This window comes from Halorubrum orientale (assembly GCF_059623105.1).
The window spans coordinates 56,427-112,741 of sequence record NZ_JBSPSR010000008.1; the positions used below are offsets into that span (position 1 = coordinate 56,427).

A 56,315-nucleotide genomic window follows, 5' to 3' on the forward strand; every position below is an offset into this window, starting at 1 on the left:
CCCACGAACCGTCTCGCGTCCGTTCGTCGTCGGTGGCCACCGGCTGACGACCGACGCCGGTGACTCGGCAGTTCGGTGTGTCGATTGCGGCTGCCGATTCCACTCGAAGCAGGCGATCACGACGCGGGGCTGTCACGGCGCCCCCCGGGGACACTGAGTCGCGACACGATCGCGACGGACGGACGGACGGACGCCCTTTCATTTCGGACGCTACCCATATTGCTCTCGCGATCGAAACGCTGCCATGACCGACGACAGCGCTGCCGGCCGCGACGACGGCTCTGGCTCCGACGGCGACGGAGCTGTCGACATCGACCGCTTTCACGAGGCGCTCGAAGCCGAGGAGCGTCCCGTGGTGACCGCGAGTCAAGTCGCCAGGCGCATCGGGACCACGCAGGCCGCTGCCCGCGATGCACTCGATGGGCTCGCCGAGCGCGACGATGCACAACGGCTCGACGTCGAGGCCGACCCGGTCGTGTACTATCCGACCGAGTGGGGCCGACTGGCGAGCCGAGAGCGCGTCGTCGTGTTTCCGAGTCGGCGGGAGATCGTCGTCGACCACCCGACGCAGTTCACCCGCGCACAGCTCTCACAGGTCGCCCGGCTCGTCGATACCACCGGTACCGAACCGGGCACGCGCGGGTACTTGTATCGGATTCGCCAGGAGGACGTGTGGGCGGCGCCGTTCACAGACGTCGACGCGCTCATCGGGCGGCTGCGGTCGGTGCTACCGAGACGGTTCGAGCATCTTGAGTCGTGGATACGCGACCAATGGGGCCGCGCTCACCAGTTTCGGCTGTACACCCACGAAGACGACTACGTCGTGCTTGAGGCGGCCACGGCATCGTTGTTGAGCAACGTCGCCGAGAGCCACCTCGAAGACGGCGAGCTCCGCGCGCCGATCTCGGACGCCGAGGCATGGGTCGACGCAGACGCGGTCGCGAGCGTCAAACGGACCCTGTACGACGCCGGCTATCCCGTCGAGGACGACCGGGATCTCGAGACCGGCGATCCCGTCGAGATTGCGTGTTCAACTGACCTGCGACCCTACCAGGAGACGTGGGTCGAGCGGTTCCTTGAGGCACGCGCCGGCGTGTACGTCGGTCCGCCCGGGTCGGGCAAGACCGTCGCCGCGATCGAGACGATCGCGGCTGTTGGCGGTGAGACGCTGATTCTCGTCCCCTCGCGCGAGCTCGCCGGCCAGTGGCGAGCGGCGCTGCAGACACACTCGACGGTCGACCCAGACGACGTGGGTGAGTATCACGGCGGCGAGAAAATGATCCGACCGATCACGATCGCGACCTATCAGACGGCGGGGATGGACCGACACCGGCAGTTGTTCGACTCACGCCGGTGGGGACTGATCTGTTTCGACGAGTGTCACCACATCACCGCGCCCGTGTTCAAGCGGTCGGCCGAACTGCAGGCGAAACACCGCCTCGGGCTCTCGGCGACGCCGGTCCGGGAGACAGGCAGCGAAGAAGAAATATACACCTTGATCGGCCCACCGATCGGTGCCGACTGGGACGCGCTGTTCGAGGCGGGATTCGTACAGGAGCCGGAAGTCGAGATCCGGTACGTTCCGTGGCGTGACGAACTCGCGCGCAACGAGTACACGAGCGCCGACGGGCGCGAGCGCCGTCGGCTCGCCGCAGAGAACCCCGCGAAGGTCGTGGAGATCCGTGATCTGCTGGCCCAGCACCCGAACAAACGGTCACTCGTCTTCGTCGAGTACCTCGATCACGGCGCGGCGATAGCCGACGCGATCGACGCGCCGTTCGTCAGTGGTGAGATGCCCCACGCCGAGCGATCGGCGTTGTTTCGTCGGTTCCGAGACGAAGACGACGAACTCGCCGTCCTCGTCGTGTCCCGTGTCGGCGACGAGGGAATCGACCTTCCGAACGCCGAGTTGGCGATCGTCGCCTCGGGGCTCGGCGGCTCCAGACGGCAGGGGACCCAGCGGGTGGGCCGCACGATGCGTCCAGCCGGTTCTGCGCTCGTCTACGTACTCGCGACGCGCGGCAGCACCGAAGAGGCGTTCGCCCGTCGTCAGATGCAACATCTCTCACGAAAGGGGGTCCGCGTTCGCGAAACGACACTTGCGGAGTGATCACTCACACATCGTCCTCTCCACCGGTTGCGCCCGGAACGAAGGATTGAACATCGGGTCCGTCGACGTCGGAGTATGTCCACCGGTACCACGCATCCAACCGTCGGCGAGGCAGTCGTTGACTGTCTGCTCGAACACGGTATCGACACCGCGTTCGGGATTCCCGGCAAGCAGACGCTCCCACTGAACCGGGCGTTTGCCGACCGAGACGCACGGTTCGTCGTCGCTCGCCACGAGACCGCGGTCACGCATCAGGCGTGGGGGTACGCCGAAACTGGCGGTCCGGGAGCGATGGCCGCAACCGTCGTCGTCCCTGGCCCCGGCGACATGAACGCGGCCAACGGGCTGAAAAACGCCACGAACGACTGTGCTCCACTGATTCACCTTGCAGTCGAGACCGAAGCCGACGTCCGTGGCGGAGACGGTATCCACGAGACCCCGCCGGAGACGTACGACATGGTCGTGAAGGCCAACGTCCTTGTCGAGTCGCCCGCGGGTGCCGTCTCGGCGGTCACCGAGGCGATCCGCACCGCTCGTGAACATCCGCAGGGACCGGTTCGCGTCGGGATCCCGAAAGACGTGCTCGCGAGTCGAACGCCGCAAACGACGCCGTCGATCCGCGAGCCGGCTGCGCCGCCCGAACCCGACCCGCAGGCAGTCGACACAGCCGGTACCGTGTTGCGTAAGTCGACGGCCCCAGTCGTCATCGCTGGGGGCGGTGTCAGGCGGTCCGGTGCCACGGCCCAGCTTCGAGCTATCGCCGAGCGTCTCGACGCGCCAGTGGTGACCACGTACAAGGGGAAAGGTGTCCTCCCCGAGACGCACCCGCTCTCGGCGGGCGTCCTCTGTGGTGGCGCGAGCACGGAACTCCGCACCCTTCTCGCCGAGGCAGACGTCGGACTCGTCGTCGGCTCAGACCTCGACGCGGTCGCGACTGCGAAGTGGTCGGTGTCGATGCCAGAGACGCTCGTCCACGTAACGCTCGACGGTGACGACGTCGGCTTCGGCTACGAGACCGACCTCGGGGTCGTCGCCGACGCGGGTCGATTCCTCACGGCGCTCGACGAGCGCCTCGCCGGCGACGACACAACAGGGGAAGAGCCAAGATCACCCGGTGAGACCCGTGCCGCGGCGGTCCGAGAAGCTGACCGAGGCCGGTTCTCGGCGATCGCCGCCGACCGGGACGAGGGCGCGCCGCTCCGATCGGTTGAGGTCCTCGAGACCGTTCGAGAGGTTCTTCCATCGGAGGCCGTCGTGACCGCCGACGCCGGAGGCTTCCGGCTGTGGACACTGGTCTCGTTTCCGGCAGCCGGGCCGACCGCGTACGTCAACCCCGGGTCGTGGGCGACGATGGGAACCGGTCTTCCCGCTGCCATCGGTGCGAAGCTCGCGACCCCCGACCGAGAGGTAGTCGCGCTGACCGGTGACGGCGGGCTCATGATGTGTATCCACGAACTCCATACCCTCGCCGCGGAGGCGATCGACGTCACGGTGGTCGCGTTGAACAACGACGACTACGCGATCATCAGCGAGGAGGCAGCGCGCTCGTACGACTTCCCGGACCAGGCGTACGGCTGGGGCGAGACGGCCCTCGATCTCGCGTCCATCGCTGAGGCAATGGGGGTACACGCCGAGCGAGTGACCACCCAAGCGTCTCTCGCCGAGGCGATAGCGTCGGCACGAGGCCACAACGGACCGTCGCTCGTCGAGGTGCGGACCGACCCTGGTGAACCACAGGCGAGTGAGTGGATGACCCGCGACCGTTGAGAACCGGCGGAGTATTCCTCGACGAAATCACGAACCTATTCGGTTCTGGGGTCCCTAAGAGCACTTGTGAGCGACGCCGACGCCCCCGCGCCGACCCCGCCGGCGGACCGAATCACCAGTCTCGACGCGCTCCGGGGCGTGGCCGTGCTCGGGATCCTCATCATCAACGTTCGAGTGTTCTCGATGCCCGAGACGACGCTGCTCAATCCGACCGTTTACGGCGACTTCTCTGGAATAAACTATGCGGTCTGGCTCCTCGGACACGTCTTCGCCGAGCTGAAGTTTATCACCCTATTCTCTGCGCTCTTCGGGGCCGGGATACTGCTGTTTATCGACCACAAACGTCGCAAGGGACAGCCAGCACTGCGGCTCCACTACCGACGGACTATCTGGCTCATTCTCATCGGCCTCGGTCACGCCTATCTGCTCTGGTACGGCGACGTACTTGTCGCGTACGGCCTGTGTGGACTCGCGTTGATCACCGTACGCGACTGGGAGCCGCGGGCGCTGGCCGGGCTCGCGACGGTCTTACTGCTCGTGGTTCCACTACTTGAGGTGTTCGCCGGTCTCACCATCGGCGGTCAGGCGATCGCCGCCCAGTGGGCGCCGTCTGAGGCGGCACTTCGCGCCGAAGTCGCCACCTACCGAAGTGGCTGGATCGAACAGCTCGACCACCGCGTGCCGACAGCATTTTCCAGACAGACGACCGGATTCCTCGGGAGCACGTTCTGGCGGGTCGGCGGTACTATTCTCCTTGGAATGGCACTGTATAAGTGGGGTGTGCTGACCAACGAGCGGAGCAGGCGGCTGTACCGGGTGCTTGTAGCCGGTGGGGGCGTCGGCGTCGTGCTTGTGGCCGCCGGGGTATGGTACATCGAGGTAAACGCGTGGAGTGCCGACGCAGCGCTGTTTTGGCGACAGTTCAATTACGTCGGAAGTCTCCTCGTCGCGGGCGGGTACGTCGGCGCGGTCACCCTCTACGTGCGAGCCCGACCAGACGGCCGGGTCACGCGGGCGTTTGCGGCCGTCGGTCGAACGGCGTTCAGTAACTACCTTCTCCAAAGTCTCGTGGCGACGACGATATTCTACGGCCACGGACTCGGGCTGTTCGGATCGGTGAGCCGGTCTGTGGCGTTCGGGCTCGTGGTTGCGTTCTGGGTCGTCGAGGTCGCCCTCTCGGTGCTGTGGCTTCGTCGGTTCCGATTCGGCCCGGTCGAATGGGTATGGCGAACACTCACGTATGGTCGCCAGCAGCCGATATAAGACGCGAGGCGATGGCTGCCGGGTGACGCCGTGGCGTCAGTCGGCGGTAGCGGGTTCGGGAACGACCTGCTGGATCACCTCACAGATGATGTCCATCCCTACCTCGGCTTGGCGCTGGGTGAGCACGAGCGGTGGCAGGAGCCGAAGCACGCTCTTTTCACGGCCAGCGTACCACACCATCACGCCTTCGTGATAACAGCCGCGCTGAATCTCTTCGACGAGGGACTTCGAGGGGTTTCCGTCGACACGGAACTCAACGCCGGTGAACTGCCCCTTTCCGCGGACGTCGAGGATCTGTGGCACTGCCTCGGCAAGTTCGCGGAACCGCGAGCGAATGTAGTCGCCGACGGCGGTCGCGTGCGCGAGGAGGTCGTGGTCTTCGACGTACTCGATGGCGCGAATGCCGCCGACGAACGCGGGGACGTTGCCGCGGAACGTGCCCACGTGCCCGCCTGGGCCCCACGTGTCGTACTTCTCGTGGTAGAGCATCGCTCCGATCGGAAGCCCAGAGCCGCCGATTCCCTTCGCCATCGTCATCGCGTCTGGCGTCACCCCCCAGTGGTCCGCAGCGAACCACTCGCCGGTCCGACCGAATCCGGTCTGTATCTCGTCGAAGATCAACATCGCGTCGTTGTCGTCGGCGATGTCACGGAGCCCCCGAAGGAAACCCTCCGGCGGAACCACGACGCCGCCTTCGCCCTGGATCGGCTCGACCCAGATCGCGGCCGGGTCTTCGTGACCCCCGTATGCACCCTCAAACTTTCGCTGGACCGCATCGAGTGATCGTGCACAAACACCGGTCTGACAGCAGTTTTCTGCCGGACAGAGAGCAGCGACGTCGCCACCGGGGCCCGTCTCCGTCGGATCCGGGTACGGTACGTGGACAGCATCAGCGAGGTGTGGTCCGTACCCTTCTTTATACGACTTGCCAGCGGTCAAACTGAGCGCGCCGGCGGTAGTGCCGTGGTAGGCCCCTTCGAACGCGAGGAGCCCGTGGCGGCCGGTGTTGTGTTTTGCGAGTTTGATCGACCCCTCGATTGCGTCACTCCCGCTCGGACCACCGAAGATGACCTTGCTGTTTCCGCTGAGACCGTCGGGAGCGATGTCATTCAACCGCTCGATGAACTCAATGCGTGCCTCGGTCGGGAAATCGACCGTGTGCGCGATATCGTCGAGCTGTTCGTGGACACCCTCGAGGACGTACGGATTCGAATGCCCGACGTTCAGGACGCCGATACCGGCGAAAAAGTCCAAAAAGACGTTGCCGTCGACGTCGCGGATCGTCGCCCCCTTTGCGGCGTCGAGTGCGACCGGAACGCGTCGCGGATATGCGACCGCATTCGTATCGACCGCCCGTTGTTTCTCGAGTAAGGACTTCGAGTTCGGACCGGGCACGTCGCCGACGTCTGGTTCCTGTGAAAAGTGTAACTCCTCGATAGGTGGTCCACGGGACATACCCTCACGAGGGAAGGGCCGTATAAATGTGTTATCGAACCGCACACTCGTGCCGGATCCCGATCGTGACGTGTCGAACCCGCGGATACGAGCCGTCTCCCGTCAGCCCATCGTCGTGCGCGTAAGCTCAAGCCGGTTCGTGACGGTTTCACCGAACAGTTCCTCGAAGAGCTTCTGTTCTGCTGCTCGCAGGTGTTGGGTGAACGTCGCCTGAGAGATGTCCATCATCTCGGCGACCTCACTGCCGCTGTGCGTTCGTGGCCACTCGAAGAATCCGGCAAAGTAGGCTGTCTGTGCTGCTTCCCGCTGGCGGTCGGTCAGCACAGACTCGAGCGTCGCCCGGAACGCGGCCTCGGTCTGAACGTCTCGTTCGGTCTCCCGCTGGGCGACGAGACTCAGATCATCGTACTTCGCAGTGAACGCATCGACGACGGTCCGGATGTCGTTCGAGCTGGCGACCTGCGCGCGGAGACGGCCGCGGTCCCCGGTAAGCGTTAACGACTCGATACTCGCGCCGTACTGCGCCAGCGTCGAGACGAGCGAGGTGTCATCGACGGCGAGTCGAAAGACGGCACACTCGTCGTACGTACATACGTGCTGAACGGCGGTAATGTGTGTGGCTACTGTGGCGTGATCCGCGATAGCCTCCGGTGATGCACCCTCGATGGCCACGTACTGTGCGTGTTCTTCGCCGCTGTCCGCGGCAACGTGCTCGAGTTCGACGTGACAGTCGAGCGTCGCAGCGAGGGTCGCAAGTGGCTCTGAGATCGCAGCCAACTCGAACTCAAGTTCGGTGACGCGGTCGGACGCGAGCGTCTGTTCGCTCTCTACACTATTTATTGCGTCGGCGACCGTCTCGCCGAGTTCGGCGAACACTGCCCGTCCAATCTGAGAGAACGCATCTGAGTCGGTGGCGACAAGGACGATCACACCGTACTCGGCTCCGCGATATGCGAGCGGGATGACGACCGCACTCGAAGCGTCAGTCTCTCCCAGTGTGGACGATTCGACGCGCGTGATCACCGGCGTCCCCTCGTCGATAGCGACCTTGACTGGCGTTGGTGTGGCGGTACAGAGGGACTCAACGTGGGCCTCCAGTGTCTCGGCGTCGGTTCCCGCCCACGAGCGTGGCGTAACGGTGTCGGCGACGAGTCCACGACCACCGATCCAGGCGACGTCGAAGGGGTCTGCAGCAGTAAACTGTTCACATACGGCTTGTTCGAGGTCGTCTCGCGTCGATGCGGCGACAAGTTCACGATTGACGTCTCGGAGCACCTCGTTGGTGGCGTTGAGCGACGCGAGTCGTTCGTTTTGTGCTTCGATCTGTTGTTCGCGGTTGCGCCGTTCGGTCACGTCGTGCTCGACGGCGACGTAGCGCTCGACAGTACCATCCTCGTTCGTGATGGGAGCAATAGTCGTGTCGACCCAGCAGCGCTCGCCTGACTTTCGCTGGTTGACCATCTCGCCGTCCCAGACCGTACCCTCGCCGATTTGCTCCCAGAGTTCGGCGTAGAACTCGTCATCGTGCTCGCCCGACTGCCACAGCTTCGGATTCTCACCAACGACTGCCGACCGGTCGTAGCCGGTGACCGACTCAACCGCCGGGTTCGCGTACTCGATCGTCCCCTCCGTGTCGGTGAGGAAGATGGCGTGGCCAGCGTGTTCTATCGCCTTCCGGAAGCCGCGGAGCCGCTCGTTCGCCTCCTGTAGCTGCGCTTTGATCGTTGCTTCCTCGTCGACGTACGTCGAGAGGTAGTAGACCGTGAGAATAGTGAGGACGCTCACCACGAGCCCCGGCAGCTCTTCGAGACCGGCACTGGTCGTCTGCATGGTTAACGCCTGCCTAAGCGTCATGAACGAGAGCAGAAGCGTGAGGAATCCGAACCGACGATCATGGGTCCGCGAGAGCAGTGTGAGCGAGTAGCCTACACCGATCAGTCGGAGACCGACGGAGAGAACGATGATCCAGTTCATGACGGTACATCGTGGTGACTCGCTTCGGTATCCCCGGGAAGGCCATGTATCGTCCACTGGAGGGGTCGACGCGACTGTCGCATGGATCCGGCTTATGCGTCACCCTATATAAGCTGTCCTGCTGGCCGCTGGCCGCCGATCGAACTGCGGCCATCAGCTTGTCCCAAACAGTATTGGTAGCCGAATAGTAGGGTATCTCGGCATCTCAAGCTGGTACAAACAGTTTAGGTAGCACGCTTTGGGGAGGACAGTCCGTACGATTCTGTGTATGAACGACGAACTCGTCCGGTCGGCACCCGCCGACGGACACTGGGGTGATGGCGATGAGTAGTGCAGACCGCTCGGAGCCGCTGCCGGGCGTCCCGAACGTGAATCGCGCCGACCTCGACGAGATGGTCGAGAACGAGCGGGTCGACCCGCGTGAAGAGCTTGCGGACGTCGACGCCGACACCGACCTCGGGATCGAGATGGCCGAGGACGCACAGCGCGTCGCACGCGGTGAACTAACGGGTGACGACTTCTGGAACAAACACGACGCGGCCGCAGAGTCCGAGTTCGGCGAGGAGTATCGGGCAACGCCGAATCCGGCCGTCGACTCGGGCGACCAGACGATCTCGACGCCAACCGCGGAGTCGCTGAGCTGCTCGGTTGGGTCGATGGACTCGGTCGCATCGGAGTCGGCGTTACAACGAGACGAGTCCGAAATCGGTGTCGGTGACGAGAAGTGGGGGATGGTCATCGACTTACAGAAGTGTGTCGGCTGTGACTCCTGTACGGTCGCGTGTAAGGCCGAGAACCGCACGCCGCCGGGCGTCTCGTACAACGTCGTCATGGAAGAAGAACACGGCGAGTTCCCCAACGTCACACGGACGAACGTTCCCCGCCCCTGCATGCAGTGTGAGAATCCGCCGTGCGTACAGGTCTGTCCGGTCTCGGCGACGTACTCGATGGACGACGGCGTGGTAAACATCGACTACGACCGGTGTATCGGCTGTCGGTACTGTATCATTGCGTGCCCGTACGGGGCCCGGTACTTTGATTTCGGTGACAACTACGACGACGAAGTCGACGAGGCCGGGGAGGTCACGAGTCCGGAGTACGGCGTCGACCGGGGCAAGCGGACCGAGGGTGACTCACCGATCGGGAACGTTCGAAAGTGCAGCTTCTGTACCCACCGCCTCGAGCGTGGTGAGGAGCCCGCCTGTGTCGAGACGTGTATCGGCGATGCACGGAACATGGGCGACCTCAACGACCCCGAGAGTGACGTGTCACAGATGGCCGAATCGACCAGAGCGATGCAGCTGAAAGAGGCGGAAGGGACCGACCCCAACGTCTACTACCTCAAGTGAACCCATGGCAACAAAACACACTGCGTTCGAATTCTCGCCTGGATTCGAAGACGGGCGGCTTCGCGTCGCGTGGTACGCCTTTGTTGGCCTGCTCGTGGCTGGCGGTGCCTACGCCGCTTACCTGCGGCTGACACAGGGAATGGCAAGCACCAACCTCACGAGCATCGTCCCGTGGGGAGCGTGGGTCGCCTTCTACATTTACTTCGTCGGCCTCTCTGCGGGGGCCTTCCTCGTGAGCACGCTGGCGAACGTCTTCGACGTGGGCAAGATGCACCGGATCGATCGCGATGCCCTCTTCGCCGCGATAATCAGTATGGCCGTCGCCCTGCTGTTCGTCTGGATCGACCTCGGCCGGATGGACCGGATGTACTACCCGTTCATCTGGCGACAATTCACCTCGGCGCTCTCGTGGGAGGTACACGCGTACGTGGCGTACATCGGCATCCTCGTCACGGAGCTGTACTTCTCGATGCGGATCGACCTCGCACAGCTCGCAACCGAGCTTGAGGGGCCTCGTGCGAAGCTCTATGAACTACTCACGCTCGGCCGGACCGACACGAGTGACGCCTCGCGAGCGTTCGACACTCGCTGGCTTAAACGGGCCGGCATGGTCGGCATTCCACTGGCAATCTTCACTGTCCACGGCGGTACAGGCGTGCTGTTTGCGGTATCGAAGGCGCGGCCGTATTGGAACAGCGGACTGTTCCCAGTGATATTCATCATCTCGGCACTGTTGAGCGGAACCGCACTGGTGATGATGCTGTACGTGCTTCGAACGCGCCTATTCGACGGTGAGCGAGTGGACGCCGACCTGCTCGAGCAGCTCGCCCAGCTGCTCATCGCGTTCATCGTCATCGACGTCGCGCTCACTGCAGTCGAAGGGCTCATCGCGTTCAGCAGCCTCCATCCGCACGAGGTCGAGACGTGGCTCATCGTGCTGTTCGGTGAGATGTCGTGGTCGTTCTGGTGGTTCATGGTTGGGTGCAGTTGGGTGTTCCCGATGGTGTTGTTGAGCAAGCGGTCGTGGCGCCGGAGCCCACCGATCATGACGTTCGCCGGCTTGCTCGTCGTAATCGGCGTCGTCGCCGTCAGATTCAACATTGTGATTCCAGCACAGATTCTCCCCGTGATGGAGGGACTCCCACACGGGTCGTACTTCCCGACGCTTGTCGAGTGGGCGACGAGCTTCGGTATCATCGGCGTCGGCCTGCTGCTTTTCACCATCGGTGCAGAGCTGCTTCCGCTGACGCCACTCACAGGAGGTGACCACGAATGAGCACTGACGACGGAAACGACGGAACGGGTGTATCGCGACGTGACTTCTTCAAGGCCGCGGGGAGCATCGGGGTCGTCGCGGCCGCCAGCGGGGCGGCCGTCGACGCCGACATCAGCGACCTGTGGACAGACGACACGAACCACTACGTGGGCGACGACTACGGCGAGTATGGCGCCGAAGACGTCATCCACACTACATGCGGACAGTGTAACACGTTCTGTCCGATCAAGGTGCGACTCGACGAGGGCAGCGGTACCGGCGAGTACAGTTCGCTCGTGCGGAAGCTCGCCGGAAACCCGTATTCGTTCTTGACCACCCAGCCGTTCGCACAGGTGCCATACGAGAGCGACCCCGAGGCGGTCGCGACCGGCGACCTCGAGGGAACCGGTGACGTCGCCGACGACCGCTGGTCGCTCTCTGGGGGCCGGATCTGTCTGAAAGGGCAGGCCGGCATCCAGACCGCCTTCGACAGCTACCGGGTCCGCAAGCCGATGAAACGCGTCGGGCCGCGCGGCTCTGGCGAGTGGAAGACGATCTCGTGGGAGGAAGCGATTGCGGCTATCGTCGGCGGAGACGACGAGCTCGGTCACGACGGACTCGAGTCGATGTGGGGGTACGCGCCCGAAGATGCCGTCATGAGCGACTGGGAGGCCGTCCAAGACGGCAAGATGACGCAGTCCGCGTTCGACGAGAAGTGGGGCGACGACCTCATCGACACCGACCACCCCGACCTCGGCCCGAAGGCCAATCAGATCGTCGACGTGGGCGGCTTCCGCCGGAACTTCATCCGGAGTCGGCTCTGGCATCAGGGGCTCGGCTCGGTGAACAGTATCCACCACGCCGGCGTCTGCGGCGTCTCGAGCGTCATGGGAAACGTCCGCTCACACGACGCGAAAAAGAAGCGGCAGTACCCGGACGTCGAGAACTGTGAGTACCTCCTCGTGTGGGGGACCAACCCGATGGTTGCCAACAAGGGACCGACGTGGCTTGCACCGAAGCTGACGAACGCCATCCAGGACGGGATGCGAATGGACGTTGTCGACCCACGCCTGTCGAAGACCGCCGAGAAGGCCGACACGTGGGTGCCCGTCGAACCCGGCGCGGACGGAGCGCTCGCGCTCGGGATGGCACGGTGGATCCTTGAGCACAACCGACACGACGTCGGGTACCTCCAGAACCCCGTCGAGTCGGCCGCGGCGGACGACGACGAGCCGACGTGGAGCGACGCGACACACCTCGTGCTCGTCGACGAGGAGGCGAGACCGAAGGCGCGAGCCGCAGACCTCGGGCTAGTCGCTGTCGACGCAGAGACTGCCGACGACTACGTTGTCGTCGACGCCGATTCGGGTGACCCTCGTCCGGCCAGCGAGGTCGACACGGCGGTGCTCGATGTCGACGTGCGCGTCAGCGGCACCCCCGTCCGCAGCGCCTGGAGCCTCTACCGTGAGCGCGTCTACGAACACACCGTCGAGGAGTACGCGGAGATGGCCGGGGTGCCGGCCGAACAGGTCGCCGAGCTCGCCGACGAGTTCACGAGCCACGGCAAGCGCGCCGCGATCATGCAGTACCGCGGGCCGGCCAAACACGGCAACGGGTTCTACAGCACGCGGGCGATCGCCACGCTCCAACACCTCATCGGCAACTACGACTGGAAGGGCGGACAGATCACGCCATACGCGGGCTTCGCCACCACGAGCGGCCGCTATAACCTCGCAACTGTCCCCGACGCCAACCAGTCGTGGGGGATCCCGATCCTCCGCGGCGGGGTGAACTACGAGGAGACAACGTTGTTCGAGCGCGACGACGGCTACCCGGCGAAGCGGCCGTGGTTCCCCGTCGCCCCGCCACAGGCGACACAGGAGCTCTACGGCAGCGCCAAGGACGCGTACCCGTACGGCGTCGAGGCGCTGTTCATCCGGCCGTACTCGAACAACCACGTGATGGCGGCTGCCGGCGGCGACAAGATACCGCCGATCCTCAACGACACCGACGCCATCCCGCTCATCGTCGCCTCGGACACGGTCATCGGCGAGACAAGTCAGTACGCCGACTACATCCTGCCGGAGCCGACGTATCTCGAGCGGTGGGAGAACTTCGGGACGTACCCGAACAAGCGGCTGGCAGACGAGAAGATCAGCCAGCCGGCAATCTCGGTCGTGCCGGACGCCCGGCCGTTCGAAGACGTGTTGATCGACCTGTGGAAGGAACTAGATCTCCCGGGTGTCGGCGAAGACGCGATCGTCGATGCGGAGGGGACTGCGTGGCCACTCGATCAGGCCGAAGACTTCTACGTGAAGCTGGCGGCGAACGTCGCGTACGACCGCGACCCGGTGCCCGACGCGAGCGCCGAGGAAAGACGGATCTTCCGCGAGAGCCACAAACGGGGGCTCGGTGACGAGTTCGACCTAGAGCGGTGGCAGGCGGCGGTCACAGACGAAGAATGGGCGAAAGTGGTCACCGTGTTGAACCGCGGCGGACGCTTCGAGGAGCCCGCAGACGACTACGAACGCGAGTTCGCACGGAACGGGCACGACTACGACTACGCCGAGCGCGCGGACGGCTCGAACGCCTACGAGGGCGAGCACATGCGCTACAAACTCGAGTCGCGTGTCGACTTCTACAGCGAGGCCGTCCCGACGGGCAAACACTCGTACACGGGCGAGCGATTCGACCCGCTTCCGCGTGTCGACGACGTCGAGCACTACGACGGGACGGTCCAGGCACCGGTCGGCGAAACGCCGGACGACGGACTGCCGCTCCGGCTGATCAACTGGAAGCCGCGCAACCAGGGGATGCACCGTACCCAAAACAGCCCGTGGCTCCGCGAGACGCGCCCGGAAAATCCGGTGTGGATTAATCCCCAGGACGCCGAGACGCGCGGCATCGAGAACGGCGACGACATCGCTATCGACGCCGGGCGGCGGACCGTCGAGGGCGTCGCGATGGTCACCGGCGGCATCCGCCCCGGGGTCGTCGGCGCGATGTGGGGCTGGGGACGGACCGCAAACGGTGCGACCGCGGAGACGATCGACGGTGAGACGCGTGGGCCCACCGAGGTCGACGGCCACAGCCAGTACCGGTTCGATGTGCCAATGCACGAGGAGGCCGGATACGCCAAAGGTCGTGACGCTGGCTTCGCGATCAACCACATTCAACCGCTCGACAACGCGCTCGGCGACACGGGTCTCTCGGACCTCGTCGGGGGGAGCAACGCCCAGTACGACGCCTTCGTCGAGGTGGAGCGGCTGTGAGCCGGTCCTCAGACGGCGAGGAACGGCCGATCGGCGGCGACGTGCCGCCGGACGACCGCTCGATGGCGGACGCACGGGCCCGTGTCTACGGCCTGCTCGCAGCCACCTTCAACGGAGAGGCGACGACCGTCGCCCGCGCACTCGAAGCCGGAACGTACGTCACGCTCGCGGACGCGTTTCCAGTCTCCGTCGACATCGACGCGCTCTGCGGGTTCGGCGCGGGCGATGCGGTCGACGCCGACGCGTTGGCGATCGGCTATGATAATCTCTTTGTCGTCCCCGGCGACCACTACGTACCGCCGTTTGCCTCGGCACACGCCGTCGACCCGAGCGAGACGTTCGAGTCGGACTCGCGACACCACACCGCCGGCGAGGCGGGCGAGCTGCTCGGTGACCCGGCCGCCGAGATGGCACGGCTGTACGCTGCGGCGGGCTTCGAGCCCGAACGCGGAGACGGCATCCCGGACCATCTCGCCGCGCAGTTCGAGTTCATGCGCGCGCTCTGTGAACGCGAGGCGACGATGCTTGACGACGAGCCCGACGACGCTGCCGAGACAGGGGGTCTCGACCGCGTTCGGGAGCTCCAGGCGCACACGCTCGCACAGCTCGGCTGGCTCGACCAGTTCGAACCAACCGTCTCCACGCGCGACACCGTCGAGGGCGTTTTCGCGGGACTCGCTCGACTCGCGCGCACGTTCGCCGCGTGGGACGCCCGTGACGGCGTTCACGCCGACCCGCCGACGGCAGACGACGTTACCACCGACTAACCACATGTCTCCACACGACTCACCCACAGCCGAACTTCGCGATCGACTCAGCGCCGTCGAGGACCCGGCGCTCGGTACCGACATCGTCACCGCCGGACTCGTCACCGACCTCTCGGTCGAGGGTGACACAGCCGCAGTCGAGCTTGCACTCGGTGCGCCGTATGCGCCGGATGAGCGGGCGATCGCCGATCAGGTTCGATCAGCCATCGACGCGCTCGGTCTCGAGCCAGAGCTTTCGGCGAGCGTCCCGCGGTTCGACGAGGCCGAGGCGTCCGTCCTCCCCGGCGTCAGGAACGTCATCGCGGTCGCGTCCGGCAAAGGTGGGGTTGGCAAGAGTACCGTCGCGGTCAACCTCGCTGCCGGACTACAAGCGCGTGGCGCCTCGGTCGGCCTCTTCGACGCCGACGTGTACGGGCCGAACGTCCCGCGGATGCTCGGCACCGACGACGACACCGAAGTCACGACCGTCGACGACGACGACAAGATCGTCCCGCCGACCGCCCACGGGCTCGAGCTGATGAGCGTCGGACTGCTCATCGACGACGACGACCCGGTCGTCTGGCGCGGTCCGGTGGCGCAGAACACACTCACCGAGCTGTTCACCGACGTCTCGTGGGGCGTACTCGATTACCTCGTCATCGACCTCCCGCCGGGAACCGGCGACGTCCCGCTGACCGTCCTCCAGCATCTTCCCGTGACGGGAACCGTCATCGTCACGACGCCGCAGTCGGTCGCGGTCGACGACGCCCGTCGTGGGGTCCAGCTGTTCGCCGAGTACGACGCGAACGTCTTGGGGGTCGTCGAGAACATGAGCGCGTTCGTCTGTCCCGACTGCGGGAACAACCACGACATCTTCGGTGAGGACGGTGGGAGTGGCCTCGCAGACGCCGTCGACGTCCCGTTCCTCGGCACACTGCCGCTCGACCCGGCGGTCAGAGCCGGGGGCGATGACGGCGAACCGATCGTCAAGCGAGCCGGTAGTAGTGAGGCCGGCGATGCCTTCGAGACGCTCGCGGGGGCGGTCGCGAACAAGGTCGGCGTGCTCCGTCGACACCACCAGCAGAGGGCGACGGGTCAGAGCGACTGATCGTTCGATGACCGCGCCAGGGGCCGGGTCGACGGGCGACGACCTTCGTGGTGTCGTGCTCGCCGGAGGTCGAAGCCGACGGTTCGGCGATCGGGACAAGGCGCTCGCCCGATTCGACGGGCGCACCCTGGTGAGCCGAGCGGTTGACGCCGTCGCGCCGCTCAACGTTGACCCGCCGTTCGTCGCCGTTGGCACCGCCTCACGCCGAGCACTCCTTGGGTCGGGAATCGACCAACCGGTGGAGTACGTGTTCGACCCGCCGGGAACCGGTGGACCCGTCGGCGGCATCCTCGCTGCAGCACGCGCTACTGAGACGGATCGACTCGCCGTCGTCGGCTGTGACATGCCGCTTGCCACGACCGAGGCGATCCGGTGGCTCGCCGGGGAATCGACCGACTCCGACGCGGTCGTGCCGGTCGACGAGGGGGGACAGCTCCAGCCGGTGTTCGCCGTCTACCGCACCGCAGCAGTCACCGCAGCCGAGAACCGGCTGACGAATGCGGCGCTTTTCAGCCTCCTCGACGAGCTCGACGTACACCGTGTCCCAATCGAGTCTGCGCCCGCCGAACGCAGCGTCGACCAGGCGCTCACGAACGTGAACACCCCCGCAGATCTTGAGCGACTCCGCGAGCGAAGAGATTCAAATGGGTAACACCGATGCGGGCGTCGAAACGAGCGACGGCGATTCACCGGCGGGTGGCACCACCGCGTGTGTACCACGGCTGCACACACGACGATGTAGTATATTGAATCACGCACTGAACCGATCATGAACGAGTCCGTGTCGTGTCCGGACTGTGGTGTCGAGACAGACGCTGGTGAACTACCCTGACCGCCTATAGTCAGCTAACGACCTCGAATCTGGACCGACCGTGCCGGCGGTCGAGACGGACGACGACGGAACGATCTCGCTGGTCGCGACCGCCGGGGCACAAACGGTTTACTCCGGCGGGTGAGAGTGTCGTGTATGTCCCGAACCGGAGCGGCGTACCTGGTCGAAGCGCTCGCGGAGTACGGGGTGACTCGTGTCTTCGGAAATCCGGGGACCACGGAGCTACCGACCGTCCAGGCGGTCGCAGAGAGCCCACTTGAGTACGTCCTCGCCCTCCACGAGGACGTCGCCGTGGGGATGGCGGCCGGCTACGCCACGACCCGGCGGTACCACGCCCACCACGACGAGCGCGTGTCCCCGCTCGCGGTCACGAACCTCCACGTCGCCCCCGGCCTCGCCCACGGGTTGAGTAACGTCATCGGTGCCGCCTTCACCGGGGCCCCGGTGCTCGTCACAGCCGGAAACTACCAGACCGATTTCCAACACGAAGAGCCGATCCTCCACGGCGATCTTGAGGCGATCGTCGACCAGTACACGAAGTGGAGCGCGTCGATTCCGTCCGTAGACGCGCTACCGGCAATGCTGCGACGGGCAGCGAGACAGGCGCTCACACCGCCGACCGGACCGGTGTTCTTGGAGCTTCCAGTAGACGTCATGACCGCGACGACGGACGCACCTGTCGAGCGACTGGGACCGATTCCGGACGCAGGTCGTGGCGACCCCGAGGCGGTGGCGGCCGCAGCCTCACTCCTCGTCGACGCCGACGAGCCCGTGATGGTGATCGGTGATGACGTCGCTCGGTCGGGTCCCGACGCCATCCAGGCGGCCGTCGACCTCGCCGAGACGGCGGGCATACGCGTCCACGGCGAGTACATCACCGCCGAGTCGAACTTTCCGACCGACCACGCGCTCTGGGGCGGGACCGTACCAGGTGCGGAGTCTGGGTTCCGCGAGACAGTCGACGGCGAGACGGTCTGTTTCGTCGGCTGTGGGTCGGCGACGACGTCGCTCGCACACGAGACCGATCTCCTCGCCGACGCGACGATCGTACAGATCGGCCCGAACGGCTGGGAACTAGGCAAGAACTGGCCCGCAGACGCCTCGGTGCTTGGTGACCCCAGACACGTGCTTACAGAACTTGTCGAACTCGTCGACGAGTCGCTCCCGGTAGCCGCACAAGAACGTCGACAGGAGCGTGCCCGCGAGGCGGCCGCCGCCCAGTGGGGGTCGCGCCGACCGGCCGACCCGGACCCATCCGACCCGCGTGCCTCGAAGGGAGAGCTGGGTGCCGCAATGGGCGAGGCGGCCGCGGACGCACTTGTGGTCAGCGAAGGCGTCACCTCCGGGGCGGCCGTGCGGTGGCACCTGCCGTTGGGGCCCGAACAATGGATCTCGACGAAGAGCGGTGGATTGGGGTACGGCCTCCCGGCGGCGATTGGGGCCGCGATGGCGGAGGCCGAGCGGCCAGACCCGCGCGACGTAGTCAGCTTCATCGGCGACGGGTCGTACCTGTACTATCCGCAGGCGATTTACTCGGCGGTGCGTCACGACGTGGACCTGACGGTAGTCGTCGCCGACAATCAGAACTACCGCATCCTGAAGGACAACACGCTCCGTGTGCTCGGCGGCGAGGAGCCAGACCACGACTTCGAGGCGATGGAGTTCGACCCGCCCGCGGCGATCGCCGACGGTGCCGAGAGCTACGGGGCGACAGCCCACCTCGTCGACTCGCCGGACGAGATCGCAGACGCGATAGCTGCTGGGCGCGACCAAGACGGTCCGACCGTCCTCGACGTACTGATCCACGACTGAGCGACCGCGAGACGCGATACGAGCGCGAACATTCGTGTGTCTCGTCGCTAGTTTTAGATGGGCGGTTACTGCACTGTGGGTATGGTATCTATCGACTCCGACCGGCTCGAGTCCGCGTTCGAGGCGTACTCGGCGATCGGGCGCACGGAGAACGACGGCCTCCACCGACTGGCGCTGTCGGAGGCCGACGCCCGAATCAGAGACCGGTTCGTCGCGGACCTCGAAGCGCTCGACCTCGCGGTGCGCGTCGACGAGGTTGGAAACGTATTCGGCCGACGCGAGGGGACCGACCCCGACACAGCACCCGTGCTGATCGGCTCTCATCTCGACTCACAGCCCTACGGCGGCCGGTTCGACGGCCAGCTCGGGGTCCTCTCGGCACTCGAGACGCTTCGGGCGTTCGACGACGACGGCGTCGACCACGAGCGGCCGATCGAGATCGTGAACTGGACCAACGAGGAGGGATCGCGGTTCAAACCGGCGCTCATGGGAAGCGGGGCATTCACCGGCCAGCTCGACACAGCTGAGGTGCTCGAGACGACAGACGCGGATGGCGTGTCGGTCGCCGAGGCGCTCGCCGAAATCGGCTACGACGGCGACGAGCCCGTGGAGCCGCAGGAGCCGTACCACGCGGCGCTGGAGCTCCACGTCGAACAAGGGCCGAAACTCGAGGAGGCCGGCCGCTCTGTCGGCATCGTCGAGGGGGTCCTCGGGATGGCGTGGCTCGAGGTCACTGTTCACGGCGATGCCGACCACGCCGGCCCGTCGCCAACGCACGCGCGTCGCGACGCGCTCGTCGCTGCCGCCGACGTCGTGAGCGCGGTCAGACGGCTCTCGAACCGGGCCGCAGCTGACGTCGTCACCACGGTCGGCGAGTTCGATGTGTCGCCAGGGTCGATAAACGTCATCCCCGATACGGTCCGGTTCACCGTCGACGTCCGGAGTTACGACGACGCGGTCGTCGACGAGCTCGTCGACCACGTCGAACGCGAGGTACAAAACGCCTGTGCGCGAGAGGGTGTAGCGTACGACCTCGAAGAGATCTGGCGCATTCCACACACCGAGTTCTCCTCGAGCGTCGCCGACACCGCGCTCGATGCGGCCGCGACCGTCGGGGCGTCCCACCAGCCGATGGTGAGCGGTGCAGGCCACGACGCAACCTACCTCAACGAGCTGACCAAGACGGCGATGCTTTTCGTCCCCAGCGTCGACGGCAAGACGCACAACGAAGCCGAGTACACGGCGTGGCCAGACGTTGTCGAGGGTGCCCGTGTGTTCGCTGAGACCGTCTCGCGGCTGGCGGACGCCGGCGACTGAGCGCCGGTAGGTGCCCCGTTACGAGCAGGCGCCACGTCGCCAACAGACACCCGGTTGCTGACGATCACCGCCGGCGCGGGGAGCACGGCAACATCACCGCCGTGATCGCGAACCCGAGACCGGGTCCATCGAGACGGATGCCACAACTCCCGAAACCGCCGTTCGATCGGGCGCGCGGTCATCACGGTTTTGCCGGGGTAGGCCGTACAAAGAGGTATGCCTCGAACTGCGGTCATCGCTGGCGTCGGTCCGGGACTGGGAGAATCGCTCGCGCGACGACTGGCTGCTGAGGGGTGCCGTGTCGCACTGTTCGCCCGCTCCGAGACGTACCTCGAGGAGCTTGCGGCTGACCTACCGGAGCCCGGCGAGGGGCTCGCCGTGCCAACCGACCTTACCGACGTCGACGCGGTGCGGTCGTCCGTCGAGACGGTTCGAGAGGAATTTGGCCCCGTCGACGTGTTGATCAACCACGCTAGCAGCGCCGCGTGGAAGGGGATCGCGGACGCGAGCGTCGCGGAGTTCGAGCGGTCGTGGGCTGTCGGAGTTCGCGGGCCGTTCGTCTGCACGCAGGAGGCAGTCGAGGACATGCTCGAGACGGGCGGCGGCACGGTGATCTTCACTGGGGCGACCTCGGCGGTGCGGAGTCTCGGCGGTGCCGTCGGGTTCACCGCCGCGAAGTTCGCCGCGCGAGGGATGGCGATGGACGTCGCCCAGGAGTTCGGTGGCGACGGAGTCCACGTCGCACACGTCGTCCTTGACGGCCAGATCGACACGCCTGGGACGCGCGACCGCTACCCGGACCGCGACCAGACGACGTTTCTCGACCCCGACGAGATCGCCGAGACGTACTGGCACCTGATCGAACAGGACGCCGTCGGGACACAGCCGTTCGAGGTTCATCTCACCAACGGGCCGCAGAGCACTGAGTTCCTGTAGTCGTTCCTACAAACACCTGTTCTCGCGAGCCAACCACGTTCCGTCCCGCAGCAGGCGATCCAACCCGAACCCTCAGGTACTCGCGCCGAGACTGGACGCCTAATGGAGCTCCGGGAAGACGAGTTGCGGGCGCTAGCGTCGAATCTGGTGTCGTTCGAGAGCTACCCGGGCGAGGAGGCGGCCGTTCAGGCGTGGCTGTGGGAGCGTTTGGGTGCACTCGGCTTCGATCGATACCGATGGGAGCCGGACCCTGCAGTGCTGACAGCCCATCCCTCGTTTCCGCCCATTGAGACGCTCGACCTCGCGGACCGGCCGAGCATCGCCGGCGTCCTCGAGTTCGGTGACCCGGACGCCGGTCCGACGATCGTGCTCAACGGCCATGCCGACGTTGTTCCAGTTGAGGCGTCTGCGTGGAGTGAGGAACCGTTCGACCCGGCGTGGCGCGACGGGCAACTCTACGGCCGCGGCTCGGCCGATATGAAATGTGGGCTCGCGGCGTGCGTGATCGCGGCGCTGGCTGTCGAGGCGGTCGCCGATGGCCGCGGGCTGAACGGGCGGGTGGTTGTCGAGAGCGTCGTCGGTGAGGAAGCGGGTGGTATCGGTGCGGCCACCGCGGCCGCGGTGAATCCGTACCCGTTCGAGCGAGACGCCGCGATCATCGCTGAACCCACCGATTTCGCGCTCGTCGTCGCCGCCGGGGGAAGCCTCATGACACGGCTTGAGGTGACCGGGAAGTCGGCACACGCCGCCAGGGCCTGGGAGGGTGAGTCCGTGCTACCGCACTTCGAGCAGATCCGGCGGGCGTTCAAATCACTCGAGCGCGAGCGCGCCGAGCAGGTGACGCATCCGCGATTCACCGCGTACGACGCTCCGTGGCCGGTGACGTTCGGGCGGGTCGAAGCCGGTGAGTGGGCGTCGTCGGTTCCCGCCTCGCTCACCGCCGAGATCCGCATCGGCGTTGCCCCCCACGAGACGGTCGCCGAGGTCGAAGCCACCTATCGACACCGGCTCGAGGATGTGTGTACAGAGCACCTGTGGCTCACAGACCACCCACCGACTCTCGACCGATTCTCCGTGCAGTTCGAGGGCTCAGAGGTCGACCCCGACGAGCCGATCGTTTCGTGTGTCGAGACCGCCGCGGTTGCACACGGCATCACGGACCCGAGCTACGAGGGGTTCACCGCAGGGACAGACGCCAGACACTACCTAGGTGCGGGGATTCCGACGGTCGTGTTCGGGCCGGGTTCGGTCGACCTCGCACACGCGCCCGACGAGCATCTCGAGTGGGACGCGCTCCGACGCGGCTGTCAGATGCTCGCGACCGCAACGACGACCGCACTCGAGGCGTACTGAACAATTAAGCGGTCCGTCTGCTAACGAGTCGACGTGCGCGTACAACCCCAGTCTCGGCTGATCGAACTGCGTCGCGACCTCCACCGGCGTCCGGAGCTCGGCTGGTGTGAATTCTACACGACCGGCCGTATCGTCGACGCGCTACACGAGATCGACCTCGACGAGCTGTACGTCGGCAGCGACGTCCACAGTGAAGACCAAGTCCGCCCGCCGAGTGCGGCAGCACTTGACCGCGCGGCCGAGCGAGCACGCGACCTCGATGTCGACGAGGCGGTCCTGACGAAGCTCAAGGACGGGTACACCGGTGCGCTCGCGGTGCTGGAACGCGGTCCGGGACCCACCGTGCTCGTCCGGGTCGACATCGATGGACTCCCACAACAGGAGTCCAGCGACGACGACCACGACCCAGCCGCAAACGGGTTCGCCTCGGTGTACGACGAACGGATGCACGCCTGCGGACACGACGCCCACGCGGCGATCGGTGTGGGTGTCGCCGAGGCGGTCGCAGCGAGCGAGTTTACTGGCACGCTGAAGGTGCTCTTCCAGCCCGCCGAGGAACTCGGCGCTGGGGCCGCCTCGGTCGTCGAGAGCGGACACCTCGACGACGTCGACGCGCTCGTCGCGATCCACGTCGGCCTCGATGCAGAGACGGGAACGGTGATCCCAGACGTCGACTCGTTCCTCGCGATACGGGGGTTCGAGGCGACGTTCGAGGGCGCGCCCGCACACGCCGGGATTGCACCACAGGAGGGATCAAATGCGATCCAAGCGCTCTCGACGGCCGTCTCCAACCTGTATGCGATTCCTCGACACGCGGACGGAAAGACACGGATCAATGTCGGTGAGATAGCCGGCGGGACTGCCTCGAACATCGTCGCCGAGTCGGCGACACTCCGCGGCGAGGTGCGTGGGTCGACGACCGCCCTTCGCGAGTCGCTCGAGGACCGCGCTACGGGCGTCATTGAGAGCGCTGCCCGCCTTCACGACTGTGCTGTCGATGTATCCTCTCTCACCGGTGCGCCGAGTGCAACCTGTGATGAGCGGCTTATCGAGGTTGTCGCGGCCGCGGCACGGGCACGAGGGGCGAACGTAGTTCCAGAAGACGGTGCGGCCCTCGGCGGCAGCGAGGACGCGACGCGCCTGATGCGGGCCGTCCAGCGAGCAGGGGGCACGGCGACGTACGTCGGGTTCGGCGCGAGCAATCCGACCGGCCATCACACCGCGACGTTCGACGTCGACGAGGCGGTGATCCCGCTCGCGGTCGACGTGATGACAGATACTGTGTGTGCGATCGCCGAGTCAGAGGCATAAGGGCCCAGAATCCGAGGTCTGTCCCCGTGGCAAAGCCCTAACTCACCCGCGTGCATCGGTCGTGACCATGGTACTTGTTCTCTCAGCGGCTGACGTCGAACGGCAGCTGGAACTTGGCCCGCTCGTCGATGTCGTCACAGAGACGCTGATACGACAGGCCGCCGGCGAGGTCGAACGACCAGAGCGGCCACACTTTCCGGTCGGTGTCGGGCTCGACGGTGACGAGCCCATGGGAACCGGTATCGCCATGCCAGCGTACGTCCACGGCGCTGACCACTACGCGACGAAGCTGGTTGGGGTCCACGAGGGAAATGCGGACCGCGGCCTTCCGACGATCAACGCACAAATAGTGCTCACCGACGCGCGAACCGGCGTCCCTGAGGCGTTGATCGCCGGCACGACGGTGACGAATGCCCGAACAGGCTGTATCGGTGCGGCCGCGGTCCGTGCGCTCGCACCCGACACCGACTCACTCACGCTCGGTGTCGTCGGCGCGGGCGCGCAGGCGCGCTGGCAGACCCGGGCGATCGCGACCGTAGCGTCGCTCAACGACGTTCGGATCTACTCACCGAGTGAGTCGCGAGTAGAGTGTGCGAGCGACCTCGATGGTGAGGCGATTCCGGCTCGCTCTGTTGCGACGCCGACTGAAGCGGTCACCGACGCCGACGTGGTTGTGACCGCGACGACAGCGACCGAGCCGGTGTTCCCGGAGGCCGCGCTGGCACCCGGGGCGCTCGTCGTTGCCGTCGGGGCATTCACCGACGAGATGCAAGAGCTCGAGCCGGCCATCCTCGCGGACGCCGAGCAGGTGTTTGCCGACGTGCCGGGCGAAGCGGCCCACACCGGTGACGTGCTGGCGAGCCCCCTCAATACGGCCGACCTCGTCGAGCTCGGCGTGCCACTTGCCGACGGGTACACCCGCGAGTCGCCGAGCGGGACGCTCGTGGTCACGAGCGTGGGGTCAGCGACGCTCGACGCGGCGGCTGGCACGGCCGTCTATCGGCGTGCGGTCGACGCGGGTGACGGCACCGAGGTGTCGTTTTGAGGCGCCGGCTTCTCGAGTCCTCCCATACGAGCACGTCGACCGTGGTGAGTCGGCTCACACGACCGTGGCGACGCTGCCGACGAGCGCGAGCGTGACCGTAAGCCGGCCGAGGCTCCCGAGGAAGGTCGCCACGGCGAACCGGGTGTAATCACGCTCGAGGACGGCGAACGCGTAGATCGAGAGGGTGTCGGGGAAAAAGGGCACCGAGAGGGCAATTGCGAGCCCGCCGTACCCGTACCGCTGTGCGAGCTGTGCCGATCGCGTCTCAGACCACGCTACGACGTTCCAGCGCGAGCGCCGAAGCCACCGGATGACCGGACCAGACTGTTTGACCTCTTGGCCGATGTGGAAGGCGAACACGCTCCCGAACGCCTTCCCCGTCGCACTGACGAGCATGATACTTCCGAGGTGGACCCACCGCGGGAACCCGAAGTCGATCGGCGCCGCGAGGACGACTTCACTCGGCCCGGGGAGTGCAAAGGCGATCAAAAACGAGTACACGAAGACGACCACCATTCCGGCCCACCCCGTAGCCGACTCGACGAGCGCCTCGAGACCTGCCTCGGCGCCGGCGACGACCGATCCAGAACCAAGCACCCCGGAGACGACCGCCGGTACGGCTGCTTCCGCGGCAGGACCGACAATGCCGACCGTCGACGCGACCGACACGGTCAGCCACCCCACGTCCAGTGGGCGTCAAGGACGAACCGATACAGACCGCTCACGACGATCGCGAGGCCGTTTGCGACGAGATACAAGACCTCGGCGACCTCGACGAAAGCGAAGAGGGCACCCAGTTGGATCGGGATTGCGGTCCCGCGGACCAAGTTCGTCTTACACAGCCCGTGGAGGTACTCGCGGACGCCCGTGTTGCGCGAGCCACGGAACGTCCAGGCGTTGTTGAGCACGTACGAAAGGAGAATGGTGAGTTCGATCGAGACGGTCGCCGCAAGCAGGTAGTTTACGCCACCGACGTCGACGAACAGCCACAAAAGCGCCATTTGGACCGCCGACGCGGCCGCCCCGACGATGACGAATCGGCGAAGCTGGAGCGCGAGTGGACCGTCGGCCAGTCCGCGGAGCAGCGACCGGATCATTTATTTGTAGCCGAGTGCCTCCAGTCGTGCTCCGAGGTCCTCGTCTACCTGTGCTGGTGTGGCTCTCTCGCCGTCGGTACGGATCGTCGCGGCGTGGGCGTCGGCCAGGGGGGCGAACCGATCGATGACCGTCTGGTCGTCGTCGGTCGGGTCGACGGTGCGGTCTCTCTGTTGGGTCGGATCCGACGGCCGGTGGTAGAGCTCTGTCGACCCATCTTCGACGTTCTCGATGTACGTCCACTCGGCGTCGCGAACGCTGATGTAGAGGTCGCCGTCGGCAAGCGACCGCGGAATCGGTTGGGCCGTCACATCGTCACCCCGGACGGTCACAGAGACGATCGGCTCTGCGGTCGGGGGGCTGCCATCGGTGACCGTTGAGCGGAGGTTCTCACCCTCCCACTCGTCCGGAGGTTCGACACCGAGTAACGCCGCGATGGTCGGTGGAATCGCGTCGAGGCCGACGCCGTGGTCGACTCGTCGACGTGGCGCCCCGGGGACGTCGACGACAAGCGGGACCTGTATCAACTCGTCGTACAGCTTCGGGTAGTGTGCGAGATGGCCGTGTTCTTGAAACTCTTCGCCGTGGTCGCCGGCGAGGATGACGGCGGTGTCGTCAGCGACACCTTCGGCGTCGAGTGTATCGAGGATACGGCCGATGCTGGCATCGACCTGTCGAACCGCTGCCCGATAGAGCGTCTCGAGCTCCTCAAGCGTTCGGTCGTCGACGTCAAGCCCGAGGCCAGTTCGCGTGTGAGCGTGGAGCAGTTGGTGGGTGCCAAGAAGGTTCGACGACACCTCGCGGATGTACCGCGGGGCGGGGACGTACGGGGTGTGTGCGTCCATATAGTGGACCCAGAGGAAGAACGGCTCGTCCGTCGTCTCCAGGAACGACGTGGCGGCATGTTCGACGTCGAACATACGCGAGGTGTCGAGGAACGGCCGGTCATCGGTTTTACCGCGGATTCGCGACTCGATGCGGCGGAGCGGTGAGCCGAGCAGCTGGATCCACGCCTCGACCGTTGGGTGGGTCGCAAGGTACTTGCTGTAGATACTAGAGCCGACGCTGGCGACGAACGGCTCGAAAGCGTCGAAGCCCTCGTCGTACCCCCAGTGGGAGGTCAAAAAGCCGTTTGCGGCGTTGAACCCGGCGGTCTCGACGCCAGCCGAAGACAGTGTTTCTGCGAGGGTTGTCGCCTCCTCAACGCCGATGGCACCGCTTTCGGCGAAGACGCTCGAGGACGCCAGTATCGAGGGAAACGAGAATGGCGTCCAGTTGCCCGTCGCGAAGGCGTGATCGAAGACCGTCCCGCGCGCGGCGAGCGAGTCGATGACCGGTGTGTGGCGGTCACCGGTGTACGCGCCGACCGCGTCGGCGCGAAGCGAGTCAACGGTGACGAGAACGGCGTTCGAAACCGTCGCCTCACCCACGGATCGATGCCACCCCGATGACGGTGTCAGACGAGACGACGTTCACAATACATAGTTGATCGATCGTTTCACGTTTTATGTTTTCGGTCCCGAAGACTCACCCCTGTCGACCGGCCGCAGCTTCGCGGCATTTTAGCGCCGCGACGACGAACTACGTGGTATGGCGGACCTACACCCGATCGCCAAACGGATCCACAACGTCCAACCGGACCCGATCCGGCTCGAACTCGACAGCGGCGAGACCGGCACCTTCGAGTTCTCGTCGACGGAGTTCTTCCAGCGAGAGTTTCGCGGCGAGGGCGTCCGGACCGACGAGGATACAGACGCTGCCTTTCGACTGATCACTACGGACGACTACGAATCAGTGCTGCTCGGTCGCTCCGGCCCGGATGAAAACGGGTGGTCGATGCTCGGAACGGTGGTCGCGGCGACACCCACTGACGACGCGTAGCCTGTGGCTATCAGCGATCCACGATGCTCCTGAGTCGTCGACGCGGAGTTCACGGGACACAGACCGGCGATTACCGGCGGTCACCGAACGACCGTGACCGGGACGTCGGCTCGTCGCACGACGCCCTCGGCGACGCTTCCTAAGAGGACCCGCGAGAGTCCCGTCCGTCCCTGGCTCGCGAGCACGACGTGGTCGAACGGCTGGGTTGACGCATGCGTCCCAGTGCCGGCGTCGCCACCGTCTCTGTCGCGATCGGAGCTGCCGTCCCCACCGGCCTCGTCTTCTGATCCGGCGGCGACTGCGACGATGGTCGTCGTCGGTCGCCCGACCTCAAGTCGCGTCTCGACCGGACGGTCGACCCGGTCCGCGGCTTCCGCGAGGATGCGTTCACCGCGGGCATGAGCACTATCGTACCACTGTTGGACCGCGCCCGGGAACCCGCCGTCAGCACCCGTCGTCGACTCGGCGGGATTGATGACGTGTAGGGCAGTCACGGCAGCATCTGGCCACTCGTCGGCCGCGAAGGTGAGCGCCTCGGCCGCCTCTTCGGAGCCGTCGACCGCGACGAGGATTCGCTTCGCCATAGTGGTCGATACCCCGGGACCAGCAAAAAGCCGGGGGCTGGTTCTCGCTGGGGCTCACTCGCCGTGCCGGGTGACGCACGTCGAGAGTCCGATGAGTTCGACCGGCTCGGAGTTGTCGGGTGAGTACACCACCATCTGGCCCTTCTGCATGTACGGTACCTTTCCGGCGAGCGCCGTCGGGATGTTTACGCTCTGGATCGCGTCCTCATCACCGAGGTTCAACACGACCGTCGTGTTCACTTGTTTGAATACAGGGTCGGCGATGTCCTGTGGGTCCTGGGTGATCAAAAAGAGCCCGAGCCGCTCTTTTCGCCCCTGTTTTGCCGCCTCGGTGAACGTTGAGACGACCTGGCGCGCCTGGACGGTGTCGGCGTCGGCGAGGAAGTTGTGTGCCTCGTCCATCCCGATCAAAAGCGGCGTCTGTTTGATCCGATCGCTTCGCGGGTCGTTTGACAGCTTGTCGCCGACGAGCATCGACGACACCGCGAGCACGACGATCTCTTTTTGTCTGGACGTGGGGAGGTGGTACGTCGGAATCACGCTCAGTCCACCCGGCCGAACGAGCGTATGGTCGAGTTCGGTGATGGGAACCGCGTCACCGTCGAAGACGCCGCCGGGAACCGCGCGCACCCGGCGTTTGACCGCGTCGTACGTCGCCTCATGTACCCGGCCGCTCTCGTGGAGCTCCTCTTGGAGGGTGGGATCGTCGAGGAAGGTAAGGAACTCACGGTACGTCCCCTCATCGCCGTAGTCGCGGAAGAATCGCCGGAGGAGCGTCGAGAGCCCCGCGTACTGGTTGTCGTTGAGCCCGGACCCCGCGACGAGCCACGGCATGTCGTACTCGTCGACCATCGAGAACGGAATCGTGAACGAAATCCGCTCGGCACGATGGCCCTCGCCTGGGTACGTCGCATCCGGGACACTCGGTACGAGCGCTATCGTATCATCGTGACCGCCGTGTGCAATCCCCTCACGATCGAGCCGTCTCGCCGTCGCCGCGTCCATCGACGGGTTATCGTCGTGCATCTGGGCGTACTCGTCTTGCGGGTCGAACTGGACGACAGCCATGCGCGCGTCGCGGCCGTCATCCATCGGGTACGTTCGGTCGGCGTCAAGGTACTGCCGGAGGACGTTCTTCGCGGCGTGTGTCTTCCCGGAGCCTGTCCCCCCGGCGACGAGGGTGTGCCTGAACGCGAGCGGGTCGCCCTCGCTGTAGTCGTCCCGGATCCGGTAGTCGACCGTCGGGGGCGATGCCGCCGTCCGGACGCGCTCGCCGCCGACCGCGAGGTGGCCGAGAAAGACGCCTGACTCGGGAATTGTCAGCCCGGTCTTGATCTCTGCGTCGTCTGCGGCCGCTTCGACCACCGAGCCGGGTTTTGGAACCCGGTCTGTCATCCGGCGACGCAGCTCGGCTCCGTCCTCGTACACCATCGCCACCGGGTTGAGTTCGGCGACGAACTTGTAGTCTCGTTCGGTGAACTCCTCGCGGCGCATCTCTCGGCGCGCGTGGATTTCGGTGGCGTCATCGGCGCGAAACTCCTGTGCGTACTCGAGTGCAGAGATCTGCGCGAAGAGTCGCTCCCCGTCGGGGTACGGCACCAGTAGGTAGGTCCCGAGCCGAACTGCATCGCGATTGTCCGTCGTGATGAACGCCCGGAGCGTGGTGTCGTCTTCGGCATTGGAGACCCGAAGTCCCTGTGAGACCGCGACAACGCCGAGCCCACGGTCGTCGCCGGTCGGCTCGACGTCGTAATTCGCGAAGTCGTCCGTAGACGGGTGCTCGCCGCTCACCGTCGAGTCGGTCACCGCCGCCGACTCGGGATCGGTACCCGTACTGGTATCGCTGTCTTCGGCATCCGTGTTTTCAGCCGCTGGCTCGGGAGCGTCCGCGGCGGTATCCGCCGCCGCATCGGTAGTCTCGCCACCGTCGTCGCGGTCGGTGAACTCGGTGAAGTCCTCGAGAGTCATGTCTCACACCGCGCCCTCCATCCGCAAAGCGGTTTCCCCCGGTGGTCCGCACGACTCCCCAACCCGCCACACAGACGAGCTTTTGCCGCCGAACCCCCTATCAGCGATATGTTACTCGTTCGCGGCAGTGGCGGCGGAACGGACCTCACCGGCACGGTGTTCGAACGCGGCGAGGAGCCGCCGACGTACAAAGGAGCACCGGACGAGACGGCTCCCTACGTCTGGGTGTGTGACGCCTTCTACGAGGTCGAAAGCGGTGGATCACCGCTTCAACTCGACGGGACAGAGATTCGGGTCGCGTTCGAAGAACCCATGTCACGCGGCTTCGACACGCGGGAGGCGGCGCTCGATGCGGCCCGCGAACACGTCCGAACGCAGTTCGCCCGAATCGGCGTCGACGCCGACCGGGTTACCGTCGAGGTGACGGCACCCGACCCCGCCTGAACAACCTCATCCGTGGGCGTGGTGCCGGTTGTTCTCGTCTATTCTCGTGTCGTGTGGTGTCGCGTTTAACGGGTTAGTCGTCGGCCGGTCGCTCCGGACCAGTCGCGCCACAGACGCCGAGTGGAAGGCCATCAGCGTCTTGTGGTGCCGGTGAGCCTCCGCGGGCAGCGTCGTCTATTAGTCCACAGAGCAGCGCCTCAACGCTCACCCCGCGGGCGGCCGCCATCGCGGCGAGCCGCTCGTACTGTGCGTCCGGTATCGGCACAGGAGTCTCGTCCATGCGTGCGACTCTGTGACGAACCTACAAAAACGTTCGTGGGGTGAGAAACTGACGCGTGTGGCTCACAATGCGTCAAGGACGCCATCGGCGAACGTCGTCATCGCGCCCGCCGAATCGGCCCCTTGGAGCCCCACAATCACGTGGTCGACACCGGCCGTCTGGAGGTCACAGAAGTAGTCGCTGAACCACTCGACGCCGGCGTGGTAGCCGAGGTGGATCGGCTCCGGCTCAGCGTTCGGGTCGTCTGCTAATTTCACGCGGACCGCAATAGAAAACGGCTTGTCGTCTGCGAGCTCGCGCCACGTCTCGAGGTACGTCTCGAGTGTCGACTCGGGCAGGTGATAGAACAACCAGCCGTCGCCGTGCTCGGCTATCCACTCCGTCGACTGACGGGCGTTCCCCGTTGGAATGAGCGGGAGGGTCTCGCTCGTCGGCTTCGGAAGCACGTCGAGGTCACCGTCGAGCGTGCCCCAGTCACCCTCGACGGTTGGAAACGACTCCCGCCAGATGGTACGCATCGCCGCGACGCGCTCACGGAACGCGCGGCCGCGCTCGTCGTTGTCGACACCAAACACCGGGTACTCCGGGTCGCGGTCGCCCGAAGCAATCCCCAAGACGAGCCGACCGTTGGAGAGCCGGTCGACGCTGGCGGCGGCCTTCGCGAGGTGGACTGGGTGGCGCAGCGGGAGGATCACACTCGAGGTCCCAAGTGCGATCGACTCCGTGTGGGCGGCCGCATGCGAGAGCAGCGGCCACGGGTCGAACGCACCACCGGCGTCACCGAACCGTGGCCAGTACGTCGGCACGTCACGTGCCCAAAGACCATCGAAGCCGACGGCCTCCGCGTGACGAGCCAGCCGCATTTCCTCGTCGACGGCCGGTGTCGACTCGCGCGTCCCAGTCAACGGAAATCCAATCCCGACGGTCAGCCCGTCGTCGGCGAAGAGCTGTCGGTACCCGCGGTTCGCGTGGGGGGCGTCAGTTGTCCCGTGCTCGTCTGCCATGTGCCGACTCGGCGGGCGACGCGTATGGCTCCTGTGGACCATGTCCGAGAACGCATCCCAACGCAGGCCCGTCCGTGAACTGACTCACTCGTCGTCTTCGGTGTCTGGGGCCGTTTCTGCACCCGCCGCGTTCTCGGTCGGTTCAGCTTCGCCGCCTTCGGCCTCCTGTCCATCTGTGTCTTTCTCTTGTTCGCGTGCTTCGAGTTCGCGGTCGATCTCACGCTCACGCTGTGCCTGCTCCTTCCTGAGAGACGCCTCGTCTCGTCCCGATTTGGTGTCACCCATACGATCGTGGTACGAATACACAGATCATTGGAGCCGTCGAGAGTTCCACGAGTGTCGGAAGAATCGGACGAGAGGCCGGTTTGCGGCGGTGAGAATAGAGCGGTCGTGGTCGAACCCGCCGGCTAACCCGCACTTCTACGTTCGTGTCAGTTATCCTGTGGTTTTTCCGTTCCACCGCCCTCCCCGGGTGTATGCCGCCACTTCGACGCGTTATTGTCGACGTCTTGCGACCACATGACCCTCCGCTCGCGACGTTCACCGAACAGGTTGCTGCGACACAGACGGTCACCGGAGTAACAGCCTCGCTCCTCGAGCGAGACAAGACAGTACAGACGATCGTAGTTACACTCGAGGGAGACGACCTCGATCTAGACGCGATCACGACCGCAATCGAATCACTCGGCGGCTCCGTCCACTCCGTCGATCAAGTCTCATTTGGTGAGCGGCTCGTCGACCCTGGGCGTCCGTTGCCGGGGTCAGAGCGGTGACGTCGATCCGATCTCGGATCTCCCGCCTGTTCGACGACGACGTGCTTGCCATCTCTCGACGGTACTTCGTCTCGAACGGATTCGATGGGACGCTTACGAGCATCGGCATCGTCGTTGGTGCCGTTCTGACCGGCGTTTCCGACGGAGCTACGGTTATCGCGATCGGCGTCGGCGCGGCGGTCGGGCTCGGAACGTCAGCGCTGTGGAGCGTCTGGGAGATCGAGCGAGCCGAGACGCTCGTGGAGCGGGCACGGCTCGAGCGCGCGATGCTCACGAGCCTCGAAGGGACACACGTCCACCGCACACAACGACGGGCGCGTGTCGTCCACGCACTGTCGAGCGGACTCGGTCCGATCATCGGGACACTCGTTCCCGTCATACCATTCGTGTTTACAGAATCGGTCCTCACGATGCGTGACGCCGCCATCGTTGGCGTGCTTGCGGGTATCGGCGTTTTGGGTCTCTTCGGGGCGTATATGGGCGCCATCTCCGGCCAACGATGGTACATCGCTGCCGCACGGATGGGACTCGCCGGATTGGTCGTCGCACTGATCAACGTGGCCCTCCCGGGGTGACACAAACGCGTTGCTCGTCACACTTGTCGACGACACCGGACCACACTCGGTCCGGCGTGACGCCTCGTCGGTCCGATCAGGCCTCGAGTACGTCGTTGTACTCGCCGGCGTCGACGCGGTCGTCGAAGGTTCGTGCGTCTTCGCCCTCAATCGTAACGCCGAGGGACGCACAGGTGCCGCCGACCTCTTTGGCGGCGTTTTTCGTGTCGTACGAGAGGAGGTCAGTCGACTTCTGCTCGGCGACCGTCTTCACCTGCTCGATGGACATGTCTGCGACGAAGTCGGACTGGGGTTCGCCGGAGCCCGTCTCGAAGCCAGCCTCGTCTTTGATCAGCTCTGCGGTCGGAGGGACACCAACGTCGATGGTGAAGGCGCCGTCGTCGTCGTACTCGACGGTGACGGGGACCTCCATACCGTCGAACGCAGCGGTCTCCTCGTTGATCCGACTCACGACGTCTTGGACGTCCACCGGCGTCGGGCCAAGCTCCGGCCCGAGCGGCGGACCAGGGTTGGCCTGGCCGCCGGGGACGAGTGCCTCGATGGTTCCAGCCATGTGCGTTAGAACCCGTCGGTGACTTTTAACCGTTGTTCTTTGACCGGGCGGGCGCGAGCGGTTCGCACGCACCGGTCTCTGGTTCCGCGTCTGGTTCCACGTGGATGTCCGCATACGGGTCCCACTTCCGACTGGCTTCTTTCCGGCCAGCTTCCCCCCGGCTAGCGTTCTCACAACCGGCCCGCAGCGACCGTAGGGGCAAACCCTCACCGCCCGGCCGGGGGCTCGGCTCTGTCGCCCGCTGTCTGTCCGGGCGTGAAGCTCCCGGTCTCTGCTTTCACGCCGACGAGGAGTGTCGCCCCTGCGATGAGTGGGACCGCCGCACAGGCGCCATAAATCGGTACGAACCCGACGGTCTCGACGAGCGGGAGTGAGACCAGCGGGCCGAGTGCGGCGCCGACATCACCGAGCACGTTGTTCGTCCCAGAGGCCCGGCCCATGCGCTCGTCGGGAGTCAAGTCGGCAAGAAGTGCCATCATGGGGCCGCTGGTTCCGCCCTGGCCAGCTCCGATGCAGACGCAGGCAAGCGCGAGCCCGAGCGTCGAGGCTGCCCGAGCGAATAAGAGGAAGCCGACAGACGAGACGACGAGGAAGCCAAGCAGGACAGGTGTTCGCGACGCCCGCGTGTCAGAGAGCCGCCCACCGACAATCATGAACACCGCGGCGGCGACGACAGTCCCGGCCATCAGCAATCCCGACGTCCCCTGTGGCGCAAGCCCGAGCAGCGAGAGGTCGCGCGCGTCGAGAAACAACACGAGCGTGGCGAACAACGCCCCAATATACGCGAACAGGAGTCCGAAGTTGACGAACCCGACGGTGACAGCTGGGGTCGAAGTGTCCACGTCCCAGGGGCCGACCGATTGGTCAACGTCCGTCCGCGACACGTGTGTCTCGGGGACATATCGGTAGGCGAGGGCGGCCGCGATAAAAGCGAATACGGCGGCGACGGAGAACGCTGCGACGTCGCCGGCGACAGCCGAGACGACCCCGCCGAGGACGAGTCCAGCCGGAAACCCCATCGTGATGCCGCCGCGAACGACGCCCATGTTGGTGCCGCGGGAGTCGCCATCGGAGACGTCGGCGGCGATCGTGTATGCGGTCGCGAACACCCCGGCAGACCCGACCCCCCATAGGACGCGAGCGAGAAGGAACCACCACTCCGGAGCAACGATCTGCGCGATAAGGGCGGTCCACGTGCCGGGCCCGATACCGACCGGGCCAAGCGGGACCCGAGCGAGACCGGCAGCAACCCAGCCGAGCGACGACGCCGGCGGCAACGCGACCGCGACGACGTACCCGAGCGTTGCGACACCCTCGATGAAGAGCCCGGCGACAAACGGCGTTCGCGTCCCGTATCGGTCAACGAGGGCCCCCGCGGGAGCGTTCGCGACGAGTCGGACGAGTCGATTTGCCGAGAGAATGAGCCCGACGGTGACGGCAGAGATGCCGAGAACAGACCCGAGGTTCGGCAGAATCGGGAACACCACGCCCCCACCGAACCCGACGAAGAAGGTGCTCGCTATCACTGCGAGCAACACTGGCGGGAGGCGCGGGAACAAGGTAGCCGGCCATCGCGGCACGGCTATCATCCGGACCGTCGATACCTGGCCAGTGACCGCATCTTACTCCCCCTCTCGTCCGTCTGCGGACGACGACTCCGGGCTTACAGCGTCCGCCGCTTCGCCGGGCTCTGCTGCCGTCGTCTCACTCCTTTCTTCGACTGCTGTCTCCGGTTCGGTGGGGTTGTCAACTGCGTCGGCCGTGGTGGCCAAATTCTCACCGGTCCGTGCCGTCAGATCGGCGAGCGTCTCCTCGAGTGGAGGGAGCGTCACCCCGTCCGCGAGGATCGGCTCGACAAGACGCTTCAGGATTGCTTCGGCGACCGTCCGCGTGTACGGTGATACGAGCGCCAGTGGCTCGTCGGTAGCGGAGGCACCTACGGGCTCGCTTGCGGTATCATCTGTGGGCTTGACGTCGGCGAGCCCGGAGCCGAGTGTGATCTGTCTGGTACGGGCCCCATCGACCGCGGCGGTGAGGAGTGCGGCAGTTTCGTCGACGGCGACGTCGTCGAACACGCCGGCGTCGATGCCCGACTCGAGAATGGCGGCAGCGGTGCCACGGATGAGTCGGTCGCTCCGGTGGAGCCGCTCCCGAATGCGGTCGTCGAACGGGCCCTGTGAACGCAGCTCTAACAACGCGATGTGGTAGGACTCACGCTCTGTCTCTGCGGGCTCGAAGACGAACCACCCGATGAACGCAACGAGCCGGGCCTCAGGTGGCTCGTCGGCCGCGGCGTCGACACGGCGTTCGAAGTCGTCGAGCACGCGGTCTAAGAACGCGACGAGCAGGTCGGCTTTCGTATCGTAGTGGTAGTGGAGTAACGACTTGCTTTTCGAGCACTCGTCGGCGATATCTTGCATCGTCAATCCCGCGTAGCCGTGGGTGCACAGCGCGCTGTAGACGGCCTGCATGATCTCGTCTGCGGCGCCTGGCTGCCCGCTCATAGACTGACTAGTCAGTCAGCGGCCGTCATAGACGTGTCGGTGTAGGACAATGTTTGCCGCTTTGGGCCGTAGGGTTACTGCGTCGCTCGCGGCGGTGAATACTCGAAAAAGCCGATACCACTCCGCTCTGGATGCCGTCTACAGTCGGGTGACGTTCGACGCGCGCGGACCCTTGTCCGCCTCTTCGATGTCGAACTCGACCTCTTGGCCCTCCTCAAGGTCCGGGCCGCCGACGTCTTCCATGTGGAAGAACACGTCCTCGTCCGCGTCGTCAGTGTCGATGAAACCGTAGCCGCCAGTGTCGTTGAAGAAATCAACTTCGCCTTTCGCCATTGCAATTGTAAAAGCGGGCGGACCACGTATAAGACTTCCGTGACCGACTGACAGTCGATATCGGGACGTGAGCGCCCGAATCGGGCCGATACGTGAGATTCGGCCGTACAGTGGGTGACATCGCACGGCCAAGTCGTCTCATCGGCCAGGACGCAGTATCCTCATCGATCATCAGTAACTACTATACGACCCTAGCACCGACGCCTCAGTATGAGTCAGTCGTACGATCGAGGCCTCATCGAGGACTTCGGCCGCTGGCGGGAGTTTGAGGCCGGGATGTGGGCGTGGATCTTTCACAAGTTCACCGGGTGGGTGCTGATAGGATACTTGTTCACACACATCGCGGTGTTGAGCACGGCGATTCCGGCCTCAGGCGCAGAGACGGCAGTTCTGCAGGCGGGTAACGATGTGTACACCCAGACCATCGTCTCACTCGAAGGACTGCTGTTGGTGCGTGTCCTTGAGGTGGGCCTTCTCGCCGTTGCAGTGTTTCACATGCTTAACGGCACCCGGCTGTTGTTGGTCGACGTGGGAATCGGGTTAGACTCACAGGACAAGAGCTTCTACGCGTCACTCATCTTGACCGGCGCCATCACTGTCGCGTCGGTGCCGACGTTCATCGCGGGGGCGTTCTAAGATGGCGACGCGCTACTCCTCGTTCCAACAGGGCGGACGGATGTGGCTTCTCCAGCGGATTACGGCTGCGTTCTTACTCGTCGTGTTGGCGTTTCACTTCTTTTTACTCCACTTCGTTCACCACGCGGACGAGGTATCGTTCCTTATGAGCTCCGGGCGCATGGAGACGATGAGCTACTACTCGCTCATGGTGCTGTTTTTACTCACCGCGACGTTCCACGGCGTGAACGGCGTCTACAATGCGCTGGTGAATCAGGGCCTCTCGGGGACGAAACGCACCGCGGTCAAGTGGACGCTCGTCGCCGCGAGCGTCGTGTTGGTCGTCCAGGGGATTCGCACCGCAAACGCGTGGGCGGGGATTCCACTCTACTGAGGGACCGCCTCCATCGGTGTCGCCCGCTACTGTGTCGCCACACAGGGCGCGCCGTATGATCACATCCACCCACAGAACTACCACGCTGGAACCCAAACACAACGACACTCACTCACACACGCAGACCATGAGCACACAGATACCGAAACAGACCGAAAAGACCGAAGACACGGCCGAAACGGAGCACGAAGGACCCTCACAGGGTGACGTTCGCCGGAGCGAAAAGCGCCGGCGAGCCGCGGAGCGGCGCGAGCAGCGTCAGGCCGAAGAAGCCGAGCGTGCGAAGACCGCCGACGATACCGTCGAGTTTCGGGTCTTCCGGTACGACCCGGAGGTCGAAGGCAAACAGGAGCCGCGGTTCGACACGTTCCACGTCCCGTTCACGAAAGGGATGACTGTACTTGACGCGCTCATGTACGCGCGCGACACCTACGACTCCTCGCTCACCTTCCGTCACTCCTGCCGACAGGCGGTGTGTGGCTCCGACGCGATGTTCGTCAACGGCGGTCAAAAGCTCGCGTGTAAGACGCAGGTAAGCGAGCTTGAAGCGCCGGTCCGCGTCGAACCGCTACCACACGCCGACGTCACGAAGGATCTCGTCGTGGACATGGAGCACTTTTATGACCAGATGGAGGCGGTCGAGCCGTACTTCGACGCGGACGAGTATCCGGACGGCGAACTCGAAGAGCAGCGTCAGACCCGAGCGAACCGTGAGAAGATCAAGATGTCGACGCGCTGTATCTGGTGTGGGGCGTGTATGTCCTCGTGTAACGTCGCTGCCGGCGACAACGAGTACCTCGGCCCCGCGGCGATTAATAAGGCGTACCGGTTCGCGATGGACGAACGCGAGGGCGCAGACCGCAAACAGGAACGGCTCGAAATCATCGAGCAGGAGCATGGCGTCTGGCGGTGTCAGACGCAGTTCTCTTGTACGGAAGTCTGCCCGAAAGACATCCCGCTCACCGAACACATCCAAGAGCTCAAACGTGAGGCGGTGAAAAACAACCTGAAGTTTTGGTGAGCGAGAGACAGTATCAAGACACTGGAACACTAACGAACTTTCATCGACACCATGCACGAACACGACGTCGTCGTCGTCGGCGCGGGCGGGGCCGGGCTCCGCGCGGCGATCGCGGCACAAGAGGAGGGCGCGGATGTGGCGATCGTCTCGAAACTGCACCCGGTTCGGTCACATACTGGCGCCGCTGAAGGCGGTATCAACGCGGCGCTTCGCGACGCCGACTCCTGGGAGGACCACGCCTACGACACCATGAAGGGGTCGGACTACCTCGGCGACGCCCCGGCTGTCGAGGCGCTGTGTAAAGAGAGCCCAGAAGAGGTCATCCAGCTCGAACACTGGGGAATGCCGTTCTCACGCGAGGACGACGGCCGTGTCTCCCAGCGCCCGTTCGGCGGGCTTTCGTTCCCACGAACCACGTACGCCGGCGCAGAGACCGGCCACCAGATGCTCCACACGATGTACGAGCAGGTGGTCAAACGCGGCATTACCGTGTACGACGAGTGGCACGTGATGGATCTCGTTGTCACCGACGAACCGAACCCCGCAGAGCGAACCTGTCACGGCGTCGTGGCCTACGATATCCAAAGCGGCGAGGTCAGCGGCTTTGAGGCGCGCCAAGGTGTCATCCTCGCCACCGGTGGGATGGGCCAAGTGTTCGACCACACCACGAACGCAGTGGCCAACACCGGCGACGGAGTGGCAATGGCCTACCGAGCCGGCGTCCCGATGGAGGACATGGAGTTCATCCAGTTCCACCCCACGACGCTCCCCTCGACAGGGGTGCTCATCTCCGAAGGGGTCCGGGGTGAAGGTGGAATCCTGTACAACGGCGAGGGCGAGCGGTTCATGTTTGAGCACGGCTATGCGAACAATGACGGCGAGCTCGCCTCGCGGGACGTGGTCTCACGCGCCGAGTTGACCGAGGTCAACGAGGGCCGTGGTATCGAAGACGAGTACGTCCACCTCGACATGCGTCACCTCGGTGAAGAGCGCATCCTCGACCGCCTCGAGAACATTCTCCACCTTGCGGAGGACTTCGAGGGCGCAGACGGGCTCACGGAGCCGATGCCGGTCAAGCCCGGCCAGCACTACGCGATGGGCGGCATCGAGACGAACGAGCACGGTGAGACTGCCATCGAAGGGCTGTACGCGGCTGGCGAGTGCGCCTGTGCGTCGGTCCACGGCTCGAACCGGCTCGGTGGGAACGCACTGCCTGAGCTGATCGTCTTCGGCAAACGCGCGGGCCACCACGCGGCCGGTAGAGACCTCGGTGAGGCAGCAATTCCGACGGGCAAAGCGGGCGAATGGGAGCCAGCCGACTACGAGTTCGAGGTGTCCGTCGGCGAGGTCGGCAGCCGTGGTCCGGCGGCAGCAGACGGTGGGGCGGTGGCGACGGACGCGAAGCCATTGCTTGAGTCGGCAGTTGCGCGCGCTCGCGACCGCGTCGAGACGCTGCTGTCACAACGGGGTCGAAACCACGCCGAGATCCGCTCGGAGGTCCAAAAGACGATGACCGCACACGTGAACGTATTCCGTGAGGGTGAGGGCCTGCAGACGGCACTGGAGGACCTCCGCGAGGCGCGGCAGGCCTACCAAGACGTCGCCGTCTCAGATCCGTCGCGGACGTTCAACACCGACCTCATCCACACGATGGAGACGCGGAACATCCTCGACATCGCCGAGGCGCTGACGATGGGCGCGCTGGCACGCGAGGAGTTCCGCGGCGCCCACTGGCGAAAAGAGCGCCAGGAGCGCGACGACGAGAACTGGCTGAAACACACGCTCGTCTCGTGGAACGATGGTAAGCCGGAGCTGTGGTACAAGCCCGCCATCTTGGAGGGTGAGTCCCGCACCTACGAGCCGAAGGTTCGCTCGTACTGAAGCACGAACCGATTCATCACGTTTTTGTATCCGTCATCGGTCGAAACGATCCGCGGTATACGCCCGTGATGCCTGCGATGATCTCGCGGGGAAAGTCCCCGAACAGCTGTCTACCACGCTGTGTCGATGGTTCTCACTGTTTCGACGATCGTTGAAATAGGGATTTATTATCGTCGAACACCACCGTCAAGACACGATGCTACACACAGAGGCCGCACCCACGGCGGCGCCGACACTTCCGCCAGAGCTGCAGTCTCCTCGCGCGAAGTTGGTGTATCTGTATCTGACGACGAACGAGCAGGCGACAGTGGGAGAGATGGGCGACTCACTCGGCATGAAGAAGCTGTCGCTGTACGGCGTTCTCAAGACGCTTCGCAAGCAAGGAATGGTCGATCGCGACGGTGAAGCGTACACGCTGACCTAACTGGTCGCCGAGTCACCCGCTGGGCGAATCGTTTAGGCGCCCACCGGTCATACGTAGCCCGTGGACGCACACCAAGACGAGTTCGCGAATCCGTTCGGGATGGATACCGCCTGTGAGAACTGTCCCGGCCTGTGTACGGAACGCGAGCATATCGTACACGGCTACGGCGACGTCGGTGCCGAGTTCCTCGTCGTCGGCGAGCGCCCGACAGTGACTGCTGACCAACACGGCGTGCCGTGTATCGGCCCCGGTGGTGAGCGCATTCAGTCGATTTTCGCTGAGCTTGGCTTCGTCAGGTCGCCGCCGGACGCGACCGAGCCCGACGTACAGAACGTCTTTTTCACCAACCTCACCCGCTGTCGACATCCCGAGCGGGAGCCCACCGACGAGGAGGTCGCAACCTGTGAGCCGTTTCTCAATGCCGAGATACGCATGATCAATCCCCAGATACTCGTTCCCGTCGGCGAGCGGACGCTTCGTGAGCTGGCTGTTGAGTACACCACCCGGCGGCCAGACTCGTTCGACATCGTCGCCGAGCACGCGACGACGATCCGTGGACGGGGATTTGAGCTGGTGCCGATGTGTGACCCGGGGTCAATGACTGACGACGACGCAGCCGCATTCTGCACACACATGCGTGAGAATGTGTTGAGCCGCGATTACCGGCAGACGAAGGGCCGACAGCGCAGATGAGTGTGTCCGTGAGTCAGCGGTGACATCCATCCCGACCGATTCTATATGTGTGGTAGTAGCTCTGTGAACGTCACTCAGTGACTCTTGGGTACCACTTGGCCACACCCTCCCCGATACGTATACGACGCTAGTCACGTGACCGAAACGACTTCACAATACCCGGATACCATGTTCCGCCACACCCTCCCCAGCCGATTCTGTACGTGTGTGGCAGTGACTCTGTGACGAATACGACCGCATGACACCCGGACACCAATTACCGCCACACCCTCCCCAATACGCCTGTGACGGTAGTGCTGTGACCACGACGACTCCGTGACACCCGGACACCAATTACCGCCACACCCTCCCCAGCCGATTCACTCGTCGCCCACGGGCGACTCGCTCATCCCTCGCACGCGCTCGCGAGTCCGCCTTCGGCGACCTCGCGAGGCGCGCGCCACCGCAGAATCAGTGTCGCGGTTGAGGCGCAGTGAGTCGGTGGCACCTCGGTTGAGGAGGTTCAAACAGTCGTCGCCGTCGCACCGTTGCGACTCAAAAGCGTCCGATACGGAATGGCTCGAGGTCGAACGCACTCGGCTCGCCGGTTGCGAGGTCGGCGCCAATTTCACCGAGCGTGCCGGCAAACTTGTAGCCGTGTCCGGAAAAGCCGCCGAGAACAACGACATTCGGGTGGTTTGAGAGCGTGTCCACGACGAAGTCGCGGTCCTCGGTGTTGGTGTACAAGCAGGTCTCGAGTCCCAGTAGCGTCGCGTCGCCGACGGTGAGGTACTCGTCTGCGGCCGTGCGGAGCAACGCCTCATCGCGCGCGGTCGGCTGGTCGTCCATCGTGCTCGGGTCGACGACCTCGTTTCGGTGGTAATGTCGGCCGAACTTTACGCCGGGCGCACCGAATATCGGAATGCCGTAGTGGATATTCTCGTGATCGGAGACGAGAAACACCGGGAGGCGTTCGGGGGTGAACTCGTGTGGTTGCTCCGGCTGTATCCACGCGATCACCTGCCGCTCGGGTGAAAGCTCGTCGGCGAGCGGCTCGACGAGCTTGCCTGTCCACGCGCCAGCGGCGATGACGAGTCGGTCGGCCGCGTATTGACCTTTGTCAGTGCTCACCCGGACGCCATCCGTCGTCGACTGCCAGTCGGTCACTCGCTCTCGAGCCTGGATCCGAGCGCCGGCGCGCTGAGCGAGTCGGACATGCGCGACGATTCCTGACTCGGGCCGCACAAACCCGCCGTCCGACTGATACACCGCCTCGTAGCCGTCCGGAACCTGGAGGCCGGGGAATCGGGTATTCGCTTCGCCCGCGGCGAGTCGTTCGTGTTCGATCGCATGGTCGCGACAGGCCTCGACCGCTCCTGTGACGAGGTCACTGTCCGGGGGCCCTGCCGCGATAGACCCTGTCTCGTATAGCAGTCGTTCGTCGGCTTCCTCCTCGAGCGCTCGCCACCGCTCGTAGGCGCGTGACACCATCGAGACGTATCCCGGATCCTCGTGATACGCCCGCCTGATGATGCGCGAGTACCCGTGTGAGGATCCATTCGTATGCGGAATGCTGTATCGTTCGAGCCCGAGAACTCGCTCGCCCCGTTGGGCTAACTCGTAGACGACGGCGCTCCCGACTCCGCCGACTCCGACGACGATCACGTCGTACCGACCGGCCGCGTTCGACATACCGTCAGTTATACACCAGTACACATATACTTCAGTGCCTGTCCCTCTCGTCGGCGTGACCTGTCGTATCACCGTAGAGAGCAACTACTTTGCGCGTTCGGCTCTGATACATTGCTGTACATGGATCCAGCCTACACAGCGGTGTTGACCGAATCGGTGGAGTACGATGGCGAGTCAGTGACGGAACTCCCTGTCGTCGACTACGAATTTGTCGGGAGTATGTATATGTTCGACCTCCCGAACGGTGAGTCGCGGTCCTTCGGGACGGGCGTCGTCGACGCGGTATCAGCGCTCGAGTAGCGGAGCCGTCGTCTGCGAGCTCGAACGACACGTTGGGGCGGCAGACTCAACTCGACCGACACTGGACATCCCGAGGGTGCGACGTATTTATGACCGCTCGGCGTGGTCGTTGATAGAGACGATGCCACGCGAACAGTACCAGACGAAGCTGGAGGCGCTTCGTGACGACGTCCTCTACATGAGTGAGCTGGTCGCGGACCGCCTCCGAACGGCGTTAGACGCGCTCGCGCGACACGACGCCGCGCTCGGTGAGACGGTCATCACCGGCGACACGGAAGTGAACGAGCTCTACCTCGAGTTAGAACAGCGGTGTACGGACCTGATTGCGCTCCAGCAGCCGGTCGCTGGCGATCTCCGATTCATCGCCGCCTCGTTCAAGATCATTACCGACCTCGAGCGGATTGCCGACCTTGCAACGAATCTCGGCCGGTACGCCGGACAGGCCGACCACGAGGTGTCGCCCGACGTCGATATTCAGCAGATCGGCGACGACACTCTCGACATGCTTGAGCTTGCGATGATGGCGTACGCCGATTCGGACCCCGACCGGTGTTACACGGTGGCGTCGCGTGACGACGATATCGATGCGGCGTGTGAGGCGGCGAGCGATCACGTCGTCCGTGATCTTATTGAGAGCGATTACGCCAGTGATCCGGAGGCGACGATGGAACACGTCTCTCGGCTGTTACTGACGGTCCGAGATCTTGAGCGAGTCGGTGACCACGCGGTCAACATCGCCGCGAGAGCACTATACATGATCGAGAACGACGACGAACTGCTTTATTGATCCGAGGCGGGTTGAAAATGGGCTGACGGTCGTTCGCGGTGTGGCCGGTCGGTGACGGTCGTGGCCGAAGCCGACGCGTACATCACGTCGGGGCGCGAGCCAGAGAGCATGACCACGTACACGACCGAGCTGCAGATCCGGTTCAGAGACGTCGACGCGATGGGACACGTCAACAACGCGGTGTACGCGACGTACCTCGAACAGGCCCGAACACACTACTATCGCACGGTACTTGAGGCGGACCTCTCGGCGGTTGCAACCGTACTCGCTTCACTCTCAATAAAGTTCCATCGCCCGGTCGAACTCAGTGACGAGACTATCGTAGTCGACGTCGACGTTCCCAGGCTCGGCACCTCGAGTGTTCCGATGCACTACGAACTCCAGACCGAGGGGGAGACGGTCGCCGAAGCGGAGTCGGTCCAAGTCGCCATCGACGACGATGGGGCGGCACGTCCGCTCCCAGAGCGCTACCGTGCGGCGATCAAAGCGTACCACGACCTGTGAGTCGTGCGGCCGGATACGTACCTTCTTTTGGCTACACCCACTTCATCAAGCCATGTCGATCCAGCTGTACGCACTCGATGGGTGTCCGTGGTGTGAGCGGGTGCACGATGCCCTCGCAGACGCCGACGTCGACTACGAGACAATCGCGGTCGACCCCCTCCACTCCGACCGAAACGGGGTAAAACGCGTGAGCGGTCAACGCGGTGTCCCGGTGCTCGTCAATGAGACGCGCGGGGTGACGATGGCCGAGAGCGCGAACATCCTCGAGTATGTCAAGGGGAGTCTCCGATGAACATCTACACCGGCCGTGGCGACGACGGCCAGACGGACCTCAGAGACCTGAGCCGAGTGTCGAAATCGAGCCTCCGGATCGAAGCGTACGGCACTGTCGACGAGGCCAACGCACTCATTGGCACCGTGCGGCCGACAGGCTACGACGACCTCGATACGTTGCTTGAACGGGTCCAGAATCATCTCCACGTGGTCCAAGCTGACCTCGCGAACCCCGACCCCGACCCAGACGACCCACGGGTCGAGTCGGACCACGTCGAGACACTCGAAACGGAGATCGACGGGTACGACGAAGAACTCGCGCCGCTACAGTCGTTTATTCTGCCTGGCGGAGGGCCTTCAGGTGCGCGGCTCCACCACGCCCGAACGGTCGTGCGCCGCGCCGAACGACGGACCGTCAAGCTCGCTCAATCCGAGCCGATAAACGAGATCGTGGTTACCTACCTCAACCGGCTCTCGGACCTGCTTTTCACGCTCGGCCGCGTGGCGAACGCTCGCGATGGCGAACCCGAGGAGTCACCGACGTACTGATCCGGTGGCTGTCATTGCGGGTTGAGGTATCCACCCTGGTGAGTTCTGTTGTCGTGTCTGCGCGCTCGTGTGAGCGAACTGCCACAACGCATATATTCGTCCTCGCCTAAAGGACAGATATGAGCAAACACTTCGAAGACGCACGGTATTACCTCGGTCGGGCCGCGGAGCACGCGAAAGCAGGTGTCGAAGAGGAACTTGAGCCGCTCCGAGAGCGAGTCAGTGCATTAATCGGTGAGGAGTCGCCAGCGGAACCAGAGCCGTCACGACTCGGACGGTTGCAGTCTGACGTCGCCGACCTCGAGGCTCGCACGGAGGGGGAGGTGCGTACGGCACTTGCGTCGGCTCGCGGCCGTATCGAGGCGTATCGGGCCGACGAGGAAGTTGAAGAGGTGACCGAGGACGCGAGGTGAGTGGCGCCGGTCAGTTCAAGCGCATGGTGCAGGCGCGGGCACCCACAAAGCAACGTTTAAGTCTCGACGTGTAGCAATTGTTGAACACGGGTCGGTGGTCTAGTCCGGTTATGACGGCTCCTTCACACGGAGCAGGTCGGCAGTTCGAATCTGCCCCGACCCACTCAGTCGCTTGTTGTTTTTGAGTGACAGTATGTTACAGTCTCAGGCCTTGATTCACTGGGTACCGTCGTGAGTCCCACTTCAGGCATGGGAGAAGAAGTCAAGCGAGTTGTTGACGCTCTCTCAGCCGATTCCGTACGTATGGGCGGTGAGTGTGTGACCAAGACGACCGTGTGACACTCGGACACTCTTTTCAGCCACACCCTCCCCAACCGATTCACGAGTCGCTGCCGGCGACTCGCTCATCCCTCGCACGCGCTCGCGAACCCGCCTTCGGCGTCCCGCGAGGCGCGCGCCACTGCAGAGGTCGACTTCGTATTGAATGGGGTCACGCCCTCGGGCTTCGCAGTTCAGCGCGGGGAGGTGCTGCGTGCTCGCTCAGGTACCAACCTCCATCGCGCGCTCAACGACGCCTTCGCCGTACAACTCAACGAGCTCCTCGTGTTGGTCCGGGCGGTTCTCATAGACGTCCTGGAACAGGTCGATCGGCGTCATCGCCGCCTGGTAGGTCGCCTCGTCCCACATGCGGTCCGTCGCGATGTCGACCTCGACCTCGTCGATCCGCAGTGTCGCTGACCGTTCCATCGCGATCGCGCCGCGACCCGCCGCCTTGGCCGCCTCAAACTTCTCCATTGAGTCTACGATGTCGTCCATGCTCGGAATGTATGCGGTCATCTCGAGCAGCGTATCGTGTAACTCGTCTGCATCGAGCGTCTGTGTCGTCCCGTCGACGGTGAGGTCGTAGCCCCCTGCCGACTCCATGAGCGACACACGAGTGCCGTCGTACGCCTCAACGCCGTCAACTGAGTCCAGTTCGACCTCTGTGTCGCCGGCATCAAAGAGCCAGCTCCCGGTCTGTGGCGGCAACGGTGAGGTGTTAGCCTCGACGACCTGTCCTGGGGTCAGTGACCAGATGCCGAGCATCCCCTTCGACTGGTTGTCCCGCATACGCTCGTGGTATCCCTCAACGTCGCGGATATCGTCGTACGGGCCGTCGACAGCGATACAACCGGCGGCACTCGCACCACGGGCAGTGTTGTGTCGCAGTTCGGGCCACGCCGGCAGCGCACCGGTCGGCGTAATAGCGCGCATATCTTTCGTATAGTCCACTTCGCCGTCGACGAGCAAGAACATCCGTTCGAGGTTGTTCTCCGGCTTACCCATCTCGTCGCGAAGTTTCCGCATAGCGAGTTCTGACTGGCCGCTTTCGACGATGACGGACATCGCGAGGCTCCCGGGCTCGAGCCCGTGTTCGGCCTCGACGATGGTGAAGAACTCGTCGGCTTTCTTCCAGTCGTCGATACCGCCGACCTCCGGGATGACGAATCCGTCGATGTGCGCTACGGCACCGTTATCAGGGTCTGTGATCTCAAGCATGTGCTTGAACCCCTGATACCGGGTCGATGGACTGTCGCGGTGCCACACCATTCGTGGGTGGATCTCACCAGGAAAGCCAGCCCCGTGTTCGGCGACCACGTCGACGATATTTTGTGCGCCCTCGTCGCGCATTGAGGGCGCGGTCGCGTCCTCGTTGTCCGGAACCCAGACATCGGGAGCACGCACGCCACGGAGCCCGGCGGCGCTTCGAAGCATCTTCGCGGAGTCGTCCTCGCTTTCGACCGCGGTGGGTGAGGTAAAGAAGGTTCGCACGAACGATCGATCGTGTCTTCGTTCGACCATGTGTATCGAAGCGAGTGCATGTTCCTAATAGTTCGTGATGGAGAAATTCTACGGGGTTCTTTGCCCGTCGTGGAGCGCCCGTGGGAACACCACTCAGATCCCGACCGCGATCAGGACGACACCGGTGACGACGACGAGACCCAACACGATCGAAACGAGCCGTCCGAGCCGCCCAGTTCCGAGCAGCCACGCCAACCCGGCTTTGAGCATGGTGTTCGCGACCGCGGCAAGCACGATCCCCGTCGCTGCAACCCCCTCTGAAACCGTGCCGTCAGCCGCGAGCTTACTCAAGCTGATCGTCATCGCGTCGACGTCTGCTAACCCGGACAGAAAGGCCGTGAGGTAGATCCCGGACGATCCGAACCATCCGTGTGCGTGCTCGGAGACGAGGAGCACGACCGCGAAGATCACGCCGAAAAACAGCGCGGGACGAAGCCGAAACGGATTCTTCATCGGTCCGGGATCGACCGTCTCGTCGGTGGCCGTCCGCCAGTACAGCACTCCTGCGGCAACCACACCAACAATGGTCATCGCGCCGAGCGGTGGCGCCACACGCACGAGCAGACGGGGATTGACCACGGCGACTTCGACGAGCGCCCGCGGGAACATCACGACCGAAGCGGTGACGACGGCGAACGCCGACACACGGTATAGCGACCCGTTTTGGACTGTTTTTTCGGCCATCGACACCGTCGTCGCCGTCGAGGAAACGAAGCCGCCGATCACGCCGGTGACTGCGATGCTCTGCTCCGGACCAAGGACGATTCCAAGAAGGTACGCCACGAATCCGAGACCGGTAACGAACACGACCATCAACCAGACGAATCGGGGATTGAGTCCGTACAGCACCTCGACCGAGCGATTCGGAAGCGACGGTAGCACGACGAGAACGACGAGGACGAACTTCGCCGAAGCGATCCGCTCCGTCTCTTCGATCCGGTCTGCAAAGGCGTGTATCGGGTCCTTGACGGATAACAGGACCGCGACCGTCCCACCGACGACGATCGCGATGACCGCGCCAGCGTCCGAATGCATCGCGACCGCGCCGAGCAGCGTGGTGAGCAGCGCGGCCACGAGCGTGGTCAGTCCGACGTCCCCCTCGTAGACGACCTTTGCCGCGTACGCGACGGTGAGCGGGACGACGACGACAGCGAGCGCGACAGCTCGTGCGCTCGGGACGAACACGGCGACGAGCCCACCGTAGAGCGCAAACAGGGGGAATGTCCGGCTTCCAGCGAACGTCCCCCCAGACTCGCTCTGTTCGCGCTCGAGTCCGATGAGCGCCCCCAACCCGAAACCGACGAGCAAGTGACCGAGTATCTCGGCGACCGGATCGGCTCCTGGAGTGACCATCACGTCGACGTACGACGGGACTATATGTCAAACTACGGTACGTACCTTTGTCATGATGTTTCGGGGGAGCTAGCGGAACCAACCGCTGCTGGGGCGCCACACCTCGTGTTCATCTAACTCGTTTCCAACCGACTCATACGCTTCCGGTTCCACTACCAGGGCGATGACCCGGACCGAAACGGGATTTCGACTAGCACTCGTCGCTGTCCTGCTCGAAGGCCTTCGCCGCCGTGACCCGGCTGCAGTGGTGAACGCGGTCGCATCCTTGGCTGGAACGTCCCTCCCGTCAGTCCTTGAGCGTCGTACAGACGTGTCGATCCGGCCGTGGCACCGGGGGTACGTCTCGGGGGCACTGTTCGCGCACGCCGTCGGGATGCTCGGGCCGTACGACGACGTATGGTGGTGGGATCACCTCACGCACACGCTCACCGCAACGATACTCGGCGAAGCCGTCCATGTGATAGCACGCGAGCGAGGATCAGACCCGCGCCCTCGCGTACTCGGCGCCGTGGTTGGACTCGGTATCCTGTGGGAAGTTCTCGAGTACGTGGTTCACGCCGGCTCTCGTCGAGTGGGCCTCGACCCCGTCCTTGTCCGGTACAGTGCCACCGACACCGCCTTCGACCTCGTGTTCAATCTTGTGGGTGCCGGGCTGGTCGTCCTGTTCGGTGACCGGGTCTTCGAACGTGTCGCTTCCGAAACTGGTCTCTACGCTGCAGATGCCGCAGTAGACGAGGAACCGACGCTACCGACCGACGAACACGAGACGGCGTAAGTGACTACGGGACGTACCAGATCCCGCGGTCGACGTCGAGCAGTGATCCAACCACGACGTGCGGGAGCGCCACGATGCTGATGAAGATGCTCCAGAAGGCGACTGCCCCCGGCAGGATACTGACACCGGCGAGTGGATGCGGGATCACCCAGTACACGGCCGCGAGCACGCCGAAGGTCGCGAGCGCGCCGACGACGAGGATACCCCACGCACGGATCGCGACAGTCGCGGCATCGGAGCCACCGACGAGGTCCCACGACGGATCACCGACCGACGCGTCGTCGACCATCTGTGTCCGAGCAACCTGTCTGGCCGAGTACCAGAAGGGGAAGTACAGTCCGACGGCCACGAGTACGGGGACAAACGCGAAGTATGCAGCGAGCAGTAGACTCTCGCCGGCGTCTACGAGCCACGAACGGCCACCGCCGCGAACGTACCCCAAGCCGATGTGTGTCACGAGCGCGAGTCCGTACCCACCGGCGATGATCGGGCGCGTCACGTCGAAGTACGCGGCGTACGGCGCGAGCCCGCCCGGCTCGACGAGTCCGACCATGAGCGCGCTAAACGTGTGGAACGTCTCCGGCCAGAACACGATCGGAACGAGCATCACGGCGCCGCCGCGGACGCCGGCAGCGAGCAGCCGCTGAAACCTCGTCTCGAGGTGGTCCGTCCCGCTCGTCGCATCGAGCACCGAGACGCCACCGAGTCCACCTTTCGCGACCGCGACCGTCACCGCAAGCGCTAGTCCGGCAACGGGTGCAACCAGAAGCAACCCGACGAACGCTGCGATACCGCCGAGGTACGCCGCCACGTACCGCCACCGGAACGTCGGTTGCCGCCGTCGCAGGTTTTCGAAGTGCTCGTAGCCGCCGTGTGGGAGGTTCAACGCAATCATCCCAACGAGATAGACGACCATCTGCGCTTCGAGCGGCATCGACACCCCCGCGGTCCCGACAGCAGCGAACGCGACGGTCAACACGACCAGCGCGGCGCGTGAGAATCGCACCGATGGGTGCGTCCCGCTCCCCCGGTACAGCCGCCGAATCGCCCAGCTGCCCCTAACGCTCATACCGAGGCGTTGGACCTCTCTCCGTATAAAAATCTACGCGCAGTCTAAGCATCTGATAACCGCCGCTGAGTCGATAGGCGGTCGGCCCGTACTAATCGTGCATGTGCGAGACAGATCGACGGGTGGCGGTCGTCGGCGGGGGCTTCGGGGGGCTCGCGACGGCCGCGTACCTCGCGGACGCCGGTGCCGACGTGCGGTTGTACGAACAACACGAGCGACTCGGCGGTCACGCCGGCGTGTTAGAACGCGACGGGTTTCGGTTCGACACCGGACCCTCGTGGTACCTCATGCCGGACGTCTTCGAGCGATTTTTCGATCACTTCGATCGCTCGCCAGACGACTACTACGCGCTCTCGCGGCTCGACCCGCAGTACCGTGTCTTCTGGAAGGACGGCGACCGCGTCGATATCGAGCCGAACCGGGCGAACGCGACCGAGGTGTTCGAGTCGTACGAGCCGGGGGCGGGTGAAGCGCTCGAACGGTACCTCGATACCGCCGAAGAGAACTACGAACTCGCGATGGACCGCGTGGTCTACGAGGGACGTGACCGGCTGCGAGAGTACGTCGACACCGACCTGTTGCCGCTAGCTCCCCGGGTGCGGCTGTTCGGGACGATGGACGATTACGTCTCCCGGTACGTCGAACATCCGAAGCTCAGACAGCTACTCGAGTACACGCTGGTGTTCCTCGGCGGATCCCCACACAACACGCCGGCTTTGTACAGCATCATGAGCCACGTCGATCTGAACCTGAACGTGTTCTACCCGGAGGGTGGAATCGCGGGAGTCGTCGACGGCCTCGCCGACCTGTGTCGCGAGCTTGGCGTCGAGCTCAACACGGGTGTCGGCGTCGAGCGGATCGACGGCAGTGCCGGCTCGTTCACCCTCCGAACCGAGGCGGGTGACGAGTCCGCAGACGTCGTGGTGAGCAATGCCAACCCGGCATACACCGAACGCGAACTGCTTCCCGAGGCACACCGCGCACACGACGAGTCGTACTGGGAGGACCGAACGTACGCGCCTTCCGCATTCATGCTGTATCTCGGCGTCGAGGGTGACGTCGGCGACTTAGCGCACCACTCGCTGGTGTTGCCGACGGATTGGGACGGCCATTTTGAATCCATCTTCGACGACCCGGCGTGGCCGAGTGATCCTGCGTACTACCTCTCTGTCACCTCGAAGACGGACGACACAGTCGCACCGCCTGGTCACCACGCTGTTGTGGTGCTCGTACCGATCGCTCCCGGGATCGAGGACGGTCCAGCGATGCGGTCGCAGTTCCGCGAGCAGGTCCTCGACGACCTCGCTGCCCACGCCGGCGTCGACTTCCGTGACCGGATCGTCACCGAAGAGTCGGCGTGTGTCGCCGAGTTCGCAGAGCGGTACGGCAATCCACAGGGCACCGCACTCGGGCTCGCACACACGCTGTTTCAGACCGGTCCGTTTCGGCCGAGCCACCGCGCCGACCTCGACGGGCTGTACTACGCGGGATCGTACACCGCTCCCGGTATTGGGATGCCGATGTGTCTGATAAGCGGCGAGCGAACTGCCGAAGCGGTCCTCGAAGATGTCCCCGAGGTTGCCGGCACGGCCCCGCCAGCGTGGGCCGACTGAGGCTTGCTGGCACGGGTATCGCCGCTTGTCGTCACCGACATCGGCGGACACCAGAGACGGCAGCCCGTTCCTGCATCCGACGGGCTTTTTCACCTCCCCCATCCTCGGGACAGGTATGACACCGCTCGACATCGACCTCGTGCTCGTTCCCGTCGACGGGAGCGAGGCGTCCCATGAGGCCGTCGACTACGCCATCGAGATCGCCCGCGAGTACGGCGCAACCGTTCACGCGCTGTACGTCCTCGACGAGGCGGTCGTCAAGGCACTCGAGACCGGTGCGATCGACCAAGCCGACGTCGCAGCGGACACCGAGTCGTTCACCGATTCGGTCGCCGAGCGCGCCGAGGCGGTCGGCGTCGAGCACAGTAACTCCATCGCATACGGCTTCTCTACGCAGGTGAAGACGGTCCACCCGGGGAGCGTAGTGCTCGATACCGCAGAGGAGCTTGCGGCCGACTTCGTTGTTGTCCCCCGCGAGCCGGTCACGGGTAACCCTGGTGAGGTGCTCGCAAAGGCGGCCGAGTACGTCCTCCTGTACGCGAGCCAGCCGGTGCTCTCGGTGTGACGGGTGGCGCTGCCGCGGTGACGTCGTTGGGGTCGTTTCCGCTCGTCCCGGCCGGAACGACCCTCCCGCCGCTTGAATACCTCCTCGGTGTCGTCTTCGCCGCCGCCGCGGTCACCGTCTCGTTCTGCCGGCGGTCGCCGGCGATCACCGGGATGCACGTGCTCGCGCTCGCGCCGTGGATGGCCCTCGGTGCGGCAGCACACGTGCTCTTCGTCGTCGATGGCCTCCCAGCGCTCCTCGCCCCGCTCGGTGGGTCGCCGACGGTGTATCTCACGACGGCGACACTCGCCGGTGGGGTCTGGCTCACGGCTTCGGCCGCGATCGCTGACCCAAAGCGTGTTCCGCAGGCGCTCGCCGCCGTTGGAACACTCGGGTTCGTGGCTGCGCTGGTCGCCGTCGGCGCACAAGGCGTCCCCGGGGCGGGAGCCCGGTGGGCCGGCCTCTCGGTGGCGATCGCCGTCCCATTCGTACTCGTCGCGTGGAGCGTGCTCACTGCGGTCCGACCGGCCGTCGCGTCGATCCGCCGTGTCGGGCAGCTCGTCGTGTTCGGCCACGCGCTTGACGGCGTCTCGACGGCGGTCGGCGTGACGCAATTGGGGTTCGGCGAACGGAGTCCCCTCTCTCGGATCATCCTCGAACTCGGCGTCCCGTCGATGCCGGTGCTCGGTGAGGCGTGGCTCTTCGTGCTTGTCAAACTCGCAGTCTCTGGGGGGGTCGTCTCCCTCTTCGCGCCGACCGTTCGAGAAGCGCCGCGCGAGGGGTTCCTGCTCGTTGCGTTCGTCGCTGCGGTCGGGCTCGGGCCCGCCGTACACAACCTGCTGTTGTTCAGCGTGTCGGCGTGAGGACTTAATCCTCTTCGACGACTTCTGGGTCCTCGATGGCCGACTGTAGCGAGTCGAGGCCATTGACCCACTCCGAGACGAGGCCGTACTCGAGTTCCTCAACAACGCCGATATCGAGCGTCTCACCGTCCAGGATGCGCGTGCCGGCCTGGACCACGTAGCCGAGGGCGGCGTCGAAGTCCTCGTCGGTCTCGGCTTCGGCGGCCGCGTGGACGAAGTCTGTGACGTCGCCGTCGGCGACTCCACCGACGACGTACTCCTCAGCCGCGTAGAAGACGGGTACGAGCGACGTCTGCACCCCGTCGATGAGCATTGCCGTCTCCTCGTCATCGAACGACACCTCCGCGAGCACGATGTCGCTCACCGTCCGGAGCTCGTCGACCGCGCGCTCCTCCTCGATGCGCTCCTCCTCGAACGCCGCCAGGATCTTCGCGACCGCGATCGCCGCGTCATCCTGGAGGTTCAACAGGAGCCGTGCGGACGACTCGTTTTCTGGATCGAGCTCTTCGTCGGCGACTCGATCTAGCCAGTTCTGCCAGCGCTCTTCGGAATAGAACGTTTCGACGGCCTCGTCCTCGGTCATACTCCACCTCTCACCCGGCCGATTCAAAGGCCTTTCTTATCGATTGGCCCGAGCGATGCCGTCACACCCCGACGCAGGCGGTCATTCGGGGTCTTCGGTCGGCGGATCGAGCGTCGCTTCGGTGTCGATCCCGTAGACTGCAGCGGGCGTCTCGACGTGTGCCCGCCGGACCGCGTCGTCGTGGCCAGATTCGAGTAGCCACCGAACGCGCCGAGGTACCGTCTTCGGTCCGAGCACCATCCCCGGTCGGTCGGGGTCGTCAACGAAATCAGTCTCCATGAGGAACGCTCGACCGGCGGTTGCAGCCCGTTCGAGCCGGTCACGCTCGCTCATCACGCTTGGCGTCGGACCAGCGAGCCGTCCGGCCGCGTAGTGTTTCACCACCCGAGTGGGGTCAAGCCCAACCGACTCGGCGACGGCAGCGAGGTCGGTGAGATCCTCGGTCGCCTCTGTGTGAAGTTGGACCGCACAGCCCTCATCCGCGCCACACTCGAACGCCCGTTGGATCACGGCGTTCGACGCCTCCCAGACGGCGTCGGTCACCTCGTAGTGTGGACGCCCGGATTTGAGCGCCAGCGCTCGTCCCTCTGTTACGTACTCGGCTGCGACCTCGATGCCGCCGCACATGAGCGCTCGGGCATCACTCGGTGAGAAGCCCCGGTCGTCCACGAGCCGGCTGACGAGCCCTGGGTGGACGCCGAGAACCGGCCATGCACGCCCAGGGAGCAGCTCGGACGCGTCGTCGACGATCGAACACGTTTCTTTGAAGACAGCGCGGAAGTCATCCGGGTCGGTGGCCTCGACGCCGAGGTGCCACGACGGCTTGTTGACCACGAGCAGGTGCGTGCCGCCGAGTCGAACGAAGTCCTCAACGGCCTCGAGTCCGCGTCCGTATCGCGGGTCAAGGTGGAGGTGGTTGTCGAGTACTGGTGTGCCCAAGTCGACGGTCATGTATTGTGCTTGCGGTTGCGTCCCAGATGTTTGTGCGATTCGGTCACGCTCGACCGGGTTATCTCAGCGCCCGTCGTCGTCGGGTGCGTCGTCGTCAGGCGTCTCACCGTTTTCCTCCGGCGTGTCGTCGTCGGGCGCCTCTCCGCTGTCATCCGTAGCTGAGTCGGCATCATCGCTCACCACGACCTCGTCCAGCCGCTTTTCGACGGTCTCTTCGACCGTTTCGCCCACCGTCTTTTCGACGGTCTCACCGACTGTCTTCTCCACCGTCTCCCCGACCGTTTTTTCCACAGTCTCT

57 protein-coding genes and 1 tRNA gene (2 of these 58 cut by a window edge) are annotated in these 56,315 nt (G+C 64.6%); 37 read left to right on the forward strand and 21 right to left on the reverse strand.

Going from position 1 to position 56,315, the window contains the following annotated elements:
- From ACWUI7_RS10175 to ACWUI7_RS10190, 4 genes are all read left to right on the forward strand, one after another.
- Positions 1–157 carry the final stretch of a hypothetical protein gene (locus ACWUI7_RS10175; protein WP_496642114.1) on the forward strand. The gene continues 587 nt to the left of window position 1, outside the view, so only the last 157 of its 744 coding nucleotides appear in the window; its start codon lies off the left edge, out of view; its stop codon occupies positions 155–157.
- 87 nt (positions 158–244) lie between these two features.
- Positions 245–2,110 (forward strand): DEAD/DEAH box helicase, encoded by a 1,866-nt coding sequence (locus ACWUI7_RS10180; RefSeq protein WP_496642115.1) that lies wholly within the window; start codon positions 245–247, stop codon positions 2,108–2,110.
- 75 nt (positions 2,111–2,185) lie between these two features.
- A complete protein-coding gene (locus ACWUI7_RS10185) occupies positions 2,186–3,877 on the forward strand; it encodes a thiamine pyrophosphate-binding protein (RefSeq protein ID WP_496642116.1) in 1,692 nt (563 codons plus the stop codon).
- A 66-nt stretch (positions 3,878–3,943) separates the two neighbouring features.
- Positions 3,944–5,140 (forward strand): DUF418 domain-containing protein, encoded by a 1,197-nt coding sequence (locus tag ACWUI7_RS10190; protein ID WP_496642117.1) that lies wholly within the window; start codon positions 3,944–3,946, stop codon positions 5,138–5,140.
- 36 nt (positions 5,141–5,176) lie between these two features.
- On the opposite strand, the gene ACWUI7_RS10195 is transcribed toward ACWUI7_RS10190, so the two are convergent.
- Positions 5,177–6,595, reverse strand: coding sequence for an aspartate aminotransferase family protein (locus ACWUI7_RS10195; protein ID WP_496642118.1), 1,419 nt, complete (start codon positions 6,593–6,595; stop codon positions 5,177–5,179).
- Positions 6,596–6,697: 102 nt separating this feature from the next.
- A complete protein-coding gene (locus ACWUI7_RS10200; protein ID WP_496642119.1) occupies positions 6,698–8,569 on the reverse strand; it encodes a bacterio-opsin activator domain-containing protein in 1,872 nt (623 codons plus the stop codon).
- A gap of 323 nt (positions 8,570–8,892) precedes the next feature.
- Here ACWUI7_RS10200 and ACWUI7_RS10205 point away from each other — a divergent pair, with 323 nt between their 5' ends.
- The 12 genes from ACWUI7_RS10205 to ACWUI7_RS10260 all read left to right on the forward strand — a co-directional run bounded on the left by ACWUI7_RS10205 (position 8,893) and on the right by ACWUI7_RS10260 (position 24,905).
- Positions 8,893–9,918: a 4Fe-4S dicluster domain-containing protein gene (locus ACWUI7_RS10205; protein ID WP_496642120.1), complete on the forward strand. Its 1,026-nt coding sequence runs from the start codon at positions 8,893–8,895 to the stop codon at positions 9,916–9,918.
- A 4-nt stretch (positions 9,919–9,922) separates the two neighbouring features.
- Positions 9,923–11,194, forward strand: a complete 1,272-nt coding sequence (gene nrfD, locus ACWUI7_RS10210) for an NrfD/PsrC family molybdoenzyme membrane anchor subunit (RefSeq protein WP_496642121.1) — start codon at positions 9,923–9,925, stop codon at positions 11,192–11,194.
- Positions 11,191–14,445: a molybdopterin-dependent oxidoreductase gene (locus ACWUI7_RS10215; protein WP_496642122.1), complete on the forward strand. Its 3,255-nt coding sequence runs from the start codon at positions 11,191–11,193 to the stop codon at positions 14,443–14,445. The genes nrfD and ACWUI7_RS10215 overlap by 4 nt, the downstream gene beginning before the upstream one ends.
- On the forward strand, positions 14,442–15,212 hold the full coding sequence (locus tag ACWUI7_RS10220) for a TorD/DmsD family molecular chaperone (protein ID WP_496642123.1): 771 nt from the start codon (positions 14,442–14,444) through the stop codon (positions 15,210–15,212). The genes ACWUI7_RS10215 and ACWUI7_RS10220 overlap by 4 nt, the downstream gene beginning before the upstream one ends.
- A 4-nt stretch (positions 15,213–15,216) precedes the next feature.
- Positions 15,217–16,299, forward strand: a complete 1,083-nt coding sequence (locus ACWUI7_RS10225) for an Mrp/NBP35 family ATP-binding protein (RefSeq protein ID WP_496642124.1) — start codon at positions 15,217–15,219, stop codon at positions 16,297–16,299.
- Positions 16,300–16,306: 7 nt separating this feature from the next.
- On the forward strand, positions 16,307–16,951 hold the full coding sequence (gene mobA / locus ACWUI7_RS10230) for a molybdenum cofactor guanylyltransferase (protein WP_496642125.1): 645 nt from the start codon (positions 16,307–16,309) through the stop codon (positions 16,949–16,951).
- A 315-nt stretch (positions 16,952–17,266) separates the two neighbouring features.
- Positions 17,267–18,943 (forward strand): thiamine pyrophosphate-binding protein, encoded by a 1,677-nt coding sequence (locus ACWUI7_RS10235; RefSeq protein ID WP_496642126.1) that lies wholly within the window; start codon positions 17,267–17,269, stop codon positions 18,941–18,943.
- 81 nt (positions 18,944–19,024) lie between these two features.
- Positions 19,025–20,260: a Zn-dependent hydrolase gene (locus tag ACWUI7_RS10240; RefSeq protein WP_496642127.1), complete on the forward strand. Its 1,236-nt coding sequence runs from the start codon at positions 19,025–19,027 to the stop codon at positions 20,258–20,260.
- A 216-nt stretch (positions 20,261–20,476) separates the two neighbouring features.
- Entirely contained in the window at positions 20,477–21,196 is a 720-nt protein-coding gene (locus ACWUI7_RS10245; protein WP_496642128.1) for an SDR family NAD(P)-dependent oxidoreductase, read from the forward strand.
- A gap of 102 nt (positions 21,197–21,298) precedes the next feature.
- On the forward strand, positions 21,299–22,549 hold the full coding sequence (locus ACWUI7_RS10250) for a M20/M25/M40 family metallo-hydrolase (RefSeq protein WP_496642129.1): 1,251 nt from the start codon (positions 21,299–21,301) through the stop codon (positions 22,547–22,549).
- A 33-nt stretch (positions 22,550–22,582) separates the two neighbouring features.
- Positions 22,583–23,860 (forward strand): amidohydrolase, encoded by a 1,278-nt coding sequence (locus tag ACWUI7_RS10255; RefSeq protein ID WP_496642130.1) that lies wholly within the window; start codon positions 22,583–22,585, stop codon positions 23,858–23,860.
- Positions 23,861–23,927: 67 nt separating this feature from the next.
- Positions 23,928–24,905, forward strand: a complete 978-nt coding sequence (locus ACWUI7_RS10260) for an ornithine cyclodeaminase family protein (protein WP_496642131.1) — start codon at positions 23,928–23,930, stop codon at positions 24,903–24,905.
- A 54-nt stretch (positions 24,906–24,959) separates the two neighbouring features.
- Here the strand turns inward: ACWUI7_RS10260 and ACWUI7_RS10265 are convergent, their stop codons facing one another.
- From ACWUI7_RS10265 to ACWUI7_RS10275, 3 genes are all read right to left on the reverse strand, one after another.
- A complete protein-coding gene (locus ACWUI7_RS10265; RefSeq protein ID WP_496642325.1) occupies positions 24,960–25,502 on the reverse strand; it encodes a YqaA family protein in 543 nt (180 codons plus the stop codon).
- Positions 25,503–25,576: 74 nt separating this feature from the next.
- Entirely contained in the window at positions 25,577–26,002 is a 426-nt protein-coding gene (locus ACWUI7_RS10270; protein WP_496642132.1) for a GtrA family protein, read from the reverse strand.
- A complete protein-coding gene (locus tag ACWUI7_RS10275) occupies positions 26,003–27,430 on the reverse strand; it encodes a sulfatase (protein ID WP_496642133.1) in 1,428 nt (475 codons plus the stop codon).
- A gap of 160 nt (positions 27,431–27,590) precedes the next feature.
- Here ACWUI7_RS10275 and ACWUI7_RS10280 point away from each other — a divergent pair, with 160 nt between their 5' ends.
- A complete protein-coding gene (locus tag ACWUI7_RS10280; protein WP_496642134.1) occupies positions 27,591–27,881 on the forward strand; it encodes a DUF8072 family protein in 291 nt (96 codons plus the stop codon).
- An 80-nt stretch (positions 27,882–27,961) separates the two neighbouring features.
- Here the strand turns inward: ACWUI7_RS10280 and ACWUI7_RS10285 are convergent, their stop codons facing one another.
- A complete protein-coding gene (locus tag ACWUI7_RS10285; RefSeq protein WP_496642135.1) occupies positions 27,962–28,465 on the reverse strand; it encodes a universal stress protein in 504 nt (167 codons plus the stop codon).
- Positions 28,466–28,519: 54 nt separating this feature from the next.
- Positions 28,520–30,433: an ATP-binding protein gene (locus tag ACWUI7_RS10290; RefSeq protein ID WP_496642136.1), complete on the reverse strand. Its 1,914-nt coding sequence runs from the start codon at positions 30,431–30,433 to the stop codon at positions 28,520–28,522.
- Between the two features lie 108 nt (positions 30,434–30,541).
- Between ACWUI7_RS10290 and ACWUI7_RS10295 the strand changes: the two genes are divergently transcribed.
- The gene (locus ACWUI7_RS10295) at positions 30,542–30,877 is read left to right on the forward strand and encodes a DUF7113 family protein (protein ID WP_496642137.1); all 336 of its coding nucleotides are present in this window, start codon (positions 30,542–30,544) and stop codon (positions 30,875–30,877) included.
- Positions 30,878–30,950: 73 nt separating this feature from the next.
- Here the strand turns inward: ACWUI7_RS10295 and ACWUI7_RS10300 are convergent, their stop codons facing one another.
- The 3 genes from ACWUI7_RS10300 to ACWUI7_RS10310 all read right to left on the reverse strand — a co-directional run bounded on the left by ACWUI7_RS10300 (position 30,951) and on the right by ACWUI7_RS10310 (position 32,446).
- Positions 30,951–31,157: a hypothetical protein gene (locus tag ACWUI7_RS10300; RefSeq protein ID WP_496642138.1), complete on the reverse strand. Its 207-nt coding sequence runs from the start codon at positions 31,155–31,157 to the stop codon at positions 30,951–30,953.
- A 62-nt stretch (positions 31,158–31,219) separates the two neighbouring features.
- Positions 31,220–32,161 (reverse strand): LLM class oxidoreductase, encoded by a 942-nt coding sequence (locus ACWUI7_RS10305; RefSeq protein WP_496642139.1) that lies wholly within the window; start codon positions 32,159–32,161, stop codon positions 31,220–31,222.
- An 84-nt stretch (positions 32,162–32,245) separates the two neighbouring features.
- On the reverse strand, positions 32,246–32,446 hold the full coding sequence (locus ACWUI7_RS10310; RefSeq protein ID WP_496642140.1) for a hypothetical protein: 201 nt from the start codon (positions 32,444–32,446) through the stop codon (positions 32,246–32,248).
- Between the two features lie 191 nt (positions 32,447–32,637).
- Here ACWUI7_RS10310 and ACWUI7_RS10315 point away from each other — a divergent pair, with 191 nt between their 5' ends.
- Positions 32,638–32,934, forward strand: a complete 297-nt coding sequence (locus ACWUI7_RS10315; RefSeq protein ID WP_496642141.1) for a DUF211 domain-containing protein — start codon at positions 32,638–32,640, stop codon at positions 32,932–32,934.
- On the forward strand, positions 32,931–33,509 hold the full coding sequence (locus ACWUI7_RS10320) for a VIT1/CCC1 transporter family protein (protein WP_496642142.1): 579 nt from the start codon (positions 32,931–32,933) through the stop codon (positions 33,507–33,509). Before ACWUI7_RS10315 ends, ACWUI7_RS10320 begins: the two co-directional genes overlap by 4 nt.
- 76 nt (positions 33,510–33,585) lie before the next feature.
- Here the strand turns inward: ACWUI7_RS10320 and ACWUI7_RS10325 are convergent, their stop codons facing one another.
- The 4 genes from ACWUI7_RS10325 to ACWUI7_RS10340 all read right to left on the reverse strand — a co-directional run bounded on the left by ACWUI7_RS10325 (position 33,586) and on the right by ACWUI7_RS10340 (position 36,899).
- The gene (locus tag ACWUI7_RS10325) at positions 33,586–34,062 is read right to left on the reverse strand and encodes a 50S ribosomal protein L11 (protein ID WP_496642143.1); all 477 of its coding nucleotides are present in this window, start codon (positions 34,060–34,062) and stop codon (positions 33,586–33,588) included.
- Between the two features lie 206 nt (positions 34,063–34,268).
- The gene (locus ACWUI7_RS10330; protein WP_496642144.1) at positions 34,269–35,651 is read right to left on the reverse strand and encodes an MFS transporter; all 1,383 of its coding nucleotides are present in this window, start codon (positions 35,649–35,651) and stop codon (positions 34,269–34,271) included.
- A 33-nt stretch (positions 35,652–35,684) separates the two neighbouring features.
- Entirely contained in the window at positions 35,685–36,566 is an 882-nt protein-coding gene (locus ACWUI7_RS10335; RefSeq protein WP_496642145.1) for a TetR/AcrR family transcriptional regulator, read from the reverse strand.
- Positions 36,567–36,704: 138 nt separating this feature from the next.
- Positions 36,705–36,899 (reverse strand): cold-shock protein, encoded by a 195-nt coding sequence (locus tag ACWUI7_RS10340; RefSeq protein ID WP_435162156.1) that lies wholly within the window; start codon positions 36,897–36,899, stop codon positions 36,705–36,707.
- Between the two features lie 210 nt (positions 36,900–37,109).
- Here ACWUI7_RS10340 and sdhC point away from each other — a divergent pair, with 210 nt between their 5' ends.
- From sdhC to ACWUI7_RS10370, 6 genes are all read left to right on the forward strand, one after another.
- Positions 37,110–37,535: a succinate dehydrogenase, cytochrome b556 subunit gene (sdhC, locus tag ACWUI7_RS10345; RefSeq protein ID WP_496642146.1), complete on the forward strand. Its 426-nt coding sequence runs from the start codon at positions 37,110–37,112 to the stop codon at positions 37,533–37,535.
- A 1-nt stretch (position 37,536) separates the two neighbouring features.
- The gene (locus tag ACWUI7_RS10350) at positions 37,537–37,908 is read left to right on the forward strand and encodes a succinate dehydrogenase/fumarate reductase transmembrane subunit (RefSeq protein WP_496642147.1); all 372 of its coding nucleotides are present in this window, start codon (positions 37,537–37,539) and stop codon (positions 37,906–37,908) included.
- Between the two features lie 127 nt (positions 37,909–38,035).
- Entirely contained in the window at positions 38,036–38,929 is an 894-nt protein-coding gene (locus ACWUI7_RS10355) for a succinate dehydrogenase/fumarate reductase iron-sulfur subunit (protein WP_496642148.1), read from the forward strand.
- Positions 38,930–38,980: 51 nt separating this feature from the next.
- A complete protein-coding gene (locus ACWUI7_RS10360; RefSeq protein ID WP_496642149.1) occupies positions 38,981–40,810 on the forward strand; it encodes an FAD-binding protein in 1,830 nt (609 codons plus the stop codon).
- Between the two features lie 196 nt (positions 40,811–41,006).
- Entirely contained in the window at positions 41,007–41,234 is a 228-nt protein-coding gene (locus ACWUI7_RS10365) for a helix-turn-helix domain-containing protein (protein ID WP_496642150.1), read from the forward strand.
- Positions 41,235–41,294: 60 nt separating this feature from the next.
- Positions 41,295–41,927 carry a uracil-DNA glycosylase gene (locus tag ACWUI7_RS10370; RefSeq protein WP_496642151.1) on the forward strand — a complete coding sequence of 211 codons (633 nt, stop codon included), beginning with the start codon at positions 41,295–41,297 and terminating at the stop codon, positions 41,925–41,927.
- A 534-nt stretch (positions 41,928–42,461) separates the two neighbouring features.
- Here ACWUI7_RS10370 and solA read toward each other — a convergent pair.
- Complete coding sequence (gene solA / locus ACWUI7_RS10375; RefSeq protein WP_496642152.1) at positions 42,462–43,598, reverse strand: N-methyl-L-tryptophan oxidase; 1,137 nt, start codon at positions 43,596–43,598, stop codon at positions 42,462–42,464.
- Between the two features lie 120 nt (positions 43,599–43,718).
- Here solA and ACWUI7_RS10380 point away from each other — a divergent pair, with 120 nt between their 5' ends.
- The 7 genes from ACWUI7_RS10380 to ACWUI7_RS10410 all read left to right on the forward strand — a co-directional run bounded on the left by ACWUI7_RS10380 (position 43,719) and on the right by ACWUI7_RS10410 (position 46,587).
- On the forward strand, positions 43,719–43,898 hold the full coding sequence (locus ACWUI7_RS10380) for a hypothetical protein (RefSeq protein ID WP_496642153.1): 180 nt from the start codon (positions 43,719–43,721) through the stop codon (positions 43,896–43,898).
- 121 nt (positions 43,899–44,019) lie between these two features.
- Complete coding sequence (phoU, locus tag ACWUI7_RS10385) at positions 44,020–44,685, forward strand: phosphate signaling complex protein PhoU (protein ID WP_496642154.1); 666 nt, start codon at positions 44,020–44,022, stop codon at positions 44,683–44,685.
- 108 nt (positions 44,686–44,793) lie between these two features.
- Positions 44,794–45,189, forward strand: coding sequence for an acyl-CoA thioesterase (locus ACWUI7_RS10390; RefSeq protein ID WP_496642326.1), 396 nt, complete (start codon positions 44,794–44,796; stop codon positions 45,187–45,189).
- 52 nt (positions 45,190–45,241) lie between these two features.
- Complete coding sequence (locus tag ACWUI7_RS10395) at positions 45,242–45,481, forward strand: glutathione S-transferase N-terminal domain-containing protein (RefSeq protein WP_496642155.1); 240 nt, start codon at positions 45,242–45,244, stop codon at positions 45,479–45,481.
- Entirely contained in the window at positions 45,478–46,011 is a 534-nt protein-coding gene (locus tag ACWUI7_RS10400; RefSeq protein ID WP_496642156.1) for a cob(I)yrinic acid a,c-diamide adenosyltransferase, read from the forward strand. Before ACWUI7_RS10395 ends, ACWUI7_RS10400 begins: the two co-directional genes overlap by 4 nt.
- Before the next feature lie 119 nt (positions 46,012–46,130).
- Positions 46,131–46,424: a DUF7553 family protein gene (locus ACWUI7_RS10405; RefSeq protein ID WP_496642157.1), complete on the forward strand. Its 294-nt coding sequence runs from the start codon at positions 46,131–46,133 to the stop codon at positions 46,422–46,424.
- Between the two features lie 88 nt (positions 46,425–46,512).
- Positions 46,513–46,587: transfer RNA gene (locus tag ACWUI7_RS10410), tRNA-Val, on the forward strand.
- Positions 46,588–46,964: 377 nt separating this feature from the next.
- On the opposite strand, the gene aceB is transcribed toward ACWUI7_RS10410, so the two are convergent.
- Together aceB and ACWUI7_RS10420 are read right to left on the reverse strand one after the other, a co-directional pair.
- Positions 46,965–48,266, reverse strand: coding sequence for a malate synthase AceB (aceB, locus tag ACWUI7_RS10415; RefSeq protein WP_496642158.1), 1,302 nt, complete (start codon positions 48,264–48,266; stop codon positions 46,965–46,967).
- Between the two features lie 93 nt (positions 48,267–48,359).
- A complete protein-coding gene (locus ACWUI7_RS10420) occupies positions 48,360–49,619 on the reverse strand; it encodes an MgtC/SapB family protein (protein WP_496642159.1) in 1,260 nt (419 codons plus the stop codon).
- Between the two features lie 163 nt (positions 49,620–49,782).
- Here ACWUI7_RS10420 and ACWUI7_RS10425 point away from each other — a divergent pair, with 163 nt between their 5' ends.
- Positions 49,783–50,394, forward strand: coding sequence for a DUF2238 domain-containing protein (locus tag ACWUI7_RS10425; protein WP_496642160.1), 612 nt, complete (start codon positions 49,783–49,785; stop codon positions 50,392–50,394).
- Between the two features lie 4 nt (positions 50,395–50,398).
- Here the strand turns inward: ACWUI7_RS10425 and ACWUI7_RS10430 are convergent, their stop codons facing one another.
- Complete coding sequence (locus tag ACWUI7_RS10430) at positions 50,399–51,463, reverse strand: Brp/Blh family beta-carotene 15,15'-dioxygenase (protein WP_496642161.1); 1,065 nt, start codon at positions 51,461–51,463, stop codon at positions 50,399–50,401.
- A 101-nt stretch (positions 51,464–51,564) separates the two neighbouring features.
- On the opposite strand from ACWUI7_RS10430, the gene crtID reads away from it, so the two are divergent.
- From crtID to ACWUI7_RS10445, 3 genes are all read left to right on the forward strand, one after another.
- Complete coding sequence (gene crtID / locus ACWUI7_RS10435; protein WP_496642162.1) at positions 51,565–53,076, forward strand: bifunctional phytoene desaturase/3,4-desaturase; 1,512 nt, start codon at positions 51,565–51,567, stop codon at positions 53,074–53,076.
- Between the two features lie 115 nt (positions 53,077–53,191).
- The gene (locus ACWUI7_RS10440; RefSeq protein ID WP_496642163.1) at positions 53,192–53,641 is read left to right on the forward strand and encodes a universal stress protein; all 450 of its coding nucleotides are present in this window, start codon (positions 53,192–53,194) and stop codon (positions 53,639–53,641) included.
- Positions 53,638–54,483 carry a DUF63 family protein gene (locus tag ACWUI7_RS10445; RefSeq protein WP_496642164.1) on the forward strand — a complete coding sequence of 282 codons (846 nt, stop codon included), beginning with the start codon at positions 53,638–53,640 and terminating at the stop codon, positions 54,481–54,483. Before ACWUI7_RS10440 ends, ACWUI7_RS10445 begins: the two co-directional genes overlap by 4 nt.
- 4 nt (positions 54,484–54,487) lie before the next feature.
- Here ACWUI7_RS10445 and ACWUI7_RS10450 read toward each other — a convergent pair whose 3' ends face one another.
- The 3 genes from ACWUI7_RS10450 to ACWUI7_RS10460 form a co-directional block, all read right to left on the reverse strand.
- Positions 54,488–55,066: a DUF2150 family protein gene (locus ACWUI7_RS10450; RefSeq protein WP_496642165.1), complete on the reverse strand. Its 579-nt coding sequence runs from the start codon at positions 55,064–55,066 to the stop codon at positions 54,488–54,490.
- 81 nt (positions 55,067–55,147) lie between these two features.
- Positions 55,148–56,017: a TatD family hydrolase gene (locus tag ACWUI7_RS10455; protein WP_496642166.1), complete on the reverse strand. Its 870-nt coding sequence runs from the start codon at positions 56,015–56,017 to the stop codon at positions 55,148–55,150.
- 63 nt (positions 56,018–56,080) lie between these two features.
- Positions 56,081–56,315, reverse strand: partial view of a hypothetical protein gene (locus tag ACWUI7_RS10460; protein WP_496642167.1) — the end only. It continues 551 nt past the right edge of the window; the window shows 235 of its 786 coding nt (coding positions 552–786); its start codon lies off the right edge, out of view; it ends in the stop codon at positions 56,081–56,083.

Excerpts from the sequence above, each read along its gene's own strand:
- ACWUI7_RS10180 (WP_496642115.1), top strand. The coding sequence starts at position 245 with ATGACCGACGACAGCGCTGCCGGCCGCGACGACGGCTCTGGCTCCGAC.
- ACWUI7_RS10185 (WP_496642116.1), top strand. The coding sequence starts at position 2,186 with ATGTCCACCGGTACCACGCATCCAACCGTCGGCGAGGCAGTCGTTGAC.
- ACWUI7_RS10195 (WP_496642118.1), bottom strand. The coding sequence starts at position 6,595 with ATGTCCCGTGGACCACCTATCGAGGAGTTACACTTTTCACAGGAACCA.
- ACWUI7_RS10200 (WP_496642119.1), bottom strand. The coding sequence starts at position 8,569 with ATGAACTGGATCATCGTTCTCTCCGTCGGTCTCCGACTGATCGGTGTA.
- ACWUI7_RS10205 (WP_496642120.1), top strand. The coding sequence starts at position 8,893 with ATGAGTAGTGCAGACCGCTCGGAGCCGCTGCCGGGCGTCCCGAACGTG.
- nrfD (WP_496642121.1), top strand. The coding sequence starts at position 9,923 with ATGGCAACAAAACACACTGCGTTCGAATTCTCGCCTGGATTCGAAGAC.
- ACWUI7_RS10215 (WP_496642122.1), top strand. The coding sequence starts at position 11,191 with ATGAGCACTGACGACGGAAACGACGGAACGGGTGTATCGCGACGTGAC.
- ACWUI7_RS10225 (WP_496642124.1), top strand. The coding sequence starts at position 15,217 with ATGTCTCCACACGACTCACCCACAGCCGAACTTCGCGATCGACTCAGC.
- mobA (WP_496642125.1), top strand. The coding sequence starts at position 16,307 with ATGACCGCGCCAGGGGCCGGGTCGACGGGCGACGACCTTCGTGGTGTC.
- ACWUI7_RS10235 (WP_496642126.1), top strand. The coding sequence starts at position 17,267 with ATGTCCCGAACCGGAGCGGCGTACCTGGTCGAAGCGCTCGCGGAGTAC.
- ACWUI7_RS10240 (WP_496642127.1), top strand. The coding sequence starts at position 19,025 with ATGGTATCTATCGACTCCGACCGGCTCGAGTCCGCGTTCGAGGCGTAC.
- ACWUI7_RS10245 (WP_496642128.1), top strand. The coding sequence starts at position 20,477 with ATGCCTCGAACTGCGGTCATCGCTGGCGTCGGTCCGGGACTGGGAGAA.
- ACWUI7_RS10250 (WP_496642129.1), top strand. The coding sequence starts at position 21,299 with ATGGAGCTCCGGGAAGACGAGTTGCGGGCGCTAGCGTCGAATCTGGTG.
- ACWUI7_RS10260 (WP_496642131.1), top strand. The coding sequence starts at position 23,928 with ATGGTACTTGTTCTCTCAGCGGCTGACGTCGAACGGCAGCTGGAACTT.
- ACWUI7_RS10270 (WP_496642132.1), bottom strand. The coding sequence starts at position 26,002 with ATGATCCGGTCGCTGCTCCGCGGACTGGCCGACGGTCCACTCGCGCTC.
- ACWUI7_RS10280 (WP_496642134.1), top strand. The coding sequence starts at position 27,591 with ATGGCGGACCTACACCCGATCGCCAAACGGATCCACAACGTCCAACCG.
- ACWUI7_RS10285 (WP_496642135.1), bottom strand. The coding sequence starts at position 28,465 with ATGGCGAAGCGAATCCTCGTCGCGGTCGACGGCTCCGAAGAGGCGGCC.
- ACWUI7_RS10290 (WP_496642136.1), bottom strand. The coding sequence starts at position 30,433 with ATGACTCTCGAGGACTTCACCGAGTTCACCGACCGCGACGACGGTGGC.
- ACWUI7_RS10295 (WP_496642137.1), top strand. The coding sequence starts at position 30,542 with ATGTTACTCGTTCGCGGCAGTGGCGGCGGAACGGACCTCACCGGCACG.
- ACWUI7_RS10300 (WP_496642138.1), bottom strand. The coding sequence starts at position 31,157 with ATGGACGAGACTCCTGTGCCGATACCGGACGCACAGTACGAGCGGCTC.
- ACWUI7_RS10305 (WP_496642139.1), bottom strand. The coding sequence starts at position 32,161 with ATGGCAGACGAGCACGGGACAACTGACGCCCCCCACGCGAACCGCGGG.
- ACWUI7_RS10310 (WP_496642140.1), bottom strand. The coding sequence starts at position 32,446 with ATGGGTGACACCAAATCGGGACGAGACGAGGCGTCTCTCAGGAAGGAG.
- ACWUI7_RS10315 (WP_496642141.1), top strand. The coding sequence starts at position 32,638 with ATGCCGCCACTTCGACGCGTTATTGTCGACGTCTTGCGACCACATGAC.
- ACWUI7_RS10325 (WP_496642143.1), bottom strand. The coding sequence starts at position 34,062 with ATGGCTGGAACCATCGAGGCACTCGTCCCCGGCGGCCAGGCCAACCCT.
- ACWUI7_RS10330 (WP_496642144.1), bottom strand. The coding sequence starts at position 35,651 with ATGATAGCCGTGCCGCGATGGCCGGCTACCTTGTTCCCGCGCCTCCCG.
- ACWUI7_RS10335 (WP_496642145.1), bottom strand. The coding sequence starts at position 36,566 with ATGAGCGGGCAGCCAGGCGCCGCAGACGAGATCATGCAGGCCGTCTAC.
- ACWUI7_RS10340 (WP_435162156.1), bottom strand. The coding sequence starts at position 36,899 with ATGGCGAAAGGCGAAGTTGATTTCTTCAACGACACTGGCGGCTACGGT.
- sdhC (WP_496642146.1), top strand. The coding sequence starts at position 37,110 with ATGAGTCAGTCGTACGATCGAGGCCTCATCGAGGACTTCGGCCGCTGG.
- ACWUI7_RS10350 (WP_496642147.1), top strand. The coding sequence starts at position 37,537 with ATGGCGACGCGCTACTCCTCGTTCCAACAGGGCGGACGGATGTGGCTT.
- ACWUI7_RS10355 (WP_496642148.1), top strand. The coding sequence starts at position 38,036 with ATGAGCACACAGATACCGAAACAGACCGAAAAGACCGAAGACACGGCC.
- ACWUI7_RS10360 (WP_496642149.1), top strand. The coding sequence starts at position 38,981 with ATGCACGAACACGACGTCGTCGTCGTCGGCGCGGGCGGGGCCGGGCTC.
- ACWUI7_RS10365 (WP_496642150.1), top strand. The coding sequence starts at position 41,007 with ATGCTACACACAGAGGCCGCACCCACGGCGGCGCCGACACTTCCGCCA.
- solA (WP_496642152.1), bottom strand. The coding sequence starts at position 43,598 with ATGTCGAACGCGGCCGGTCGGTACGACGTGATCGTCGTCGGAGTCGGC.
- ACWUI7_RS10380 (WP_496642153.1), top strand. The coding sequence starts at position 43,719 with ATGGATCCAGCCTACACAGCGGTGTTGACCGAATCGGTGGAGTACGAT.
- phoU (WP_496642154.1), top strand. The coding sequence starts at position 44,020 with ATGCCACGCGAACAGTACCAGACGAAGCTGGAGGCGCTTCGTGACGAC.
- ACWUI7_RS10390 (WP_496642326.1), top strand. The coding sequence starts at position 44,794 with ATGACCACGTACACGACCGAGCTGCAGATCCGGTTCAGAGACGTCGAC.
- ACWUI7_RS10395 (WP_496642155.1), top strand. The coding sequence starts at position 45,242 with ATGTCGATCCAGCTGTACGCACTCGATGGGTGTCCGTGGTGTGAGCGG.
- ACWUI7_RS10400 (WP_496642156.1), top strand. The coding sequence starts at position 45,478 with ATGAACATCTACACCGGCCGTGGCGACGACGGCCAGACGGACCTCAGA.
- ACWUI7_RS10405 (WP_496642157.1), top strand. The coding sequence starts at position 46,131 with ATGAGCAAACACTTCGAAGACGCACGGTATTACCTCGGTCGGGCCGCG.
- aceB (WP_496642158.1), bottom strand. The coding sequence starts at position 48,266 with ATGGTCGAACGAAGACACGATCGATCGTTCGTGCGAACCTTCTTTACC.
- ACWUI7_RS10420 (WP_496642159.1), bottom strand. The coding sequence starts at position 49,619 with ATGGTCACTCCAGGAGCCGATCCGGTCGCCGAGATACTCGGTCACTTG.
- ACWUI7_RS10425 (WP_496642160.1), top strand. The coding sequence starts at position 49,783 with ATGACCCGGACCGAAACGGGATTTCGACTAGCACTCGTCGCTGTCCTG.
- ACWUI7_RS10430 (WP_496642161.1), bottom strand. The coding sequence starts at position 51,463 with ATGAGCGTTAGGGGCAGCTGGGCGATTCGGCGGCTGTACCGGGGGAGC.
- crtID (WP_496642162.1), top strand. The coding sequence starts at position 51,565 with ATGTGCGAGACAGATCGACGGGTGGCGGTCGTCGGCGGGGGCTTCGGG.
- ACWUI7_RS10440 (WP_496642163.1), top strand. The coding sequence starts at position 53,192 with ATGACACCGCTCGACATCGACCTCGTGCTCGTTCCCGTCGACGGGAGC.
- ACWUI7_RS10450 (WP_496642165.1), bottom strand. The coding sequence starts at position 55,066 with ATGACCGAGGACGAGGCCGTCGAAACGTTCTATTCCGAAGAGCGCTGG.
- ACWUI7_RS10455 (WP_496642166.1), bottom strand. The coding sequence starts at position 56,017 with ATGACCGTCGACTTGGGCACACCAGTACTCGACAACCACCTCCACCTT.